Annotated in this window: 51 protein-coding genes (1 of these 51 running past the window's edge); 22 read left to right on the top strand and 29 right to left on the bottom strand. The window is 73.5% G+C overall.

The window, feature by feature from the left end; genetic code table 11:
- Positions 1 to 78: 78 nt before the first annotated feature.
- Positions 79 to 642 carry an NADPH-dependent FMN reductase gene (locus IE172_RS22005; RefSeq protein WP_190098999.1) on the bottom strand — a complete coding sequence of 188 codons (564 nt, stop codon included), beginning with the start codon at positions 640 to 642 and terminating at the stop codon, positions 79 to 81.
- Positions 643 to 763: 121 nt separating this feature from the next.
- On the opposite strand from IE172_RS22005, the gene IE172_RS22000 reads away from it, so the two are divergent.
- Both IE172_RS22000 and IE172_RS21995 read left to right on the top strand, forming a co-directional pair.
- The gene (locus IE172_RS22000) at positions 764 to 1,426 is read left to right on the top strand and encodes a TetR/AcrR family transcriptional regulator (protein WP_190098998.1); all 663 of its coding nucleotides are present in this window, start codon (positions 764 to 766) and stop codon (positions 1,424 to 1,426) included.
- An 83-nt stretch (positions 1,427 to 1,509) separates the two neighbouring features.
- Positions 1,510 to 2,547, top strand: a complete 1,038-nt coding sequence (locus IE172_RS21995; protein WP_229886261.1) for a LacI family DNA-binding transcriptional regulator — start codon at positions 1,510 to 1,512, stop codon at positions 2,545 to 2,547.
- A 52-nt stretch (positions 2,548 to 2,599) separates the two neighbouring features.
- Here the strand turns inward: IE172_RS21995 and trxA are convergent, their stop codons facing one another.
- Complete coding sequence (gene trxA / locus IE172_RS21990) at positions 2,600 to 2,995, bottom strand: thioredoxin (RefSeq protein ID WP_189556291.1); 396 nt, start codon at positions 2,993 to 2,995, stop codon at positions 2,600 to 2,602.
- A 118-nt stretch (positions 2,996 to 3,113) separates the two neighbouring features.
- On the opposite strand from trxA, the gene IE172_RS21985 reads away from it, so the two are divergent.
- Complete coding sequence (locus IE172_RS21985) at positions 3,114 to 4,559, top strand: dihydrolipoyl dehydrogenase family protein (protein WP_190098996.1); 1,446 nt, start codon at positions 3,114 to 3,116, stop codon at positions 4,557 to 4,559.
- A 79-nt stretch (positions 4,560 to 4,638) separates the two neighbouring features.
- Here IE172_RS21985 and IE172_RS21980 read toward each other — a convergent pair whose 3' ends face one another.
- The gene (locus tag IE172_RS21980) at positions 4,639 to 5,283 is read right to left on the bottom strand and encodes a peptide deformylase (protein WP_190098995.1); all 645 of its coding nucleotides are present in this window, start codon (positions 5,281 to 5,283) and stop codon (positions 4,639 to 4,641) included.
- A gap of 126 nt (positions 5,284 to 5,409) precedes the next feature.
- Between IE172_RS21980 and IE172_RS21975 the strand changes: the two genes are divergently transcribed.
- Complete coding sequence (locus IE172_RS21975; RefSeq protein WP_190098994.1) at positions 5,410 to 6,819, top strand: PepSY-associated TM helix domain-containing protein; 1,410 nt, start codon at positions 5,410 to 5,412, stop codon at positions 6,817 to 6,819.
- An 89-nt stretch (positions 6,820 to 6,908) separates the two neighbouring features.
- Here the strand turns inward: IE172_RS21975 and IE172_RS21970 are convergent, their stop codons facing one another.
- Genes IE172_RS21970 through IE172_RS21960 form a run of 3 tightly spaced genes read right to left on the bottom strand, consistent with a single transcriptional unit; the run spans position 6,909 to position 8,253 of the window.
- Positions 6,909 to 7,256, bottom strand: coding sequence for a tetratricopeptide repeat protein (locus tag IE172_RS21970; RefSeq protein ID WP_190098993.1), 348 nt, complete (start codon positions 7,254 to 7,256; stop codon positions 6,909 to 6,911).
- 50 nt (positions 7,257 to 7,306) lie between these two features.
- The gene (locus IE172_RS21965) at positions 7,307 to 7,762 is read right to left on the bottom strand and encodes a MarR family winged helix-turn-helix transcriptional regulator (RefSeq protein ID WP_190098992.1); all 456 of its coding nucleotides are present in this window, start codon (positions 7,760 to 7,762) and stop codon (positions 7,307 to 7,309) included.
- Positions 7,759 to 8,253 carry a MarR family winged helix-turn-helix transcriptional regulator gene (locus tag IE172_RS21960; protein ID WP_190098991.1) on the bottom strand — a complete coding sequence of 165 codons (495 nt, stop codon included), beginning with the start codon at positions 8,251 to 8,253 and terminating at the stop codon, positions 7,759 to 7,761. The genes IE172_RS21965 and IE172_RS21960 overlap by 4 nt, the downstream gene beginning before the upstream one ends.
- 146 nt (positions 8,254 to 8,399) lie before the next feature.
- On the opposite strand from IE172_RS21960, the gene IE172_RS21955 reads away from it, so the two are divergent.
- From IE172_RS21955 to IE172_RS21945, 3 genes are all read left to right on the top strand, one after another.
- Entirely contained in the window at positions 8,400 to 9,089 is a 690-nt protein-coding gene (locus IE172_RS21955) for a helix-turn-helix transcriptional regulator (RefSeq protein ID WP_190098990.1), read from the top strand.
- On the top strand, positions 9,086 to 10,063 hold the full coding sequence (locus IE172_RS21950) for a pyridoxal-phosphate dependent enzyme (protein ID WP_190098989.1): 978 nt from the start codon (positions 9,086 to 9,088) through the stop codon (positions 10,061 to 10,063). Before IE172_RS21955 ends, IE172_RS21950 begins: the two co-directional genes overlap by 4 nt.
- A 92-nt stretch (positions 10,064 to 10,155) precedes the next feature.
- Positions 10,156 to 10,530 carry a cupin domain-containing protein gene (locus IE172_RS21945; RefSeq protein WP_190098988.1) on the top strand — a complete coding sequence of 125 codons (375 nt, stop codon included), beginning with the start codon at positions 10,156 to 10,158 and terminating at the stop codon, positions 10,528 to 10,530.
- A gap of 155 nt (positions 10,531 to 10,685) precedes the next feature.
- Here the strand turns inward: IE172_RS21945 and IE172_RS21940 are convergent, their stop codons facing one another.
- The 8 genes from IE172_RS21940 to rhaI all read right to left on the bottom strand — a co-directional run bounded on the left by IE172_RS21940 (position 10,686) and on the right by rhaI (position 20,807).
- Positions 10,686 to 12,053 carry a vWA domain-containing protein gene (locus tag IE172_RS21940; protein ID WP_190098987.1) on the bottom strand — a complete coding sequence of 456 codons (1,368 nt, stop codon included), beginning with the start codon at positions 12,051 to 12,053 and terminating at the stop codon, positions 10,686 to 10,688.
- A complete protein-coding gene (locus tag IE172_RS21935) occupies positions 12,050 to 12,907 on the bottom strand; it encodes an AAA family ATPase (protein WP_190098986.1) in 858 nt (285 codons plus the stop codon). Before IE172_RS21935 ends, IE172_RS21940 begins: the two co-directional genes overlap by 4 nt.
- A 173-nt stretch (positions 12,908 to 13,080) precedes the next feature.
- Positions 13,081 to 13,722, bottom strand: coding sequence for a LutC/YkgG family protein (locus IE172_RS21930; RefSeq protein WP_190098985.1), 642 nt, complete (start codon positions 13,720 to 13,722; stop codon positions 13,081 to 13,083).
- On the bottom strand, positions 13,719 to 15,221 hold the full coding sequence (locus IE172_RS21925) for a LutB/LldF family L-lactate oxidation iron-sulfur protein (RefSeq protein ID WP_190098984.1): 1,503 nt from the start codon (positions 15,219 to 15,221) through the stop codon (positions 13,719 to 13,721). The genes IE172_RS21930 and IE172_RS21925 overlap by 4 nt, the downstream gene beginning before the upstream one ends.
- The gene (locus IE172_RS21920; protein ID WP_190098983.1) at positions 15,218 to 15,973 is read right to left on the bottom strand and encodes a (Fe-S)-binding protein; all 756 of its coding nucleotides are present in this window, start codon (positions 15,971 to 15,973) and stop codon (positions 15,218 to 15,220) included. The genes IE172_RS21925 and IE172_RS21920 overlap by 4 nt, the downstream gene beginning before the upstream one ends.
- A gap of 74 nt (positions 15,974 to 16,047) precedes the next feature.
- Positions 16,048 to 17,496: a rhamnulokinase gene (locus IE172_RS21915; RefSeq protein WP_190098982.1), complete on the bottom strand. Its 1,449-nt coding sequence runs from the start codon at positions 17,494 to 17,496 to the stop codon at positions 16,048 to 16,050.
- Entirely contained in the window at positions 17,493 to 19,532 is a 2,040-nt protein-coding gene (locus IE172_RS21910) for a bifunctional aldolase/short-chain dehydrogenase (protein WP_190098981.1), read from the bottom strand. Before IE172_RS21910 ends, IE172_RS21915 begins: the two co-directional genes overlap by 4 nt.
- Positions 19,533 to 19,646: 114 nt before the next feature.
- On the bottom strand, positions 19,647 to 20,807 hold the full coding sequence (gene rhaI, locus IE172_RS21905; protein ID WP_190098980.1) for an L-rhamnose isomerase: 1,161 nt from the start codon (positions 20,805 to 20,807) through the stop codon (positions 19,647 to 19,649).
- A gap of 262 nt (positions 20,808 to 21,069) precedes the next feature.
- Between rhaI and IE172_RS21900 the strand changes: the two genes are divergently transcribed.
- The 9 genes from IE172_RS21900 (at position 21,070) to sigJ (ending at position 30,505) form a co-directional block, all read left to right on the top strand.
- The gene (locus tag IE172_RS21900; RefSeq protein ID WP_190098979.1) at positions 21,070 to 22,587 is read left to right on the top strand and encodes a sugar ABC transporter ATP-binding protein; all 1,518 of its coding nucleotides are present in this window, start codon (positions 21,070 to 21,072) and stop codon (positions 22,585 to 22,587) included.
- The gene (locus IE172_RS21895) at positions 22,584 to 23,621 is read left to right on the top strand and encodes an ABC transporter permease (protein ID WP_190098978.1); all 1,038 of its coding nucleotides are present in this window, start codon (positions 22,584 to 22,586) and stop codon (positions 23,619 to 23,621) included. Before IE172_RS21900 ends, IE172_RS21895 begins: the two co-directional genes overlap by 4 nt.
- A complete protein-coding gene (locus tag IE172_RS21890; RefSeq protein WP_190098977.1) occupies positions 23,614 to 24,666 on the top strand; it encodes an ABC transporter permease in 1,053 nt (350 codons plus the stop codon). Before IE172_RS21895 ends, IE172_RS21890 begins: the two co-directional genes overlap by 8 nt.
- Before the next feature lie 10 nt (positions 24,667 to 24,676).
- Positions 24,677 to 25,759: a rhamnose ABC transporter substrate-binding protein gene (gene rhaS / locus IE172_RS21885; protein WP_190098976.1), complete on the top strand. Its 1,083-nt coding sequence runs from the start codon at positions 24,677 to 24,679 to the stop codon at positions 25,757 to 25,759.
- Between the two features lie 31 nt (positions 25,760 to 25,790).
- Entirely contained in the window at positions 25,791 to 26,111 is a 321-nt protein-coding gene (locus tag IE172_RS21880; protein ID WP_190098975.1) for an L-rhamnose mutarotase, read from the top strand.
- Positions 26,112 to 26,391: 280 nt separating this feature from the next.
- Positions 26,392 to 27,417 carry a LacI family DNA-binding transcriptional regulator gene (locus IE172_RS21875; RefSeq protein WP_190098974.1) on the top strand — a complete coding sequence of 342 codons (1,026 nt, stop codon included), beginning with the start codon at positions 26,392 to 26,394 and terminating at the stop codon, positions 27,415 to 27,417.
- 102 nt (positions 27,418 to 27,519) lie between these two features.
- Positions 27,520 to 28,821, top strand: a complete 1,302-nt coding sequence (locus tag IE172_RS21870; RefSeq protein WP_190098973.1) for an alpha/beta fold hydrolase — start codon at positions 27,520 to 27,522, stop codon at positions 28,819 to 28,821.
- Between the two features lie 44 nt (positions 28,822 to 28,865).
- Positions 28,866 to 29,609 carry a PIG-L deacetylase family protein gene (locus IE172_RS21865; protein WP_190098972.1) on the top strand — a complete coding sequence of 248 codons (744 nt, stop codon included), beginning with the start codon at positions 28,866 to 28,868 and terminating at the stop codon, positions 29,607 to 29,609.
- A 5-nt stretch (positions 29,610 to 29,614) separates the two neighbouring features.
- Complete coding sequence (sigJ, locus tag IE172_RS21860) at positions 29,615 to 30,505, top strand: RNA polymerase sigma factor SigJ (protein WP_229886259.1); 891 nt, start codon at positions 29,615 to 29,617, stop codon at positions 30,503 to 30,505.
- 187 nt (positions 30,506 to 30,692) lie between these two features.
- On the opposite strand, the gene IE172_RS21855 is transcribed toward sigJ, so the two are convergent.
- Positions 30,693 to 32,180 carry a cytochrome P450 gene (locus tag IE172_RS21855; RefSeq protein WP_190098971.1) on the bottom strand — a complete coding sequence of 496 codons (1,488 nt, stop codon included), beginning with the start codon at positions 32,178 to 32,180 and terminating at the stop codon, positions 30,693 to 30,695.
- A gap of 110 nt (positions 32,181 to 32,290) precedes the next feature.
- Here IE172_RS21855 and IE172_RS21850 point away from each other — a divergent pair, with 110 nt between their 5' ends.
- Positions 32,291 to 32,899 (top strand): TetR/AcrR family transcriptional regulator, encoded by a 609-nt coding sequence (locus IE172_RS21850; protein ID WP_190098970.1) that lies wholly within the window; start codon positions 32,291 to 32,293, stop codon positions 32,897 to 32,899.
- A gap of 85 nt (positions 32,900 to 32,984) precedes the next feature.
- Positions 32,985 to 33,713, top strand: coding sequence for a DUF2470 domain-containing protein (locus tag IE172_RS21845; protein WP_190098969.1), 729 nt, complete (start codon positions 32,985 to 32,987; stop codon positions 33,711 to 33,713).
- A gap of 133 nt (positions 33,714 to 33,846) precedes the next feature.
- On the opposite strand, the gene IE172_RS21840 is transcribed toward IE172_RS21845, so the two are convergent.
- The 3 genes from IE172_RS21840 to IE172_RS21830 all read right to left on the bottom strand — a co-directional run bounded on the left by IE172_RS21840 (position 33,847) and on the right by IE172_RS21830 (position 36,661).
- Positions 33,847 to 34,800 (bottom strand): hypothetical protein, encoded by a 954-nt coding sequence (locus IE172_RS21840; RefSeq protein WP_190098968.1) that lies wholly within the window; start codon positions 34,798 to 34,800, stop codon positions 33,847 to 33,849.
- A 58-nt stretch (positions 34,801 to 34,858) separates the two neighbouring features.
- Entirely contained in the window at positions 34,859 to 36,091 is a 1,233-nt protein-coding gene (locus tag IE172_RS21835; protein ID WP_190098967.1) for an FUSC family protein, read from the bottom strand.
- An 81-nt stretch (positions 36,092 to 36,172) separates the two neighbouring features.
- Complete coding sequence (locus tag IE172_RS21830) at positions 36,173 to 36,661, bottom strand: FBP domain-containing protein (protein ID WP_190098966.1); 489 nt, start codon at positions 36,659 to 36,661, stop codon at positions 36,173 to 36,175.
- A gap of 253 nt (positions 36,662 to 36,914) precedes the next feature.
- Between IE172_RS21830 and IE172_RS21825 the strand changes: the two genes are divergently transcribed.
- Complete coding sequence (locus IE172_RS21825; RefSeq protein WP_190098965.1) at positions 36,915 to 38,204, top strand: ROK family transcriptional regulator; 1,290 nt, start codon at positions 36,915 to 36,917, stop codon at positions 38,202 to 38,204.
- A 39-nt stretch (positions 38,205 to 38,243) separates the two neighbouring features.
- Here IE172_RS21825 and IE172_RS21820 read toward each other — a convergent pair whose 3' ends face one another.
- The 5 genes from IE172_RS21820 to IE172_RS21800 all read right to left on the bottom strand — a co-directional run bounded on the left by IE172_RS21820 (position 38,244) and on the right by IE172_RS21800 (position 42,957).
- Positions 38,244 to 38,525 carry a hypothetical protein gene (locus tag IE172_RS21820; protein ID WP_190098964.1) on the bottom strand — a complete coding sequence of 94 codons (282 nt, stop codon included), beginning with the start codon at positions 38,523 to 38,525 and terminating at the stop codon, positions 38,244 to 38,246.
- 64 nt (positions 38,526 to 38,589) lie between these two features.
- On the bottom strand, positions 38,590 to 39,621 hold the full coding sequence (locus IE172_RS21815; RefSeq protein WP_190098963.1) for an SDR family oxidoreductase: 1,032 nt from the start codon (positions 39,619 to 39,621) through the stop codon (positions 38,590 to 38,592).
- Between the two features lie 357 nt (positions 39,622 to 39,978).
- Positions 39,979 to 41,172, bottom strand: coding sequence for an FUSC family protein (locus tag IE172_RS21810; RefSeq protein WP_190099086.1), 1,194 nt, complete (start codon positions 41,170 to 41,172; stop codon positions 39,979 to 39,981).
- Positions 41,173 to 41,223: 51 nt separating this feature from the next.
- Positions 41,224 to 41,880 (bottom strand): HAD family hydrolase, encoded by a 657-nt coding sequence (locus tag IE172_RS21805; protein WP_190098962.1) that lies wholly within the window; start codon positions 41,878 to 41,880, stop codon positions 41,224 to 41,226.
- 36 nt (positions 41,881 to 41,916) lie between these two features.
- The gene (locus tag IE172_RS21800; RefSeq protein ID WP_190098961.1) at positions 41,917 to 42,957 is read right to left on the bottom strand and encodes a PHP domain-containing protein; all 1,041 of its coding nucleotides are present in this window, start codon (positions 42,955 to 42,957) and stop codon (positions 41,917 to 41,919) included.
- A 93-nt stretch (positions 42,958 to 43,050) separates the two neighbouring features.
- Here IE172_RS21800 and IE172_RS21795 point away from each other — a divergent pair, with 93 nt between their 5' ends.
- Positions 43,051 to 43,326, top strand: a complete 276-nt coding sequence (locus IE172_RS21795; protein ID WP_190098960.1) for a hypothetical protein — start codon at positions 43,051 to 43,053, stop codon at positions 43,324 to 43,326.
- A gap of 92 nt (positions 43,327 to 43,418) precedes the next feature.
- On the opposite strand, the gene IE172_RS21790 is transcribed toward IE172_RS21795, so the two are convergent.
- From IE172_RS21790 to IE172_RS21780, 3 genes are all read right to left on the bottom strand, one after another.
- Entirely contained in the window at positions 43,419 to 43,895 is a 477-nt protein-coding gene (locus IE172_RS21790; RefSeq protein WP_190098959.1) for a VanZ family protein, read from the bottom strand.
- A 59-nt stretch (positions 43,896 to 43,954) separates the two neighbouring features.
- Positions 43,955 to 44,617: a DUF4230 domain-containing protein gene (locus tag IE172_RS21785; RefSeq protein WP_190098958.1), complete on the bottom strand. Its 663-nt coding sequence runs from the start codon at positions 44,615 to 44,617 to the stop codon at positions 43,955 to 43,957.
- Between the two features lie 144 nt (positions 44,618 to 44,761).
- Positions 44,762 to 45,142: an anti-sigma factor antagonist gene (locus IE172_RS21780; protein ID WP_229886257.1), complete on the bottom strand. Its 381-nt coding sequence runs from the start codon at positions 45,140 to 45,142 to the stop codon at positions 44,762 to 44,764.
- 248 nt (positions 45,143 to 45,390) lie between these two features.
- Between IE172_RS21780 and IE172_RS21775 the strand changes: the two genes are divergently transcribed.
- Positions 45,391 to 45,783, top strand: coding sequence for a VOC family protein (locus IE172_RS21775; protein ID WP_190098956.1), 393 nt, complete (start codon positions 45,391 to 45,393; stop codon positions 45,781 to 45,783).
- Positions 45,784 to 45,792: 9 nt separating this feature from the next.
- On the opposite strand, the gene IE172_RS21770 is transcribed toward IE172_RS21775, so the two are convergent.
- Positions 45,793 to 46,104, bottom strand: coding sequence for a DUF4235 domain-containing protein (locus IE172_RS21770; protein ID WP_190098955.1), 312 nt, complete (start codon positions 46,102 to 46,104; stop codon positions 45,793 to 45,795).
- A 59-nt stretch (positions 46,105 to 46,163) separates the two neighbouring features.
- Positions 46,164 to 47,189 carry a glutathione S-transferase family protein gene (locus tag IE172_RS21765; RefSeq protein ID WP_190098954.1) on the bottom strand — a complete coding sequence of 342 codons (1,026 nt, stop codon included), beginning with the start codon at positions 47,187 to 47,189 and terminating at the stop codon, positions 46,164 to 46,166.
- A gap of 101 nt (positions 47,190 to 47,290) precedes the next feature.
- Here IE172_RS21765 and IE172_RS21760 point away from each other — a divergent pair, with 101 nt between their 5' ends.
- Positions 47,291 to 48,259, top strand: coding sequence for a cation diffusion facilitator family transporter (locus IE172_RS21760; protein ID WP_229886254.1), 969 nt, complete (start codon positions 47,291 to 47,293; stop codon positions 48,257 to 48,259).
- A 75-nt stretch (positions 48,260 to 48,334) separates the two neighbouring features.
- Here IE172_RS21760 and IE172_RS21755 read toward each other — a convergent pair whose 3' ends face one another.
- Positions 48,335 to 48,727, bottom strand: partial view of a nitroreductase family deazaflavin-dependent oxidoreductase gene (locus IE172_RS21755; protein WP_190098953.1) — the 3' portion only. The gene runs 57 nt beyond the window's last position; only the last 393 of its 450 coding nucleotides appear in the window; its start codon lies beyond the right edge, outside the window; its stop codon occupies positions 48,335 to 48,337.

Genomic DNA, 48,727 nt, shown 5'->3' with positions numbered 1-48,727 from the left:
GGGGCCCGCCCGCGCCGTGCCGGCGGCGTGAGCGGGGGAGCCCGGAGCGGGCCGCGTGCCGCGGCCCTCCGGGACGGGTCAGGCGGCCGTCGGCTGGTCGAGCAGGAGCTGCAGGCGGCTGATGACGTCGGTCAGCTGCTCGGTGACCTCGGCGTCGTCCGCCGGGTGGGTCTCGGCGAAGCGGGTCACCGAGCCGGGGATGGACAGCTTGATGTCCTCGATGACCTTGCCGCCGGCGATGCCCACGGCCTTGCGGGCCTCGTCCTGCGCCCAGACGCCGCCGTACTGGCCGAAGGCGGTGCCGACGACGACGACCGGCTTGCCGCCGATGGCGCCGGCGCCGAACGGGCGGGAGAGCCAGTCGATGGCGTTCTTCAGGACGGCCGGGATCGTGCCGTTGTACTCGGGGGTGAAGAGCAGCAGCGCGTCGGCGCCGGCGGCGGCCTCGCGCAGCTTGGCGGCGGCGGCCGGGACGCTGCCCTCGACGTCCAGGTCCTCGTTGTAGAAGGGGATCTCCGCCAGGCCCTCGTAGAGGGCCACGTCGGTGCCGGCGGGCGCGAGCTTGACCGCGGCCTCGGCGAGCTGACGGTTGTGCGAACCGGAGCGAAGGCTGCCGACGAGGGCGAGGATGCGAACAGACATGAGGAAACTCCTGGGGGGCTGAAAACGCGGTATCAACGATCCGGACCGGGGTCCGCTTCACATGTGTAGCACTCCAACCGGACCGCGGTCCAGTTTCTTCCCGATGCTTTACGCTGGCTTCATGTCCGCCGCGACGCCGCCCGTCCCGAAGCCCCAGGAGCCCGTCGAGCCGCAGGAGTTGTTCCAGCTCGGCACCGACGCCGACGAGCCCTGCCTGCGCGCCGACGCCGCACGCAACCGCGCCCGCCTGCTGGAGGCCGCCGCGCTGCTCGTCGCCGAGCGCGGGGCCGACGGCGTCACCATGGAGGAGGTCGCGGCGGCCGCCCGGGTCGGCAAGGGGACGGTCTTCCGCCGCTTCGGTGACCGCACCGGGCTGCTCACCGCGCTGCTCGACCACTCCGAGAAGAAGTTCCAGGCCGCATTCCTCAGCGGCCCCCCGCCGCTCGGTCCGGGCGCGCCCCCGGTCGAGCGGCTGCGGGCGTTCGGTCTCGCCATGCTCCGCCGCACCGCGGACGAACTGGAACTGCAACTGGCCGCCGAGGCGGACGCCGGACGCCGCTACACCGTGGCCCCGCGACGGGTGCTGCGCCACCACGTCGCCCTGCTGCTGCGCGAGGTGGCCCCGGACGCGGACTGCGAGCTCCTGGCCTACACGCTGATGGCCCAGCTCGACCCCGCCCTGGTCCACCACCTGGTCCGGCAGTGCGGCATGGCGCCCGAGCGGCTGGAAGCCGCGTGGACCGATCTGGTCGACCGGGTCACGGGCACCGCCGCCGCGCACTGAGGGACCCGGCACGCACACCGCCGGGATTCTCAACTCACCCGGCGCACAGCGCCGTTACCGCTTCTGCAAGGATGCGGTACGTCATGGTGCAGATATCGAACCCGCCCGCGCCCGCGTCCCCCGCACCGACGCGCTCCGTCCCCACGAGCGCCGATGTGGCCCGCCTGGCCGGCGTCTCGCGCGCGACCGTCTCCTACGTCCTGAACAACGCCGGTGCCGTGCGGATCAGCGAACCCACCCGCCGCCGGGTCCGCGAGGCCGCGAGGGAACTCGGCTACGTGCCGCACGCCGCGGCCCGCAGCCTGCGCGCCGGGCACAGCCGTATGGTCCTGATGCCCGCGCCCGCGTTCCCGGTGGGCCCGCTCTACAGCCAGTTCATCAACGACCTCCAGGCCGCCCTGGGACGCCTCGACTACACGGTCGTGCAGTACGGCACCGTCGGCCTGCACGACGACGAGGCCGCCCGTGCCTGGGCGGAACTGCGGCCGGTGGCGGTGCTGGTCCCCGGTTCCGGACTCGGCCCGCGCGGCGTCGAGGTGCTCAAGCGCTCCGGGGCGCGGGCCGTCGTCACGCTCGGCCCCGAGTCCGTGGAGGGGGCGCACGCCCTGCTCATGGACCACGACGTGGTCGGTCACAGCGCCGGCGCGCACCTCCTGGAGCGGGGCAGCCGCAGGATCGGCGTGGTCGTCCCGCGCGAGCCCGGCCTGGAGGCGTTCTCCGCGCCCCGTCTGGCCGGTGTGCGCGCCGCCCTGCGCGGGACCGACGCGACCGTCGTGGAACTGCCGCTCGCCCACGACGAGGGAGCCGCCGCCCGGCTCGCGGCCCGCTGGCGCGGTCTCGGCCTCGACGCCGTGTTCACGTACAACGACGAGTACGCGATGCTGCTGATGCGCGCGCTCCAGGACGAGGGCGTCCGCATCCCCGAGGAGACGGCCGTGCTCGGCGCCGACAACCTGATGCTGGGCAGGCTGCTGCGGCCCCGGCTGAGCACCGTCCACCTCGAACTGCCGACCGGCCGTGAACTGGCCGAGCTGGTCGACCGCGCCGTGCGCGACCCGGCCGCGGCACCCGAGGCGCACAAGGTGCTCGGGGCGTCGGTCGTGCGGCGCGAGTCCAGCTGACACCGCGGGCGCCGCGGCCCTGCCCGTGAGCGCGAGCCCCGCGCGTGCGGCGTCAGGCGCTCGCGTCGGGCGCCTGACCCTGCTGCGCCTGCTGCTCGGCGATCTGCTTGCGCACGTCGTCCATGTCCAGCTTCCGGGCCTGCCCGATGACATCCGTCAGCGCGGCCTCAGGAAGCGCACCCGGCTGGGCGAACACGGCCACCTGGTCACGCACGATCATCAGCGTGGGGATCGACTGGATGCCGAAGGCCGCGGCCAGCTCCGGCTGCGCCTCGGTGTCCACCTTGCCGAACACCAGGTCCGGGTTCTCCTCCGCCGCCTTCTCGTACACGGGTGCGAACTGCCGGCAGGGTCCGCACCAGGCCGCCCAGAAGTCGATCAGCACGAACTCGTTGTCCGTGACCATCTGGTCGAAGTTCTCCTTGGTGAGCTCCACGGTGCTGCTCATGGCGTGTTTCCCTCTTCCTGGTGTGGGGGGCGGGCTCCGCACAACACGGCCGGCCGGTCGCGTATTCCGCGCCCCTACCCATGTGGTCACGGGGCACACCACCCACCAGACTGATGCCATGACGGAAACGCAACCGACGCGACAGGAAGCAGCCGCCTACGACGTCGTGGTGCTCGGAGCCGGGCCCGTGGGCGAGAACGTCGCGGACCGTACCCGCGCCGCCGGGCTCACCACCGCGGTCGTGGAGGGCGAACTGGTCGGCGGCGAGTGCTCCTACTGGGCGTGCTCGCCCAGCAAGGCGCTGCTCCGCCCGGTCATCACCCGGGCGGACGCCCGCCGCACCCCCGGTCTGAAACAGGCGGCCCAGGGCCCCCTCGACACCGCCGCCGTACTCGCCCACCGGGACGAGTACGCCTCCCACTGGAAGGACGACGGCCAGGTCCGGTGGCTGGACGGCACCGGAGCCGACCTGTACCGCGGCCACGGACGGCTCACCGGCCCGCGGACCGTCACCGTCACCGGCTCCGACGGGGAGGAACGCGTCCTCACCGCCCGGCACGCCGTCGCCGTCTGCACCGGCAGCCGCGCCAGGCTGCCCGACCTGCCCGGACTCGCCGAGGTCAGGCCCTGGACCAGCCGGGAGGCCACCAGCGCCCCGTCGGTGCCCGGCCGGCTCGTCGTGGTCGGCGGCGGTGTCGTCGCCACCGAGATGGCCTGCGCCTGGCAGGCGCTCGGCTCGCGGGTCACCGTCCTCGTCCGGGGCGGGGGTCTGCTGGAGCGCATGGAACCCTTCGCCGGGGAGCTGGTCGCCGAAGCGCTCACCGAGGCCGGCGCCGAGATCCGCACCCGCACCTCCGTGACGTCGGTGACCCGGGAGAACGGCACCGTCCACGTGGTCACCGACGGCGGTGACCGGATCGAGGCCGACGAGATCCTCTTCGCCACCGGCCGCGCCCCGCGCACCGACGACATCGGCCTGGAGACGATCGGTCTGGAGCCCGGTTCCTGGCTCACCGTCGACGACACGCTCCGCGTGACCGGCCACGACTGGCTGTACGCCGTCGGCGACGCCAACCACCGTGCCCTCCTCACCCACCAGGGCAAGTACCAGGCGAGGATCGCGGGCGCGGCCATCGCCCGCCGGGCGGCGGGAGAGCCCGTGCACGCGGAGGAGTGGGGCGCGCACGCCGCGACCGCCGACCACGCCGCCGTGCCCCAGGTGGTCTTCACCGACCCCGAGGCGGCCGCCGTCGGCCTGTCCCTGGCCGAGGCGGAACGGGCGGGCCACCGCGTCCGCGCCGTCGACGTCGACCTCTCCACCGTCGCCGGCGCGAGCCTGTACGTCGACGGCTACAAGGGGCGCGCCCGCATGGTCGTCGACCTCGAGGAGGAGATCCTGCGCGGCCTCACCCTCGTCGGACCGGGTGTGGGCGAACTCATCCACTCCGCGACCGTCGCGGTGGCCGGCCGGGTCCCGGTCGACCGCCTGTGGCACGCGGTCCCGTCGTTCCCGACGATCAGTGAGGTGTGGCTGCGTCTGCTGGAGGCGTACCGGGACGCGTGAACCGGCCCGCGCAGGCGCGTGGGCCGGCGGCGCGCCGTACGCCGCCGAGATCCACCGGGAACCGGCCCCGGGGGCGGGCCTAGGGCAGGTCGAAGCCCAGTACCCGCGCCGCCCGCTCCGGCGTGGGCTGCGCCCAGTGCTCCGCCGCGGCCTGATGGGTGGAGAGTGAGCGCGGTTCGGCCCGGTCCAGGTACAGGGTGCCGTCGAGGTGGTCCGTCTCGTGCTGGACGATCCGGGCGGGCCAGCCGTCGAACACCTCGTCCAGCGCCCGCCCGTGCTCGTCCTGCCCGGTCAGCCGCACCCGTGCGGCCCGCGCCACCACCGCCTGGTACCCCGGGACGCTCAGACACCCCTCGAAGAACGCGGCCAGCCCGGTGCCGGCCGGCTCGTACGCCGGATTGACCAGCACCCGGAACGGCTGGGGATCCCTGCCGCGCACCAGGCGCACCTCCTCCGGAACGGGCGCGGGATCCTCGATCACCGCGATCCGCAGCGCCACCCCCACCTGCGGCGCCGCCAGCCCGACACCCGGCGCCGCGTGCATGGTGACGCGCAGCGCCTCCACGAACCGGGCCAGCAGGGTGGGCCCCAACTGGCCGTCGTACGGCTCGGTCCCGCCCCGCAGTACCGGGTCACCGGCCGCGACGATGGGCAACGGCCCTTCCGTGGCGAGCAGTTGCTCGACCCGCTCGGCCAAGGGTGCGCGACGGTCCGGAATTTCCATGCCGTCAGCATCGCACGCCCGCCGTCTGTGGCGCAGGTCACATCTCCTTCCCGGGAACTCGACGTGCCGCCTGCTCGACTACTGCACCGCCATGCCCGCTCAGACGCCCCCGGGAGAACCCCACCGATGACCACCGCTCCCTCGGCCACCACGGACGAGGCCCCCCGACCGCCCGCCCCCGCGCCCGCGAAGAGCACGTGGGCCACCCTGCGCCCCCTGGTCCTGCGCCTGCACTTCTACGCGGGCGTGGTGGTGGCGCCGTTCCTCCTCGTCGCCGCCCTCACCGGCCTGCTCTACGCCGCCTCCTTCCAGGCCGAGAAGATCGTCTACGACCACGAGCTGACCGTCCCCGTCGGCGAGCGCGCGCTGCCCGTCTCCGAACAGGTCGCCGCCGCACGCGAGGCGCACCCCGGCGGCACGATCGCCGCCGTGCGCCCCTCACCCGGGAAGGACGCCACCACCAGGGTGATGCTGTCCGGGATACCGGGCGTCGACCCCGCCCACACCCTGGCCGTGTTCGTCGACCCCTACACCGCGGAGGTGCGCGGCGCGCTGGAACAGTACGGCTCCACGGGCGCGTTGCCCCTGCGGACCTGGATCGACGAGTTCCACCGCGATCTCCACCTCGGTGAGACCGGCCGTCTCTACAGCGAGTTCGCGGCCAGCTGGCTGTGGGTGATCGCGGGCGGCGGCCTGGTGCTGTGGTTCTCCCGCCGCCGTGCCCTGCGCACGGTGCGCGGCACCACCGGACGGCGCCGCACGCTGGGTCTGCACGGCAGCGTGGGTGCCTGGGCCGCGATCGGCTTCGTCTTCCTCTCGGCGACCGGACTCACCTGGTCCACCTACGCCGGCGCGAACATCGCCGACCTGCGCACCTCCCTCGGCCAGGAGACCCCCTCGGTGTCGGCGGCGGCGGGCGGTGAACACGCGGGCCACGGAGCGGCCGCCGGTCCCGCGGGCGACGCGGCGCACGGCGTGGGCCTGGACCAGGTGCTCGCGGCCGCACGCGCCGAGGGTCTGGGCGACCCGGTGGAGATCGTGCCGCCCGCCGACGCGAGCTCCGCGTACGTCGTGAAGCAGATCCAGCGCAGCTGGCCGGTGAAGCAGGACTCGGTGGCCGTCGACCCCGGCACCGGCCAGGTCACCGACGTCCTGCGCTTCGCCGACCACCCGGTCCTCGCCAAGCTGAGCCGCTGGGGCATCGACCTGCACACCGGCAGCCTGTTCGGCCTGCCCAACCAGATCGCGCTGATGGCGCTCGCCTCGGCCCTGATCCTGCTCATCCTGTGGGGCTACCGCATGTGGTGGCGGCGCGGCCGCGGCTCCGCCTTCGGACGGCCCGTACCGCGGGGGGCCTGGCAGCAGGTGCCGCCGTACGTCCTCGTCCCGCTGCTGGCGCTGATCGCCGTCCTCGGCTACTTCGTCCCCCTGCTCGGCATTCCCCTGGCACTGTTCCTCGCCGTCGACATCGTGCTCGGGGAGATCGCCCACCGGCGTGGCCGGCGCACGTACGGGGGCGGCCCGGCGGTGCGGTGACGGCCGCGCGACGGTGCCGGTGCGACGACACCGGCCCCTCGTGCGGGTGGCCCGGTCCCCGAAACGGGACCGGGCCACCCGGTGGCGGGCTACTCCTCGCCGAACTCGCCGCCCAGCGCGGCGGCGATGCGCAGGTGCGGCCGGGCCTCGTCGTCGCGTCCCTGCCGCTGGAGCGTGCGCCCGAGCATCAGCCGGGCGTAGTGCTCCACCGGGTCGCGCTCCACGATCACCTTCAGCTCGGCTTCCGCGCGCCGCAGTTGGGCCGAGTGGTAGTAGGCGCGCGCCAGCAGCAGCCGCGGCCCCGTCTGCTCCGGCACCTCCTCGACCAGGGTGTCCAGGACGCGCGCGGCGGCGGTGTAGTCCTTGGCGTCGAAGAACATCCCGGCGCGCTCCCAGCGCTCGGCCGGCGTTCCGTGGTCGTAGTACGTGGTGTCCACTCGTGGCCTCCTTCGACGCCGACAACGGACGTGGGGGCCGCGGTATTCCGCTACCCCGCGCCGGTCGCCGCGGCGGCCAGTTCCGCGTCGGCCCGCTCCCTGACCAGGGCGAGCACGCGCCCGGCGACGGCCAGGTCCGCCGCCGGAATGCCGGCGTAGATCCTTCCGGAGACCGCCCGCGTCTCGGCGGAGATCCTCTCCTGCGTCTCCCGGCCGGCGTCCGTGACGCGGAGCGAGGACGGCTGCCGCGATTCCAGCAGTCCCGCGCCGGCCAGCTCGCCGATCACGGCGTCGGCGTCCGCCCCGGTGACCTTGAGCGAGTCGGTGAGGTGCCCGACCAGCTCCGCCCGGCCGACCGGGGGGCCGGACGCGACGGCGAAACGCAGGGCGACGGACTGCGGGAAGGTGATGCCGTGTCGTGCCAGCACGCTCTCCAGGACCGCGCGGCTCGCGTAGTGGGCCAGGCCGATGGCGCGGCCGTCGACAGTGGCCGTGGTGGTGGTCATGACTGCTCCGTCTCGTGGGTGCCGGTGCTGTCCGCCGAAGGGGTGAGCGGTGTGTCGAGCAGGGTCGTCAGGTCGTCCATGAACGCGCGGGTGCGCGGGCCGTCGAGACCTCCGAAGGGCTCCAGCAACTGCCGCAGCAGCCCTTGCACCAGCTCGATCGCCTGACCGGTGACCTCCACTCCCCGCGGGGTGAGCGCCAGTTGCACGGCGCGCGGGTCGCGCGGATCGCGGGTGCGCTCCAGCAGGCCGGCGCTCTCCAGGGACCGGGCGAGCTTCGACACGTAGAGCGCTTCGAGTCCGGTGCGGTCGGCGAGCCGGCGCTGACTGGGCCGTTCCCCCGAGCGGCGCATCCCGTACAGGGTCGCGACGACGGAGTACTGCGCGTGCGTCAGCCCCAGGGGCGAGACCGCCCGGTCGACCGCCACGCGCCACTTCATCGACAGCCGCCACACCAGGAACCCGGGCGTCGCGCCCTCGTACGCCGCACTCATGACGGATACCGTACATGGCTACTGTAGCCATGGCTACTGTTTTTCGAGGTCACTGGGTCACGGGGCCGCGCTCCTGTGTGGACTGAAAATCCAGACACTGGACATGCGGTCCAGGTAGCGTGTCCGGTGGACCAGGGGAGGCGCTCATGGACAGAGAGCAGGCTCGGGAGGCGGAGCGGGACGCGATCCTCGCCGCGACGGTGCCCGTCGCCGACGGGATCGCGGCGACGTTCGGACCGCTGTGCGAGGTGGTGCTGCACGACTACCGGTGCCCGGAGGGATCGGTGGTCGCCGTGGCCGGGTCGGTGACCGGGCGGACGGTGGGCGGGGCGATGAGCGAGATCGGCCTGCGGGTGCTCGCCCGCGGTGACGAGGCGGCCGACGAGCTCAACTACCTGACCAGAACCGGCGACGGCACACTCGTGAAGTCCTCCACGATGGTGCTGCGGGACTCCACGGGGGCGGTGTTCGGCGCGCTGTGCGTCAACGTCGACGTCACCGCCGTGGGGCAGGCCCACGCGCTGCTCGGCTCGCTCGCCGGCCTCGGCGCCGCCCCGGAGGAACCGCCGACGACCACCTTCGGCGACGACATCGACTCCGTGGTCGGGGCCATCGTCGACGCCCACCGGCCCCGCCGGAACGGCGGCTGGGCGCAGCTCGGCCGCGAGGAGCGCCTGCGGCTGTTCCGGGACCTGGACGCGCGCGGTGTCTTCGCCGTGCGGCGCGCGGTCGAGCAGGTCGCCGGCCGGCTCGGCATCTCCCGCGCCTCGGCGTACAGCTACCTCTCCCAGTCCAGGACGACCACCTATCCGACCGACACCGGAGGCCCCGCGTGACGACCGCCGGCCCGCCGATCACCCTCGACGACGTCCGTTCCGCCGCCGCACGCCTCGACGGCGTCGCCCACCGCACCCCCGTCCTGCGCTCCCGCACCCTGGACGCGCTCGTCGGTGCCGAGGTGCACCTCAAGTGCGAGAACTTCCAGCGCGTCGGCGCGTTCAAGTTCCGCGGCGCCTACAACGCGGCCTCCCGGCTCGCCCCCGGCCAGCTGTCCCGGGGGATCGCCGCCTACTCCTCCGGCAACCACGCGCAGGCCGTCGCCCTGGCCGCCCGGGAACTCGGCACCACCGCCGTCATCGTCATGCCCGAGGACGCCCCGCCGTCGAAGCGGGCGGCCACCGAGGGGTACGGCGCCGAGATCGTCACCTACGACCGGTACACCGGCGACCGGGTCGCCGTCGCCGAGACCCTCGCCGCCGAGCGGGGGCTGGCCCTCGTCCCGCCCTACGAGCACCCGCACGTGATGGCGGGGCAGGGCACGGCGGCCCTCGAACTCGTCGAGGAGGCGGGGCGGCTCGACGCCCTGCTCGCCCCGGTCGGCGGCGGTGGCCTGATCGCCGGCAGCGCCACCGCCGTCAAGGGCCTGCACCCCGACACCCGGGTGATCGGCGTCGAACCCGAGGCCGGCGACGACACCAAGCGGTCCCTGGAGGCGGGCCGGCGCGTCAGCATCCCCGTCCCGCGCACCATCGCCGACGGCCAGGCGCTGCACACCCCGGGCGAGCTGACCTTCTCCGTCAACCGCCGCCTCCTCGACGGGATCGTGCTGGTCCGCGACGACGAGATCAGGGACGCGATGCGGTTCGCCTTCGAGCGCCTGAAGATCGTGCTGGAGCCCAGCGGCGCCACCCCGCTCGCCGCGCTGCTCACCGGCCGCGCGGGCCCGCTCCCGCCCCGGGTCGGCGTGATCCTCTCCGGCGGCAACATCGACGCCGAACGGTTCGCCCGGCTGTGCGGGACGGGCGACTGATCTGCCCGCCCGGGACGGCGTTCACCCGAATGGCGGCGCCCGGTGGACAGACGGACGATGAGGTGGTGGGGGAAGCGGAAGGGAGCAGGGGCATGCTCGAGATCAAGATGCTGGAGAAGCCCGACGAGCGACGCGATTTCCCGAGGGGGCATCTCGAAGCCGTCCACATGTCGGGACTGGACTTCGCCATGGCCACCTTCGAGCCGGGGTGGCGCTGGTCCCGGTCCGTCGGTCCCATCGCCGGGACGGAGAGCTGCCGGATCCACCACAACGGGTACGTGGTCCAGGGCCGCATGCGCATCCGGATGGACGACGGCGCCGAGGGCGAGGTCGGGCCGGGCGACGTCTTCGTCTGCTCGCCGGGACACGACGCGTGGGTCGTCGGGGACGAGCCGGTCGTGGTGTACGACTTCGCCGGCGCCATGGCGCAGGAGTACGCGAAGACCGACGAACGCGTCACGCGGTAGCGCACGCGCCCCACGCGGGCCGGCGTCCGCTCCCGCGTCCCGGACGCGGCCCGCGCGGGACTCGGGCAGGCCGCCGAGCACTCCGACCGGGGCCCGCGCCGTCTGCCGCGGCTGAACCGGCCGGGGCCGAGGCGACTGCCGCGGGCCCCGCCGGCTCACACCGGCAGCAGCCGTCCCACCAGCGCGTCGAGCTGGCGTACGTTGCGGCACTCGCGCATGTCCACCAGCTCCGCGTACGCGAGGGCCGCGGAGTCGCCCGTGCCCCAGCGGGAGCGCTGCTCGGGGTTCAGCCAGTGGATCCGGCGTGCGCGCCGGGACAGGGCGCGCACGGCCGGCAGGTTCGGGTCGGCCATGTTGGTGCGGGCGTCGCCGAGGACGAACACCGTGGTGCGCGAGCCCACGGCGTCGGCGTACCGTTCGGTGAACTCACCCAGCGCCGCGCCGTAGTCGCTGCTGCCGTGCCAGCCGGTGAGGGCGGCCTCGCCCCGGATACGGGCGCCCAGGCCCTCCGGGTCGGCGGCGCCGTGCACCAGCAGCCCGGTCACCTCGTCGACCCGGTTGACGAAGGCGAACACGCGCACCTTGGAGAACTGGTCGTGCAGCGCCTGCACGAGCAGCATCGTGAAGTCGGAGAACCCGGACACCGAGCCCGACACATCGCACAGCAGCACCAGTTCGGGCCGGGCGGGCCGGCGCCGTCGCAGCACGGGCCGCATCGGCACTCCGCCGGTCGACAGCGAGCCGCGCACGGTCCGGCGCAGGTCGATGCTGCCGCGCGCGGCCCTGCGGCGGCGGGCCGCCAGCCGGGTCGCCAGCTTCCGGGCCAGTGGCCGCACCGTCCGGCGCAGCTCGGCCAGCCGGTCCTTCCCGGCGAACAGGAAGTCGACGCGGTCGGCGGTCGGGGCCACCGCACGCCGGGCGACCTCGTCCCGGCCCCGCCGCTGTGCCACCCGGCGCCGCGCCTCGGCGGCCACCATCCGCCGGAACTCCTCGATGCGCCGCCGGATCTCGTCCTCCAGCAGCCGGTCGCCGAACCCCGCCGCCCCGTCCCGCCCGCGTGCCTCGTCCCGCACCCGGGCCAGCAGCGTCTGCGGGCGCAGCCGGTCCAGCGTCTGGTACGACGACCAGCCGTCCGACCCCGGTGAACTCCCGTACCCGCCGAAGCCGTCGACCGCCTCGGCCGCCAACCGGGCCATGAGCGCGGTGTCGTCGGCGGCGAGGGCCGCCGCCAGCCGCTCGCGCAGTCCGTCGCGGTCCGCCGGCCGCCCGCCCTCCGGCCCGCCGGCCACGCGCGGGAAGTACAGGTCGAAGACCGCGTCGAACACCGGGCGCTGGGCGGTGCCGTGCAGCAGGGTCGCCGCCAGGCCCTCCCGCAGCAGCTCCCGGTCGGCGAGTCCCAGGACCTCCACCGCCCGGGCCGCGTCCACGGTCTCACCGGTGCCCACGCGCAGGCCGTGGACGCGGAGCGCGTCCACCAGGCCGGTCAGCCGGGCGGTGAGATCCGTGTCCGCGTCGGCGTTCACAGGGCGTCCAGGTCGAGTTTGGCCGCCGCCTTCTGGATGTCGTCCTGGTGCTTGAGGATCACGCCCAGGGTGTCGCGTACGACCGTCTCGTCCAGCGTGCCGGCGCCCAGCGCCAGCAGGGTGCGGGCCCAGTCGACGGTCTCCGCCACGGAGGGCGCCTTCCGCAGGTCCATCGCCCGCAGCGCACCCACCACCCGGACGACGGACTCGGCCAGCGCCGTGTCGACGCCCGGTACCCTCAGCCGCACGATCCGCCGCTCCAGCTCCGCGTCGGGGAAGCCGATGTGCAGGAACAGGCAGCGGCGGCGCAGCGCCTCGGACAGCTCCCGGGTCGCGTTCGAGGTGAGGACGACGAACGGCCGGCGGGTCGCGGTGACGGTGCCCAGCTCCGGAACGGTCACCTGGAAGTCGCTGAGCACCTCGAGGAGCAGTCCCTCGACCTCCACGTCCGCCTTGTCGGTCTCGTCGATCAGCAGCACCTTGGCGTCGTCGCCGCGGATCGCGGTGAGCAGCGGACGGGGCAGCAGGAACTCCTCGCCGAAGATGTCCGTGCGCGCCTCGTCCCACGTCTCGCCCCTGCCGGCGCTGATGCGCAGCAGCTGCTTGGCGTGGTTCCACTCGTACAGGGCCCGCGACTCGTCCACGCCCTCGTAGCACTGGAGCCGGACCAGCCGGGCCCCGGCGACCCGGGCGACGGCCTTGGCGAGCTCGGTCTTGCCGACCCCTGAGGGTCCCTCCACCAGCAGCGGCTTGCCGAGCCGGTCGGCGAGGAAGACGGTCGTGGCGACCGCGGGCGACGCCAGGTATCCGGTCTCGGCGAGGCGCGCGGAGACGTCGTCGACGGAAGTGAACAACGGGGACCTCCGATTGTGCGCGGGAACGAAGGCGCCGGACCGCGTGACGGCACTGTCCGGACACCCGGGGATGTCCGGACCTATCCAAGCGCTTGCTCACCCTCCTTGTCACGCGGTCGCGGGCCACCGCCCGAACCGGGGGAGTGCGGCCATGGGCGCCCCTCGGCATCCGCTCACCCGACCAGCACGACCTCCAGGGTGCGCGGGCCGTGCACGCCCTCCACCCGGTCGAGTTCGATGTCACTGGTCGCCGACGGGCCGGAGATCCAGGTGAGCGGGCGGGCCGGGTCGAGGCGTTCGAGGGCCCGCGGGACGGAGGAGACGACCTGGTCCGGGACGCGGACCACACAGATGTGGTGGTCGGGGACGAGGGTGATCCGGCGCCGGCCCTGGTCGGAGGAGCCGTCGAGGACGATCGTGCCCGTCTCCGCGACGGCGACCGCGCAGGCGGTGACCACGCTGTCGACCCGGTCCAGTTCCCGCGGGGTGCTCCCCGCCCGGTCCGCGACCCGCGCCACCTCCGTCGAGGCGAGCCAGTCCTCGTCGAGGCCCGGCGGCACGAGGACCGACGACGCGCCGCGCGCCGCGAGCAGCCCGGCGATCACCCCGGCCAGTCCGGCGGCGTCCGTACGGTGCACGACCGCCCGGTAGTCGGCCAGATTCTCCGCGAGCAGCTCCACCGTCTCCCCGACGGTGCGCGCACCGTGCTCGCGCAGGTAGTCGCGGGCGACGGCCCGCTCGTACGGGGTGTCGTCCCCCGGTACGCCGGCGAGGGCGCGCCGCACCCGGCCCAGGATCCGTTCCCTGCTGCTCACTTCGCCGCTCCCTTCCCGCCCCGCGTACGCTGCCACCAGTCCCGGAACGGCTCCGCCGGCACCGGGGGCAGATCCCGGGTGCCGCTCCACGCCCGGCCCGGGCCGGGAAGGGTGCGCGGGTGGAGGCGGCGGGTGCGCGAGGCGAGGCGCTGCCCGGCGCGCAGGGCTCCGGGGTAGGTGAACGCCCAGCGGGCGGCGCGCATCGCGGCTCGCTCGGCGGCGTGCCCCCTGGCCGGCTTGAGCACCACCTTGTTGCCGCCCCGGGTCGCCTCCCCGCCCTGGACCACCCGCTCCCGCAGGTGCACCAGGACCTCGGGGATGTCGATGGCGACCGGGCAGACCTCGTAGCAGGCCCCGCACAGTGAGGACGCGTAGGGCAGGGAGGCGTCGATGTCGCTGCCGGTGCCCCGCAGTTGGGGGCTGAGGATCGCGCCGATCGGCCCCGGGTACACCGAGCCGTAGGCGTGGCCGCCGGCCCGCTCGTACACCGGGCACACGTTGAGGCAGGCGGAGCAGCGGATGCAGCGCAGCGCCTGGCGGCCCACCTCGTCGGCCAGGGTGTCGGTGCGTCCGTTGTCCAGCAGGACCAGGTGGAAGGTCCGCGGACCGTCCTCCCGCGTCGTCCCCGTCCACATCGACGTGTACGGGTTCATCCGCTCGGCGGTCGAGGAGCGGGGGAGGGTCTGGAGGAACACCTCCAGGTCCCGCCAGGTGGGCACGATCTTCTCGATGCCGACGACCGAGATCAGCGTCTCGGGCAGGGTCAGGCACATCCGCCCGTTGCCCTCGGACTCCACCACCACCAGCGTGCCGGTCTCGGCGACCATGAAGTTGGCGCCCGAGACGCCGACCTTGGCGCGCAGGAACTTCTCCCGCAGATGCAGCCGTGCCGCTTCGGCCAGTTCGGCCGGAGTGTCCGTCAGCCCTTCAGGGGCGGCGCGGCCCCACTCGCCCATCTCACGGGCGAAGATCTCCCGGATCTCCCCGCGGTTGCGGTGGATCGCCGGGACCAGGATGTGCGAGGGCCGGTCCTTGCCCAACTGCACGATCAGCTCGGCCAGATCGGTCTCGTAGGCGCGGATGCCCGCCGCCTCCAGCGCCTCGTTCAGGCCGATCTCCTGGGTGGCCATCGACTTGACCTTGACGACCTCCGACTCACCGGTCTCCTGGACCAGCCGCGTCACGATCCGGTTCGCCTCGCCGGCGTCGGCGGCCCAGTGCACGGTGCCGCCGGCGGCCGTCACCGCCGCCTCCAGCTGCTCCAGGTAGCGGTCGAGGTGACGCAGCGTGTGGTCCTTGATCCGCTTGCCGGCCTCCCGCAGGGCCGCCCAGTCCGCCACCTCCGCCACGGCCTTCGCACGCTTGGCCCGGATGGTGTGCGTGGCGTGCCGCAGGTTGCCGCGCAGGGTACCGTCGCGCACGGCGTCCCGCGCGGCCTCCGCGAACGCCGGCTGGGTGGACGGGTGGAACACCGGCATTCCGACGAATGTCCCGCTCATACGGCCGGCTCCTCCTCCGTGCTCGCCAGGATCTCCGCGATGTGCACCGGCCGCATGCCGGTGCGCAGCCTGGTCATCGTCCCGCCGATGTGCATCAGGCAGGAGTTGTCCGCCGCGCACAGCACCTCGGCGCCCGTCGACTCGGCGTTGCGCACCTTGTCGGTGCCCATGGCCGCCGAGACGTCGGAGTTCTTCAGCGCGAAGGTGCCGCCGAAGCCGCAGCACTCGTCCGCACCGGGCAACTCGGCCAGCTCCAGCCCCCGGACCGCCCGCAGCAGCCGCAACGGCCGTTCGCCGAGGCCCAGCCCGCGCAGTCCGTGACAGGTCGGGTGGTAGGTGACCTTGTGCGGGTAGTACGCCCCGACGTCCGTCACGCCCAGCACGTCCACCAGGAACTCGGTGAGTTCGTAGGTCTTCGGCACCACCGGGGCCAGCGTCGCCGCGAGGGTGTCCCCGCGCCCTTCCGCCCGGGCCCGCTCACCCATCCGCGGATACAGCTCCCGCACCATCGCCCCGCACGAACCGGACGGTGTCACGATCGCCTCGTAGTCCCCGAAGACATCGGAGAAGTGCCGGGCCATCGGCTCCGCCTGGTGCCGGTACCCGGTGTTGTAGTGCGCCTGACCGCAACAGGTCTGCGCCATGGGGAAGTCGACGTCGACGCCCAGTCTGGTCAGGAGTTTCACCACCGCGCGCCCGGTGTCCGGATAGAGCGTGTCGTTGACGCAGGTCAGGAACAGGGCGACACGCATCGCGGCTCCTCGTGGAATCGGTCATCGGGTGAATGCAGGGTAGTGCGGGAGCGACGGCACGGGGGAGACCCCCGTCAGCCCCGGGCGAGCCGGGCCAGCGCCGCCTGCCACGGCCGGGTGCCGCCGCGCGGTTCGTACCGGGTCAGCGGCTGCGTGCGGGTGAGCAGCCGCCGCATCCCGGCGAGGTCGCCGACCATGCCGTGCGCACGGGCCTGCACCAGTACGTTGCCCAGCGCCGCCGCCTCCGTCGGCCCGGACACCACCGGCAGCCCGCAGGCGTCGGCGGTGAGCTGGCACAGCAGGGCGTTGCGGGTGCCGCCGCCCACGATGTGCACGACGTCGGCGGACCGTCCGGCGAGCCGCTGCGCGTCCTCGACGGCCCTGCGGTGCGCCAGGGCGAGCGAGTCCAGGATGCAGCGCGTGACCTCGGCCCGGGTGGCCGGCACCGGCTGCCCCGAGTCCCGGCAGGCCCCGGCGATCCGTTCCGGCATCCGCCCCGGCGCGAGGAACGCCGCGTCCCCGGCGTCCACCACCGACCGCAGCGCCGGCACCTCGGCCGCGTCGAGCAGCAGCGCGCCGAGATCGGGCTCGCCCCAGGCCCGCAGGCACTCCTGGAGCAGCCACAGGCCCATGATGTTGCGCAGATAGCGGACCGTGCCGTCCAGCCCCAGCTCATTGGTGAAGTTGGCCGCCCGGCTCTCCTCGGTCAGCACCGGCCCGTCCAGTTCGAGACCGGCCAGTGACCAGGTGCCGGTACAGATGTACGCGAACCGCTCACCGTCCGCCGGCACCGCCGCCACCGCGGACGCGGTGTCGTGCGAGCAGACCGCCGTCACCGGGACCGGCCCGGCGAGCCCCGTCTCCTCCAGCACCTCCGGCCGCAGCACCCCGGCCGGATCGCCCGGACGGCGCAGCGGCGCGAACATCCCGAGGTCGATGCCCAGCCGCTCCGCGACCCCGTGCGCCCAGTCCCGGGTGCGCGGGTCGATCAGCTGGGTGGTCGAGGCGTTGGTCAGCTCCGTGCCCCGCTCACCGGTGAGCCAGTACGCCAACAGGTCGGGTATCAGCAACAGCCCTTCAGCGTGGGCTAGTTGCGCCGAACCGCGAGCCGCCGTCAACTGGTACAGGGTGTTGAAGGGCGCGTACTGCAGTCCGGTCGCCGCGTACAGCTCCTCGGGGGGCACCGCGGCCCACACCTTCTCGGCGACCCCGTCGGTACGGCTGTCGCGGTAGTGCACGGGGTTGCCGAGCAGCGCACCGTCCGCGTCCAGCAGCCCGTAGTCCACGGCCCAGCTGTCGACGCCGACCGAGTCGACCGCCCCCGCCGCCCTCAGTCCGTCGAGCACCCCCGCGTACAGCCCCAGGACGTCCCAGCGCAGCCCCTCGGGCATGCGGACCGGCCGGTTCGGGAAACGGTGGGCCTCGGTGAGCTCCAGGCTGCCGGGGCCGACGCGGCCGACCATGACACGCCCGCTGGACGCGCCGAGGTCGACCGCGGCGTACGACTTCACGGCGGTGCTCATCGCAGGAACGCGGCGGCGACGCCGGCGTCGACCGGGACGTGCAGTCCGGTGGTGTGGGTGAGGTCGCCGCCGGTCAGCGCGAACACGGCGCCCGCCACGTGCTCGGGCAGCACCTCCCGCTTGAGCAGCGTCCGCTGCGCGTAGAACTCGCCGAGCTTCTCCTCCGGCACCCCGTACACGGCGGCGCGCTGGGCGCCCCAGCCGCCCGCGAAGATCCCGGAACCGCGCACCACACCGTCCGGGTTCACACCGTTGACCCGGATGCCGTGCTCCCCCAGCTCGGCCGCCAGAAGCCGCACCTGATGGGCCTGGTCGGCCTTGGCCGCGGAGTAGGCGATGTTGTTCGGACCGGCGAACACCGCGTTCTTCGAGGCGATGTACACGATGTCGCCGCCCAGGTCCTGCGCGATCATCACGCGGGCGGCCTCGCGCGAGACGAGGAAGGAGCCGCGGGCCATGATGTCGTGCTGGAGGTCCCAGTCCTTCGCGGACGTCTCGAGCAGCGGCTTGGAGATCGAGATCCCGGCGTTGTTCACCACCAGGTCGACCCCGCCGAAGGCGAGGACGGCGGCCCGGAAGGCGGCGGCGATCTGCTCCTCGTCGGTGACGTCGACGGTCACGGCGACGGCCCGGTCGGACCCGCCCAGCTCCTCGGCGACCCGGGCCGCGTTCTCCCCGTCGAGATCGGCCACCACCACGCACGCGCCCTCGGCCGCCAGCCGCCGAGCGATCGCCCTGCCGATCCCGCTGCCGGCGCCGGTGACGAGCGCGACCCGCGTCGCGAGCGGCTTCGGCTCCGGCATCCGCCGGAGCTTGGCCTCCTCCAGCGCCCAGTACTCGATGCGGAACTTCTCCGACTCCTCGATCGGCGCGTAGGCGGAGACCGCCTCGGCGCCGCGCATCACGTTGACCGCGTTGAGGTAGAACTCCCCGGCCACCCGCGCGGTCTGCTTGTCCTTGCCGAAGCTGAACATGCCCACGCCCGGCACCAGCACGATCGCCGGGTCGGCCCCGCGCATCGCGGGGGAGTCGGGCTCCGCGTGGCGGGCGTAGTAGGCGGCGTAGTCCTCGCGGTAGGCGGTGTGCAGTTCCCTCAGCCGGGCGACGGCCTCGTCGAGCGGGGCGGCCGGCGGCAGGTCGAGGACGAGCGGCCGGACCTTGGTGCGCAGGAAGTGGTCGGGGCAGGAGGTGCCCAGCGCGGCCAGCCGCGGGTGCTCGGCGCGGGCCAGGAAGTCCAGCACGGCGCCGGAGTCGTCGAAGTGGCCGACCTGGGCCCGGTCCTGCGAGGCGACGGCTCGCACGTACGGCGCCAGGGCGGCGGCGCGCTCCCGCCGCTCGTCCGCGGGCAGGGCCTCGTACCCCTCGATCACCGGTCCGAACGGCTCCGGCCGGCCGCGCTCGGCGAGGAACGTCTCGGCGGTGCGGATGATGTGCAGCGAGTTGCGCTCGCACTCCTCGGAGGTGTCGCCCCACGCGGTGATCCCGTGGCCCCCGAGCACACACCCGACGGCCTGCGGGTTGGCCTCCTTCACGGCGGCGATGTCCAGCCCCAGCTGGAACCCGGGCCGCCGCCACGGCACCCACACCACCGTGTCACCGAAGCAGTCGGCGGTCAGCCTCTCCCCGTCGGCGGCGCAGGCGAGCGCGATGCCGGAGTCGGGGTGGAGGTGGTCCACGTGGGCGGCGTCGACGAGCCCGTGCATCGCGGTGTCGATCGAGGGCGCGGCGCCCCCTTTGCCGTGCAGGCAGTAGTCGAACGCCCCGACCATCTCGTCCTCGCGCTCGACGCCCGGGTACACGCCGGCGAGCGCCCGCAGCCGGTCCAGCCGCAGCACGGCCAGCCCCGCCCCGGTCAGCGTCCCGAGATCCCCGCCGGAACCCTTGACCCACATCAGCTCGACGTCACCCCCGGTGACGGGGTCGGTCCCGGTGCCCTTGGCGGAGGTGTTGCCACCGGCGTAGTTGGTGTTGCGGGGATCGGCACCGAGGCGGTGCGACCGGGCGAGGAGAGCGGCGGCTTCGGGATGGGTTGCCATGAGGGTGCGGTTCCTTCTCGGGAGAGGGTGAGGTGAGTACTCAGGGGCGCGGGGAACTGCGCGGCCGGCCACCGGCGGCGGGCAGCCCGCAACGGACGGGAAGCCGGCGGGCGTTCACGCCCCCCACCCCGCCTGCTGCCCGCCGACCCGCTCGGCGACGATCCGCTCGGCCCACCCGGACCGCCGGTACGCGGCGAGGGGCTCGGGGTCCAGCCCCATCTCCTGGCGCACCTCACGCAGCAGCGGACGCACGTCCGTGTCGTAGGCGTCCATCAGCACGGCGTTGGCGCCCAGCACGTCCCCCGAGGCCTGCGCCTCGGCCAGCGCGGTCCGGTCCACCAGCAGCGCCTTGGCCGTCGCCTCCTGGACGTTCATCACGGAACGGATGATCGCCGGGATCTTCGCCTCGATGTTGTGGCACTGGTCCAGCATGAACGCCACCTCGGACGTGAAACCGCCCCCGCGGATCACCTCGTACATGATCCGGAACAGCTGGAACGGATCCGCCGCCCCCACCATCAGGTCGTCGTCGGCGTAGAACCGCGAGTTGAAGTCGAACCCGCCGAGCTTCCCCTCCCGCAGCAGCGTCGCGACGATGAACTCGATGTTGGTCCCCGGCGCGTGGTGGCCCGTGTCGACGACGACCCGGGCCCTCTCGCCGAGCTTCAGGCAGTGGGCGTAGGCCGTCCCCCAGTCCGGCACGTCCGTCGTGTAGAACGCCGGCTCGAAGAGCTTGTACTCCAGCAGCATCCGCTGCCCTTCGCCGAGCCGCTCGTACACCTCGCGCAGCCCTTCGGCGAGCCGGTCCTGCCGCGCCCGGACGTCGTCCTGGCCGGGGTAGTTCGTCCCGTCGGCGAACCACAGTTTGAGGTCCTTGGAGCCGGTGGCGTCCATGATGTCGACGCACTCCAGCAGATGGTCCACGGCCTTCCTGCGCACCGCCGCGTCCGGGTGGCAGATGCTGCCCAGCCGGTAGTCGTCGTCCTGGAAGGTGTTGGAGTTGATGGTGCCGAGCCTCACGCCGCGGTCCTCGGCGTGCCGGGCCAGCGCCGCGTAGTCCTCGACCCTGTCCCACGGGATGTGCAGCGCAACGGTGGGCGCGACCCCAGTGAACTCGTGCACCTTGGCCGCGTCGTCCAGCTTCTCCCGCGCGGAGCGGGGGACGCCCTGCTGCGCGAACACCTTGAAACGGGTCCCCGAGTTCCCGTACGCCCACGACGGCGTCTCGACTGCCTGGGTCTTCAGAGCGGCCTTCGCCGCGGCGAGCTCGGTCACGTCAGGGCTCCTGTGACATCGGGTCGTAACGACCACGGAGTGAAACGATTCAGAACGGGAAGCTATGGCGCCGGTGAGGGGGTGTCAACCCCTCCGGCACGCACCGTTCTCCGGCATCACGGCGTGACCTGAAGCGGTCGAAAGTTTTTCGACCGGGACCCATTGACGTGACATGCGTGGCGCGCCTACCGTCCCGGCAACCCAGTTGAAACCTTTCACGATGTCGCCCGGGCCGTCCCGCCGACGTCGTCGAGGAGCCCTCATGACCCACCCGTCCGACACGGGTCCGGCCCCGGTTCTCGCGCTCAAGGGCATCTCCAAGTCCTTCGGCGCGGTGCGTGCGCTGCGGGACGTCTCCCTGGAGCTGTTCCCCGGGGAGGTGCACGCCCTCGCCGGTGAGAACGGAGCCGGCAAGTCGACCCTCATCAAGACCCTCGCGGGAGTGCACCGGCCGGACGCCGGCCAGGTGCTGCTCGACGGCGCGCCGGTCGTCTTCCACGGCCCCGGCGACGCCCGCGACGCCGGCATCGCCGTGATCTACCAGGAGCCCACGCTCTTCCCCGACCTGTCGATCGCCGAGAACATCTTCATGGGCCGGCAGCCGCGGCGGGCCCTCGGCCGGATCGACCACCGGGCCACCCACGACGCGACCGCCGCCCTGATGAGACGGCTCGGGGTCGACCTCGACCCGGACCGTCCGGCCCGCGGTCTGTCCATCGCGGACCAGCAGATCGTGGAGATCGCCAAGGCGCTCTCCTTCGACGCCCGCGTCCTGATCATGGACGAGCCCACCGCCGCCCTCACCGGCAGCGAGGTCGCACGCCTCTTCGGCGTGGTGCGCGCCCTGCGCGACCAGGGCGCGGCCGTGCTGTTCATCTCCCACCGCCTCGAGGAGATCTTCGAGATCTGCCGGCGGGTCACCACCCTGCGCGACGGCGCCTGGATCGCGAGCGAACCGCTGGACGGCATGACCGAGGACGACCTGGTCCGCCGCATGGTCGGACGCGACCTGGAGGAGCTCTACCCCAAACAGGACGTGAGCCCGGGCGAGATCGCCCTGAGCGTGCGCCGGCTGACCCGTGAGGGCGTCTTCACCGACGTCTCCTTCGACGTGCGGCGCGGTGAGATCGTCGGGCTGGCCGGACTGGTCGGCGCGGGCCGTACCGAGGTCGCCCGCGCGGTCTTCGGCATCGACCGCCGGGACGCGGGAGAGGTGGAGGTCGACGGGCGCCGGCTCACCAACGGCGCCCCGTCCACCGCCATGGCCGCGGGCCTCGCCCTGGTCCCCGAGGACCGGCGCGCCCAGGGCCTGGTGATGGACATGTCCATCGAGCGCAACATCGGCCTCACCGGACTCCGCAGCACCGTGCGGGCCGGCCTGATGGACCGCGGCGCCGAACGCAGCCGTTCCCTCGACTGGGCCGTCAGGCTCCAGGTCAAGTACGCCCGCATCGCCGACACGGTGAACACCCTGTCCGGCGGCAACCAGCAGAAGGTCGTCCTCGCCAAGTGGCTCGCCACCGGCCCGAAGGTGCTGATCGTGGACGAGCCCACGCGCGGCATCGACGTCGGCACCAAGGCCGAGGTGCACCGGCTGCTGTCGCAGCTCGCCGCGGACGGCGTCGCCGTCCTGATGATCTCCTCCGACCTGCCCGAGATCCTCGGCATGGCCGACCGCGTGCTGGTGATGCACGAGGGCCGGCTCACCGCGGAGATCCCCCGCACCGACGCCACCGAGGAGACCGTGATGGCCGCGGCCACGGGGAGGGCCGCCGCATGACGGTCACCGCACCCCGGGAAGCCGCCGCCGAGGCGTCCGGGACCGGCGCCACCCGGCTGGTCGACCGTGTCTTCAAGATGCGTGAACTCGCCATCCTGGTCGTCTTCCTGGTGATGATCGGCGTGACCCGGGCCGGCAACAGCGAGTTCCTGTCCGAACAGGGCATCAAGGACCTGCTGCTGAACGCGACCATCCTGGTCCTCGTCGCCACCGGCCAGTCCCTGGTCGTCATCACCCGCAACGTCGACCTCTCCGTCGGCTCCACGCTCGGCATCAGCGCCTTCGCGGCCGGCCTCCACCTCCAGGACGGCGGGGACCCGGTCGTCGCCGTCGCCCTCGCCGTCCTGCTCGGCATCGGCTTCGGGCTCCTCAACGGGCTGCTCGTCAGCCTCGGCCAGGTGCCCGCCCTCGTCGTCACCCTCGGCACGCTGTACATCATCCGCGGCATCGACTCCGTCTGGGTCGGCTCCCGCCAGATCACGGCCGCCGACCTCCCCGGCGGATTCGTCGACTTCGGCTCCGGCGGCATCTCGGCGGTGCCCTACCTGGCGCTCATCGCCCTCGCGGTGCTGGTGGCGACGGCGTACTACCTCAAGCACTTCGGCAGCGGACGCGAACTGTACGCGCTCGGCTCCAACCCGGAGGCCGCCCGGCTCGCCGGCATCCCCGTGCGCAAGCGGATCCTCGCCGCGTACACCTTCTGCGGTGCCCTCGCCGGCCTCGCGGGCGCCCTGTACCTGGCCCGGTTCGGCAACGTCGACTCCGGCACCGGCACCGGCTACGAACTCACCGTCGTCAGCGCGGTCGTGGTCGGCGGCGTGGTCTTCACCGGCGGCTCCGGCAGCGTCTACGGCGCGGCCCTCGGCGCGCTGCTGCTGACCTCCGTCAACAGTGTGCTGCCCGCCCTCGGCGTCAGCTCCGTGTGGGTGCTCGCCATCAACGGCATCCTGCTCATCCTCGCCATCGCGGTCGACCGGATCGTCGCGCTGCGCGTGGCCTCCGCCCTGAAGAAGAGGAACGCCCGCCATGCCTGAGTCCCTCACGCGTGCGAACCGCTGGTCCGCCTCGCCGAGGTGGGACACGGCCGTCGGCGCCCTGCTCGTCGTGGTCCTGCTGCTGTCCTTCACCACCGTCGACGGCTTCGGCAACGCGCTCAACCTGTCGTTCCTCATCGGCAACACCCTGCCCATCGCGCTGATCGCCCTGCCCATGACCCTGCTCGTGGTCTCCGGCGAGATCGACCTGTCCGTGGCCTCCACCGCCGGCCTGTCCGGCGCGGTCATGGGCGCCCTGTGGAACCAGGGCATGGCCATCGAGGCGATCATCCCGGTCTGCCTCGTGATCGGCGTCGTCTGCGGCCTGGTCAACGGCCTGCTGGTGACCCGCCTCGGACTGCCGTCCCTCGCCGTGACCATCGGCACGCTGGCCGCCTACCGGGGCATCGCACAGATCGTGCTGGGCTCCGACGCGGTCACCGACTTCCCCGCCCCGTACCTGGAGTTCGCCGCCGGACGCGTCGGCGACACCTTCGTCCCCTACGCCTTCCTGCCCTTCACGGTGCTGCTCGCCATCGCCGTCGTCGCCCTGCACGCCACGCCGTTCGGCCGGTCGCTGTTCGCGATCGGCGCGAGCGAGGAGGCGGCGCGGTTCGCCGGCATCCGCGTCAAGCGGCAGAAGCTGATCCTGTTCACCCTGACCGGCCTGATGTCCGCCCTCACCGGCGTCTTCTGGGCGCTGCACTACGCCAGCGCCCGCTACGACAACGCCACCGGCCTGGAACTCTCCGTCGTGGCGGCGGTGTTGCTCGGCGGCATCGACTTCGACGGCGGCCGGGGCACGCTCGGCGGCGCGATCGCCGGGGTGTTCCTGCTGGGCGCGCTGCAGAACGTGATGAGCCTCCAGGACGTCTCCGCGCAGTCGCAGATCGTCGTCACCGGAGTGCTGCTGGTGCTGTCCGTGCTCGGACCCCGCGTCGCCCGCCAGGTCGCCGCCGCCCGCGCCGGACGCCGGGCCACGGCCGCACCACCGCCGCCGCCCACGACGCCCGCCCCGACTTCCCCGACCCCCTCCCGCCCCTAAGGAACCCACCATGCGCAAGGCATCCCTGAGCCGTACCTGTGCGGCGCTCGCCGCCGTCACCTCGCTCGCCCTGGCCGCCACCGCCTGCGGCGGCACCACCAAGGAGGACGTCAGGAACGAGGGCGGCGCGGCCGCCCCGGCCGGCAAGGCCGACCCGAACGCGGAGACCAGGAAGGGCCTGACCGTCGGCTTCCTGCCCAAGCAGGTCAACAACCCCTACTTCACCACCGCCGACAAGGGCGGGGAGAAGGCCGTGAAGGAACTGGGCTCCGCCTACAAGGAGGTCGGTCCCTCCAGCGCCACCGACACCGCCGGCCAGGTCTCCTACGTCAACACCCTCACCCAGCAGCAGGTCGACGCCATGGCCGTCTCCGCGCAGGACCCCGGCGCCCTGTGCACCGCGCTCAAGCAGGCCATGAAGAACGGCATCAAGGTCGTCACCTACGACTCCGACACCACCGCCGACTGCCGCAACGCCTTCATCTCGCAGGCCTCCGCCGAGGACCTGGGCCGCACCGAGGTGCAGCTGCTCGCCGAACAGATCGGTTACAAGGGCGAGATCGCGATCCTGTCCGCCGCGCAGACCGCCACCAACCAGAACACCTGGATCGAGTTCATGAAGGAGGAGCTCAAGGACCCCAAGTACAAGGACATCGAGCTGGTCAAGGTCGCGTACGGCAATGACGACGCCCAGCAGTCCTTCCAGCAGACCCAGGGCCTGCTCCAGGAGTACCCGGACCTGAAGGGGATCATCTCCCCGACCACCGTCGGCATCAAGGCGGCGGCCCAGTACCTGTCCGGCTCCAAGTACAAGGGCAAGGTCAAGCTGACCGGCCTCGGCACCCCCAACGACATGCGCAAGTACGTCAAGAACGGCACCGTCGAGGCGTTCGAGCTCTGGGACCCGGCGAAGCTCGGCGAACTGGCCGGCCGCACCGCGATCGCGCTGGCCTCCGGCCAGATCACCGGCAAGGAGGGCGAGACCTTCACGGCCGGCGCGATGGGCGAGTACACCATCGGCAAGGACGGCGTGATCAACCTCGGCAAGCCCACCGTCTTCAACGCCGGGAACATCGACCGGTTCGACTTCTGACCCCCACACCACCGAGGGAGCGCGGTACGTCATGCAACGCGTCTGTTTCCTGCTCAAGGTCCGACAGGACCGGATCGCCGAGTACCGCGAACGCCATGCCGCCGTGTGGCCCGAGATGCGCGAGGCGCTCTCGGCCACCGGCTGGCACAACTACTCCCTCTTCCTGCGCGACGACGGCCTCCTCGTCGGCTACCTGGAGACCGAGGACTTCGAGGCGGCCAGGACAGGCATGGAGGCCACCGAGGTCAACGCCCGCTGGCAGGCCGAGATGTCGCCCCTCTTCGAGTCCCTCGACGGCTCCCGCCCGGACGAGGCGATGAAACCGCTGACCGAGGTCTTCCACCTCGCCTGACGAAGGAGCCCGCGATGAGACGACGCCTCCCTGCCGGCCGGCGCGCTCCTCGGCACCGCGGCGACCCCCGCCCCGGCCTCCGGCACCGCCCGGGCCGCCTCGCCCGGGCCGGCGGTCACCCCCGCCGGCACCACCACGGCAACGCCGGCGCCGTCCGTCCCTCCGGGCGCGTCGCCGGCTTCCGGCCGCCCGCCCGACCGTGACCGGTACGGGGCGGCCGTGCGGGTAATGTGATGGCCCGCCGCGCCGCCCCCCCCGTCTCCCTGGAGGTCCCTGCCCGATGGCCCAGTCGGTGGGTATCAAGGACGTCGCCCGCGTCGCCGGAGTCTCCGTCGGCACGGTATCCAACGTGATCAACCGCCCGGACACGGTCGCGGCCGAGACCCGGGCGCGGGTGCTGTCCGCCATAGATCGGCTCGGCTACGTCCGCAGCGAGTCCGCCCGTCAGCTGCGCGCCGGACGCAGCCGCATCATGGGCCTGCTCGTCCTCGACATGGGCAACCCCTTCTTCGTCGACGTCGCGCGCGGCGCCGAACGCGCCGCGCGCGCCGCCGGGCTCGGCGTGATGGTCTGCAACAGCGCCCAGAACCCGGGGGAGGAGGCCGAGTACCTGTCCCTCTTCGCCGAGCAGCGGGTGCGGGGCGTGCTGCTCACCCCGGCGGACGCCACCGGCCGCAACATCGAGGCGTTCCGCCGGCACGGCATCCCGTTCGTGCTGGTCGACCGGGTCGCCGAGGGCACCACCGAGTGCTCCGTCTCCGTGGACGACGTGGCCGGCGGCGCGCTGGCCGTGCGCCACCTCGTCGACGCCGGGCACCGCTCCCTCGCCTACGTGAGCGGCCCGCCCGGACTCAACCAGGTCCGGGACCGCCGCACCGGCGCCCTGAACGCCCTCGCCGAGGCCGGACTCGGCCCCGACCGCCTGCGCGAGCTGCCCACCGAACGGCTGGACGTCGCCGCCGGACGCGACGCGGGCGCCCGCCTCCTCGGACTCGCCGAACGCCCGACCGCCGTGTTCTGCGCCAACGACCTGCTCGCCCTGGGCGTGCTCCAGGCGATGTACGCGGCCGGGGTCACGGTCCCCGACGACCTGGCGATCGTCGGCTACGACGACATCGAGTTCGCCGCCGCGGCGGCCGTGCCGCTCACCTCGGTGCGCCAGCCCGCCGTCACCATGGGCGCCCTGGCGGCCGAGCTGCTGCTGGAGGAGACCGAGAGCGAGGGCGCGCGGCGGCCGCACGAGCACCGCCGGGTCGTCCTCCGCCCGGAACTGGTGGTCCGGCGCTCCAGCCTGTCGGCCCGCTGACCGCTCGTGTCCGCAGGGTGGTGCGGTCCCGGGCTCGTTGACCGCAGGAACATGTGCTGAACTGGGTCGCGATCCGACAATCCGTCCGTCCCAGGAGTTCCGTTGCCCGTCAGCTACCGCCAGCCCGGAGTGGTTCTCACCGACCGCCGCTTCACCGTGCCCCTCGATCACGACGACCCCTCGGGGGAGACCATCGAGCTGTACGCGCGGGAGGCCGTCGCCGCCGGCAAGGCCGGCCGGGACCTGCCCTGGCTGCTGTACCTGCAGGGCGGCCCCGGCTTCGGGGCGAACCGTTTCGTCGGCAAGGAGGCCTGGCTCGGCCGCGCCCTCGAGGAGTACCGGGTGCTGCTCCTCGACCAGCGCGGCACCGGCCACTCCACCCCCGCCAACCGGCAGACGCTCCCGCTGCGCGGCGGCCCCGCCGAGCAGGCCGACTACCTCGCCCTCTTCCGCTCCGACTCCATCGTGCGGGACTGCGAGGCCATCCGGCCCCAGGTGACCGGCGGCGCCCCCTGGACCGTGCTCGGCCAGAGCTTCGGCGGCTTCTGCACCGTCGCCTACCTGTCCACGGCCCCCGAGGGCCTCGCCACCGCGCTCGTCACCGGCGGCCTGCCCTCCCTCGACGCGCACGCCGACGACGTCTACCGGGCCGCCTACCCGCGCGTCGAACGCAAGGTCGCCGCCCACTACGCCCGCTACCCGCAGGACGTCGAACGCGCCCGGCGCATCGCCGACCACCTCCTCACCCACGACGTCGTCCTCCCGAACGGCTACCGGTTCACCGTCGAGGCGTTCCAGTCCCTCGGCCGGATGCTCGGCAGCGGCGACGGCAGCCACCGGCTGCACCACCTGCTGGAGGACGCCTTCGTCCGCACCCCGGGCGGCCCCGCGCTCTCCGACGCCTTCCAGGAGCAGGCGCAGGGCCTGCTGTCCTTCGCGGGACACCCGCTGTACGCGCTCGTCCACGAGGCGATCTACGGCCAGGACACCCGCCCCACCGCCTGGTCCGCCGAACGCGTACGGGCCGAGTTCCCGCGCTTCGACGCGGCCAAGACGCTCGCCAACGACGAGCCGCTGCTGTTCACCGGCGAGACCATCCACCCCTGGATGTTCGACTGCGACCCGGCGCTGCGCCCCCTGCGCGAGACCGCCGGACTCCTCGCCGCGCGCACCGACTGGGCGCCGCTGTACGGCCCGGCACGCCTCGCCGTCAACGAGGTCCCGGCCGCGGCGGCCGTCTACCACGACGACATGTACGTCCACACGCCCCACTCCCTGGAGACCGCACGGGCGATCCGCGGCCTGCGCACCTGGGTCACCGACGAGTTCGAGCACGACGGGGTCCGGACCGGCGGCCCCCGCGTCCTGGACCGGCTGCTCGCCCTGGCGCGCGACGAGGCGTGACGCGTCCCCGGCGCGCTGTCGGTGCGGCGGGCTAGTCTGCGGGCATGACCGAGCCGACGACCAGTCAACTCCAGCCCATGCCCGACGACTGGCAGCGCGCCCTGGCCGTGGTCGCCCACCCGGACGACCTGGAGTACGGCTGCGCGGCGGCGATCGCCTCCTGGACCGACGCCGGCCGCGAGGTGTCCTACGTCCTGGCCACCCGGGGCGAAGCGGGCATCGACACCCTGGAACCGGCGAAGTGCGGCCCGCTCAGGGAGCGGGAGCAGCGGGCGAGCGCGGCCGTGGTGGGCGTGACGGACGTCGGCTTCCTCGACCACGCGGACGGCGTCATCGAGTACGGCCCCGCCCTGCGCCGGGACATCGCCGCCGCCGTGCGCCGGCACCGGCCCGAGCTGGTGATCACCCTGAACCACCGGGACACCTGGGACGGCACCTACTGGAACACCCCGGACCACGTGGCCGTCGGGCGCGCCACGCTCGACGCTGCCGGCGACGCCGGCAACCGCTGGATCTTCCCGGAGCTGACCGAGCGGGGCCTCGCACCCTGGAACGGCGTCCGCTGGGTGGCGGTCGCCGGTTCGGACAACCCCACGCACGCCGTGGACGCGACCGGCGGCCTGGAGCGTGCCGTGCTCTCCCTGCTCGAACACCGCACCTACATCGAGGCGTTGACCGACGAGGACCCCGAGGCGTACGCGCGCGGCCTGCTGACCGGGATCGCCGAGGAGACCGGGAAGCGGTTCCGGAACCGTCCCGCGGTCGCCTTCGAGCTGTTCTCCCGGTGATCCCCGTGGACGGCGAACCGCTGGCGCGGAGCTTCGAGGAGCACCGCGGCCGTCTCGGGGCGGTCGCCTACCGCATGCTCGGCTCACTCGCCGAGGCCGAGGACGCCGTCCAGGAGGCCTGGCTGCGCCTGAGCCGGGTGGACCCCGGCACGATCGGCAACCTGGGCGGCTGGCTGACCACCGTGACCGGCCGGATCTGCCTGGACCTGCTGCGCTCGCGCACCGCCCGCCGGGAGCAGCCGATGGACGAGACCTTCGTCCCGGACCCGGTGATCGGGCCCCTCTCCCCGGCGGACCCGGAACAGCAGGCGCTGCACGCCGACTCGGTCGGCGTGGCCCTGCTGGTGGTCCTGGAGAGACTGCAGCCGGACGAGCGGCTGGCGTTCGTGCTGCACGACATGTTCGCCGTTCCGTTCGACGACATCGCCCCCATCCTGGAGCGGAACGCGGCCGCGACCCGGCAGCTCGCCTCCCGGGCCCGCCGCCGGGTGCGGGACGCCACGCCTCCCTCCGATCCCGACCCCGGCCGGCAGAGGCAGGTGCTCGACGCCTTCATGGCCGCGGCGCGCGGCGGGGACTTCGAGGCACTGGTCGCGGTCCTGCACCCGGACGTGGTGCTGCGCGCCGACGCGGGCGCCCTGGTGCGCGGCACGGAGGCGTCCAAGACCCTCCGGGGCGCGAAGCCGGTGGCCGAGTCGGCGCTCCTGTTCGCCCGTTACACCGCCGCGGCTCGCGTCGTGCTGGTCAACGGGGACCTGGGCCTGCTCAGCGTCGTCGACGGCCGCATCCGGTCGGTCATGTCCCTCACCATCGCCGACCAGCGCGTCACCGGCCTGTACGTGCTCGCCGACCCGGACCGCCTCGGCCGCCTGCGGATCCCCGACGACGACCTCTGACCCGGCGCCCGGAGCCCGGCCGCCGTCCCGGCCCCGCCGGTTCGCCGGCGGGCGGCTCCGGGACGGACGGGGGCCGCGGCGGGGCCGCTCGGACGGGCGGGGCGCCACCGCGAGGGCACCGGAGCGCGGGCCCTCCACGTCGAGGTCCCGCGAGCACCGGCGGACCCGGCCCGACCCGTCGGCCGCGTCAGGGCGACGGCGGGCCGGCCGGGCGGGTGCCGGGCACGGCGGACGGTGTCCTGCGGTGCGGGCGCAGCCGCAGACGCTCCGGCATCAGGGTGAGGCGTTCGGTCACGCTCAGCCGGTAGGCGGGGTCCGGGCTCAGGTCGTAGCGGCGCAGGAGGAGGCCGAGGACCAACGTCGCCTCGTGCAGGGCGAACTGGCGCCCGATGCACGCCCGCGCCCCCGTCCCGAACGGCTTGAAGACATGCGCGGGCCGGGACCGCACCGCCGCCGCGTCGAAGCGGTCCGGGTCGAACCGCTCGGCGTCCGCTCCCCACACGGCGGGGTCCCGGTGCAGCATCGGCGTCAGCACCAGCGTCCAGGCGCCCCGGCGCATCGGGTGTTCCCCGCCCAGGACCGTGTCCCGCGTCGCCTCCCGGGCGAAGGCCGGAGCCGTCGGCCACAGCCGCAGCGACTCGTCGAGCACCCGGCGCACGTAGCGCAGCTTGGCGACCTGCTCGTAGCCGGGGGCCGCGGTGTCGCCCCAGACCCGATCCACCTCCGCGCGCGCCCGGGCCGCGACCCCGGGCTCACGGGACAGGTAGTGCAGCGCGAACGACAGCGCGCCCGACGTCGTCTCGTGACCGGCGACGAGGAACGTGATGACCTGCCGCCGGACGTTCTCCGCGGACAGCCGCTCCCCGGTCTGCGGGTGCGCGGTCTCCAGCATCCGGTCCAGCAGGTCCCCGTCGCCGCGGCCCCCGGCACGCCGGACCCGCACCACCTCGTCGACGATGTGGTCGAGGCGTGCGATGTCGGCCGCGTTGCGGCGGCTCGCACGGCGCAGCAGCAGCGGGGCGAGCGGCGCGGGAACGCTGTTGAGCCGCTGGGCGTGGGTGAGCGTGCCGACCATCGCCGTGACGAACGGGTGCGGGCGCGCCCGCTCGAAGGAACCGAAGTCGTGCCCGAACCCGGTCCGCGCGATCGTCTCCAGCGTCAGCTTGGTCATGTCCCCGGGCACGTCCACCGGCCGGCCGGCGGCCGCCGCGCGGTCCCAGTGCTGCGTCAGCCGCTCCGCGACGGCCAGCATCATCGGGTGGTACGCGGCCATGGCCTCACGGCTGAACCCGGGGGCCAGCACGTCGTGCGCCAGCTGCCAGTTGGGCTCGTGGTTGTACGCGGTGAACAGGCCGTCGCCCGCGACCGGCCGCAGATTGGCGATCCCCAGCCCCACGTGCTTGGCGAACCGCGACTCGTCGGCCAGATCCGCCACCAGGGCGGCGCCCCAGGTGAAGACGAACTCCTTGCCGAAGGCGTTCCGCCGGAAGATCGGCCCCAGGTCCCGTGCGTACTTCATCGAGTCCTGCAGCGGCGTCCGCCTGCTCGCGCCGACCACGTCGCCCAGCAGCGGCAGGCGGTGCGGCGGATGGGGGATGCGGTGCAGCCCGGGCCAGCCCTGCTCCGCGCTGCGGAACCCCTTCGGCAGCCCTGACCGTGTCGTCGTCTCCGCCATGACGCGCTCTCCTTCGGCCCGGCGAGCGGGCACGCCCTGTTGTACGCGAGTTCAATAGCGCGCCTTCAGTCTGGTCCGGTTGTTGAACCGGCGTCAAGTACAGTGCGGGCATGGCCGTGAACGAGGGCGGGCGCGCCCGCCGCCGGCTCAGCACCGCGGAGCGCCGCGAGCAGCTCCTGTCGGTCGGCGCGCGGCTGTTCTCCGAGAGTCCCTACGACGACGTGTGGATCGAGCAGGTCGCCGAGATCGCCGGGGTGTCGCGGGGTCTGCTCTACCACTACTTCCCCACCAAACGGGACTTCTTCGCGGCCGTCGTGGAGCGGGAGAGCGAGCGGATGCTCCGGATGACGGCGGCGGCCCCCGGCGTCCGGGTGCGCGAACAGCTCACCGCGGGTCTGGACGCGTATCTGGAGTACGTCGAGGCCCATGCGCACGGCTACCGCGCCTTCCACCGCGCCGACGCCGCCGGGGACCGGTCCGTGCGCCGGGTCTACCGGCGGGCCCTGGCCGCGCAGGAGCGGCAGATCCTGGCGGCGCTCGCGGCGGATCCCGAGTTCGGGCCGGTCCTCGAGGCGCGGCCGGACACCCGGCTCGCGGTGCGCGGCTGGCTGGCCTTCACCACCGCGGTCTGTCTGGAGTGGCTGCGCGGCGCGGAATTGGGTCGGAAGCAGGTGCGCGACCTCTGTGCGCGCGCCCTGCTCGGTGTGCTCACGCCCTGAGAGGACTCAGGAGGGTCCCGCCGTGGTTGGCGCGCACCCCGATCTTCGGTAGGTTAGGCAAGGCTTACCTAAGAGGAGGTTGGGGATGGGTGACGACACGCACGGCTGGACGGCCGCACCGGGCGCGGCGGCGCGGGCCCGCTCGGTGCTCGCCGCCGCGTGGTCCTGCGCGGTGACCACGGAGGGCACCCGTGAGGAGTTCGCCGGCGCGCACACCGTGACCGACGACGGACGGGTGCTCCTGGAGGTCCCGGAGGACAGCGCGCTGCTCACCACCGCGATCTGCGCGCCGCGCGGGGAGCCGTCCGCCGTGCTGGAGTTCGCCGACGTCGCCCCCGTCCCCGTGCGCGACCGGATCCGCGCCCGGCTGTGGCTCGCCGGCTGGTTCTCCGCCGGGGGCGGCCGTCTCGCCTTCCAGCCGACGCGCGTCGTCCTCCGGCAGCCGTCCGGCGCCGTCCTCGTCGACCCCGGCGAATTCGCCACCGCGGCACCCGACCCGCTCGCCACCGCCGAGGCCCGGCTGCTGACCCACCTCGCCGACTGCCACGCCGACGCGGTCGAACGCCTCACCCGCCTGGTCGACACGGGCAGCCTGCACGGAGCCGTCCGCGTCCAGCCGCTCGCCGTCGACCGGCACGGGCTGACCCTGCGCATCGAACGCGTCCGCGCGGGCGGCGACGTCCGGCTGCCGTTCCACGCGCCCGCCGACGACCTCGCCGAACTCACCGAACGCATGCACGTCCTGCTCTCCCAGGCCGCCGCCGCGTCCTGCCCCCGCGCGCCGCAGCGCCGGCGCGCGGACGGCGACGGGTGAGACGAACGGGGCCCCGCCGCCCCGGTCCGGGGAAACCGCCGGCCGTGGCCCCGGTGCACGCCGGACGCGGAGGGCATCCACGCCCGTGAACGGGCGCCGGCCGTCGACGGCGGGCGAGCGCGGCCGGGCCGGGCTACCAGTCCCCGTCCCGCACCGGCGCGCCCGGCGCGTCCCCCAGGGGTTTCACCTGGTGGGGTGAGGGGTCCTGCCAGGGCTCGTGGTCGTCGCCGAGCCAGTCGCCGACGGGTTTCACCCCCTGGAGCGCGTCGGAGGGGGCCAGGTCCTCGCCGTCCTGGTCGTAGTAGTCGAACCAGGGCAGGCCGGCGCGGGTGTAGGCGGCCCGGTCCACGGGCGACGGCGGCGGCGCCTCACCCGTGATGCCGCGCCACTGGGGCGGGGTGACCAGATGAACGAACACCCGCCCCGCGGGCCTCTCGGACCAGTCGGTCAGGGGCCGGTCGTCCGCGTAGACCTCCTGCCGCATCGACCCCCCGGCCCCGAGCCCCATCGCCGCCGAGCGTGCCCGCACCGCCGCCCGGCGCCGCCCCTCCTCCTCGCGCCACCGGGCCAGCGGACCGTCGTCCAGCGGGAAGGACCGCAGCTGGACACCGCCCCACACCTCCTCACCGGTGACCTGTCCCTCGACCGTCGCCCCGAGGCCCAGCGGCACGGCCACGAACTGGCGGACCGTGCCCCTCCCGGAGTTGATGCCGTCCAGCCAGGGCTGGCGGGGCAGGACCACGTAGTTCTGCGGGTCGCGCGTCAGCCGGTCGCTCCACGGGCGGCCCGACACCGCGCACACCTTGCCGACTCCGACCTGCAGCGCGGCCGGCTCCCGCGTGCCCGCGAAGCTCAGCCACATCGCCTCCCGCAGATACACCGGCAGCATCACGCCGCCCCGCGCCCGCCACGCCTCGGGCACCGCGTCCCCGTAGTCCGCGACGCGCCGGACCGGGAACTCGCCCAGGCCCGGCGGCAGCGCGTGCGTGCCCGACTCGGGCAGCCGCAGCGTCCGGACGAACCGCACCGCCACACCCCCGGGCAGCCGCAAGGTGTTCCCGTCGATCCGTACGGTGCCCCCGGTCATCCGCACACGCCCCCTTCGCGTCGCCGGACCCCGCGCGGACGCGCCGGGCCCCCTCCGCTCAAGAACGAGCGGAGGCACCGCGGCGGTTCCGGCTCAGCCGGTCCCGCAGCCCGGTGAGCCGGGGCAGCCGCTCGCGCTGCTCCCGCGAGTGCCGGTCCAGTTCCTCGAAGAGCCTGCGCGTACGGTGCTCGGTGTCCATCTCGTCGAGGATGCGGTTGACCTCGGTCAGCACCGCCCCGAGGAGCTGCCACTGGCGCGCGTCGCGCCGGGCCTCGGCGAAGAGGGCCTCGGCCAGCTTGTCCCGGGTGGCCGCCGCCTGCCGCAGCTGGGAGGCGAGCCGGTCCTCCGCCGACTCCGCGTTCGCGCTGACACTCGTGGTCACCAGCACCGCGAAGCTGACCACGGCATCGGCGATCTCCGACAGCAACTGCGCGAAGACGGCCCCCGTCTCCGGCGCGAACAGCCGGCCGGGCCCGCGCTCCTTGGACAGGTCGGTCAGGGTGCGGGCCAGCACCCGCACCACCACCGTGCAGATCTCCAGCGTGTCCAGGCCGGTGCGCAGCACGATCCGGTGCAGCAGTCCCTCGCGCACGCGGGGATTGAGCCGCAGACTGTCCTCCGCCTGCCGGAGGTCCGCGTCCACCTCGGAGATGTCGTGGTCCAGCCGGCGGGCCTCGTACAGCCGGGCCTCCGCGCGCGCCGAGGGCGGGCCCTCCGCGGCCTCCTCGCCGATCCGCAGCATCAGCTGCCGCACCCGCCGCGCCAGCTCCTCGATCGACGCGCCGGCCTCCTCCACCCACACCGGCGGAGCCAGCAGCAGGTTGAAGGCCATCCCGACGACCGCTCCGATCAGGGTCTCGACGATACGGGCCCAGGCGGTGTCCCCGTGGGTGGTCACCCCGAGCACCAGCATCGCGCTGATCGCCACCTCGGGGACGAACTCGTCCACCCGCACCAGATGGCCGATGATCAGCGACGACAGGATGAGCAGGCCCAGGCTCCACCAGGTCAGGCCCACCAGCAGGCTGAACAGGATCGCCACGACGACCCCGGTCACCACGGCGTTCACCCGGCGCAGCCCGGTGGTGAGCGTGGAGTACAGGGTGACCTGGACGACGAGCAGCGCGGTCAGGGGCGCGGTGAGCGGCGCGGTCTCGGGACTGAACCGTACGGCGATGACGTAGGCGATCGTGGCGGCCGCCGCCGACCGCACCGTCTGCACGGCCAGTGGGTCCCGGCGCCGCTTGACGAACTGAACGGCCGGGGCGGTCATCTCACGTACACCTTGCATCTCGGGACGGTTCCCCTTCCCCGGACGCGACGAACGTGTTTCGCGGCGACGGCAGTCACCCGGCGGACAAGCGGGCGGTCGCTACAACGTGTCGAGGAAGGCGAACAGGTTGCGCCGCGTGCGGTCGATCTGCTCCTCCAGGGTGAGGCTCTCCTCGAAGCGGGCCCCGCTCTCGGGCACCTTCAGACCGCGCAGGTAGAGGGAACAGGCCAGGTCGGTGCACATGTAGGCGCCGACTGAGTTGCCCTCGCGGCCGGCCGCTCCCGCCTTGCGCGCCGTCATCAGGGAGACACCGCCGCGCGGATGCGTCGTCAGGCACAGGGAGCACATGCTGCGGTGCAGGAAGCCCCGCTGGGCGGGCTGGAACCGCAGGGCCACCCCGACGGGACGCCCTTCGCGCTCGACGACGACGTAACTGCGGTCGGGCGCGCCCGGATCACGCCAGCCCAGGAAGTCGAGATCGTCCCAGGGGCGCGCCTCCAGACCCCGGGGCACGGCCAGCCGCTTGGCCTCACCCTTCGAACAGTTGATGAACGACGTACGGATGTCCTGCTCGGTGAGCGCTCTCATGAAGGCCGTCTCCTGGCGTGCGCCGCGGCGCGTGCTGTGCGTGATCTTCCGGAGCCCAGAGGTCAGGGGGTCCGGATCTTTCCGGTTCAGGGTAGGAACCGGGCCGCCGGGGAGCCAACGGATTTTCCGACCGCGGCGCGACCAGGCAACGCCCCTTGTTAGTTCACAGCATGAAATAAGGGGGGAGGGAAGTCGCGCCGGAACCTGCCCCACCGGTATGTTGCAGGTCGGGCAGGGTGTCGGAAGGAGCCACATGGCGGGGCGGAACGGGCGCACGGTGCGCGACCTCAGGCGGGCCAACCGCACGGCCGTGCTGCAACGCTTGTACTTCGACGGCCCGCTGAGCCGCTTCGAGCTCGGCCCCGCCACCGGCCTCAGCTCCGGATCCGTCAGCAACGTCGTCGCCGACCTGGTCGCCGACGGGCTCGTGGAGGAGGCGGGCAGCGTCGACTCCGACGGCGGCCGGCCGCGCACCCTGCTGCGGGTGGCGCCGGCCAGCGGCCACATGATCGGCGTCGACGTGGGGGAGACCCGGGTCCGCGTCGAACTGTTCGACCTGACCCTCACCGAGCTCGCCCGGGCCGAACGCCCGCTGGAGCAGCAGCGCTACGAGGTCGAGGTGATCGTCGACCACATCCGCTCCGGCATCGACGAGGTGCTCGCCGCCGCGGGACTCGCCCCCGAGCGGCTCCTCGGCGTCGGCATCGGTGTCCCCGGCATCGTCGAGCACACCCCCGACCGCGGCGCCGTCGTGCACGGGCAGACCATCGGCTGGGACGGGGTCCCCCTGGAGTCCCTGCTGCGTACCGGCTCCCCGCTCCCCGGCAGCGTGCCGTACTTCATCGACAACGGCGCCAGGACGCTCGGCCAGGCCGAGATGTGGTTCGGGGCCGGACGCGGGGCCCGCAACGCGCTCGTGGTCCTCTTCGGCTCCGGCGTCGGAGCCTGCCTGGTCACACCGGAGGTGGAGCACGGCCGGGCGGTGGAATGGGGGCACCTGACGGTACGGGTCCGGGGGCGCCGCTGCCGCTGCGGTGCGCTGGGCTGCCTGGAGGCGTACGCGGGTGCCGAGTCGCTGCTCGCCCGGTGGCGCGAGGAGGGCGGCCCGGTGCCCGGGGGCGTGGACGAGGAGACGGCCCTGACGGCGATGCTCGCCGCCGCCTACCCCGCCGACGGCACGCCGCCCGACCCGGTCGCGCTCGCCGTCCTGGAGGAGACCGCCGAGTACTTGGGCGCGGGCCTGTCCGACCTGATCAACCTCTTCCAGCCGGAACGCATCCTCATGGGCGGCTGGGCGGGCCTCCAGCTCGGCTCCCGCTTCCTGCCCGCCGTGCGCCGGCACGCCCTGTCGTACGCGCTGCGCCACCCGGCGGAGAAGGTGACGATCGAACTGGGCCGGCTCGGTCCCGACGCGGTCACCGTGGGCGCCGCGATCCTGCCGCTCGCCGGCTTCTTCAGCCGCGGCGGCCGCCGCCCGGACCCGGACCCGCAGTCCCCGCCCCCCGCCTGGCGCACCGCCCTGGAGGACCGCGCCCCGCGCTGAGCGGCGCCCGCCGGGCGGGCCCGCGCCCGGGCGCACGGGTTACGCCGACGGCTCGTCGGGGACCGGGTGTTCCGGGTTGCCGGACGCCGAGTGCGGAGCGCCCCTGCGGCCCGTTCCGGCCTCGTCCGTGTCGGGGACGTCGGAATCGGCGCCGTCCGCATCCGGCTCCTCCGACTCGCCCGCCTTCTTCTCGCTCTCCCGTTCCGCGGCGGCCGGTGCGACCTCCCAGGGGTCCTCACCCGGACCGGCCTGCTGATCGGGCAGGTCGCGGGGTACGGCCGCGCCGTTCTCACCGGGGCCTTCGAGACGGTGGTCGGTCACGTCGTTTCTCCCTCCATGTGCCGGTCCTCGCGAGTACCCCGGGAGCGTCCGCGCAACCCGGCGCTCAGCCCGCCTTGCGCCCGCGCAGCGGCTCCGTCACGTCCCCCGCCCCCTGCCGCAGACCCAGCAGGAACTCCTCCACCACCTGCGTCGCCGTGCGCACCGGCCGCCAGCCCAGTTCGTCGCGCGCCCGCGAGCAGTCCATCAGCGGCAGCCTCAGCACGGCGTCGAACAGATGGGGGGAGGCCGGCAACAACCGCAGCCCCCATCCGGCGGCGACCGCCGAGCGGGCCGCGGCGCGCGGCAGCCGCACCCGGCGGGTGCCGAGCATCTCCCCGAGCAGGTCCGCGTCGACGGTCGGCTCGGCGGCGAGGTTGAAGGCGCCCCGCGCCTCGGTGGACAGCACCGCCAGCCGGTAGGCGTCGGCCGCGTCGTCGGTGTGCAGGGCCTGGACCGGCAGCCCCGGGATGTCGGGCAGGAACGGCAGCAGATCGGGGCGTGCCATCGGTCCCGGCAGGAAACGGCCGCCGAAGATACGGCGCTGTTCGCTCGCCGACTCCCGCTTGAACAGGAACGCGGGCCGCATCCGCACCACCCGTGTGCCGGGCCGGTCCCGCTCGAACGTGTCGAGCGCCCGCTCCAGGTACGCCTTCTCCCGGCAGTACGCGGCGTCCGGCCAGCCGTGCGTCGGCCACGACTCGTCCACCGTCCGGTCCTTCGGGCCCGGTGAGTACGCCCCGACCGACGAGGCGTGCACCAGCGCCGGCACCCCCGCCTCGGCCACCGCGTCGAACACCCGCATGCTGCCGAGCACATTGGTGCGCCACGTGGTCGCCGGATCGTGCGTCGGCTGGAAGGCCCAGGCCAGATGGATCACCGCGTCGGCGCCGGCGAACTCCTCCACGAGATCGAACCGGTCCGAGGCCACGTCCACCGCCGACCACTCGGTCTTCGGCGGCGACCACTCCGGGATCCGCCGGGCCAGCCCCCGTACGGAGGCCACCTCCGGTTCCGCCGCGAGCGCCCGCACCACGCTGGTCCCGGCGTTGCCCGTGGCGCCCGTCACGACCACCCTCATGCCCGTTGCGCTGCTCACCCTGAGCTCCTCTCGGCCGTACGCTCCGCGGACCCGGCGGGTACCCCCGAGGCGAAGGCGTTCACTCCGGCGGGGCGGGCCGAGGGTCGCTCCCGTGCCGCCGGAGGGTGAGCGACGGGGCGGCGCACAGGGAAAGCCCCGACCGTGACGGGGGGATCACGGCCGGGGCGGACAGAGGGTGGGCGCGGACGGCGGTCGCCTCTCGGCGAAGGGCTCCACAGGGCTTCAGCCGAACGATCGTCCCTGTGGGCGAATGGTGAGGCCCGGGGACACTGTCCCGTCCGCACCCACGTCCTGTTCAACGGCCGGCCCCCGCGGGCTGTTCCGGGTGGGGCCGGGACGCGGGCGTGAGGTGTGTCACCGGGTCCGGTCCCCGCCGTCGAGGTCCGCCCAGAGGTTCTCCGCCTGGAGCAGCAGCGCTCCCAGGACCGCCGTCCGCGCGGCGCCCTGCCCGGCGTGCTCGCGCAGCCCTTCCTGCAGCCTTTCGTGCAGCTCCCGCATCACCGCCTCGGTCCGCTCGTCGAGCAGGGGGTCCTCGCGGGCGCTCCCGCCCAGCAGCCGGTCGGCCTCCGCCCGGCAGCTGTCACCGAGGAGTTCCAGCAGCTCCGCGTAGGAGCGCAGCACCTCCTCGTCCGGGGCGGCGGGCGTGCGCTCCTCGTCCGCGGCCACCGCCAGCGTGCGGGTCAGCGCCGTGACGTGGCCGGTGACGCGGCCGAACCGCTCGTCCTCCTCCGCCGGCGGCAGCCCCGTGGTCGGCGCCCGGTGCAGGGCGCGCAGGACACCCGAGGTCAGCCGCAGGCTCTCCGTGCTCCAGCCCCGCGCCGAGCGCAACGCCCCCAGACGGTCCTGGAGCCGTGCGGAGGCGCCCACCCATCCGACGGCCGTCTGTCCGTCCCAGTCGCCCTCGCGCAGGTCCCCGGCGACGGTGCGCAGCACCTCGCCCGTCTCACGGGCCAGCGCCGACAGGTTCTCCCGTACGTCGCGCAGATGGATCGGCGGCAGCACCAGCGCGTTCACGGCGATCCCGATGACCGCGCCGAGTGCGGCCTGGCCCAGCCGGTGACCGACCGCGGCCGCGCTCACCGTCCCCGTGGCGATGGTGAACACCGCCGTGGTGGCGGCGTAGATGCCCTGGTCGCCGAAGCGCGGCCAGTTCGACAGCAGCACCAGCACCGGCACGGACAGCGCGAGCGCGCCCGTCGTGTCCCCGGTGACGGCCTGCGCCCCCGAGGCCACCAGCGCTCCCACGCAGATCGCCGCGAACTGCCGGGTGCCCTGGAGGATCGAGCTGTAGACCGTGGCCTGCACCAGCACCAGCGCCACCCACGGCGCCATCAGGGCCATCGGATCGCCGAGCCAGACCTGCGCCAGCACCCAGGCCAGCAGTGCCGCCGCCGCGGCCTTCAGCGACTGGACGAGCAGGTCCCGTTCCCGCCCCGGCCCGCGCCAGGCGGCCCGCGCCGCCCGTGCGACGGACCGCGCGTCCCAGCGCACGGCCTCCCGCAGCCTGGCGACCGCCGAGACCTGCCCGCCGGTCTCACCCGGCGGCATCTCTTCCCACGTACGCACCATGCCCTGCGGGTATCCCGTCCGCCCGGCACCTCATGCCAGGGGACTGTCCGCCAGGGACGCCAGGAGGTGAGCCGGACCGTCGTAGACCGCTTCCGCGCCGGCCTCCTCCAGGTCGGCCCGCGGGATGCCCCCGCACAGGACGCCCACGCAGCGCACCCCGGCGCGGCTGCCCGCCCGCATGTCCCACACCGTGTCACCGACGAAGACCGCCCGCGCGGCCGGTACCCCGGCCAGTTCCAGGGCGTGCTCGACGGGTTCCGGCGCGGGCTTGCCCCGCTCGACGTCGTCGGCGCTCGCCGTCGCGGTGATGGCCTCGTCGGCGCCGATCGCCCGGCGCAGCGCGCTCAGCTCCGCGCCGCCGGCCGAGGTGGCGAGCACCACCGCCCAGCCGTCCCGGTGCAGCCGTTTCAGCAGCCGTCCGGCGTCCGGCAGCGGCGGCAGCCGGTCGAAGTACTGCCCGTACAGCGCCTTGTGCGCGGCGCTCAGTTCCTCGTCGCGTCCGGTGTCCCGGTCCTCACCGAGCAGATGGGCGACGAGGTCGGAGGAGGGCAGTCCCACGGCCCGGTGGACGGCGTGCATCGGCACCTGGTGGCCCGCTTGCCGGAACGCCTCCCACCAGGCCGTCACATGCAGGTGATTGGTGTCGGCCAGAGTGCCGTCCACGTCGAACACGGCAGCCCGTTCCATACGCGCTCCTTCCTGAGGGCGGGGACGGGTACCACCTCAGCCGCCCGTCACTCCGGAGGGCACCTTCCGTTCCCGGGCCCACGCCAGCACCTCGTCCAGGGACCAGGTGGTGACCACCCGCTCCGGCGGCACCCCGCACTCCTGCGCCCGGGCGCACCCGAGGATCTGCCAGTCCAGCTGGCCCGGCGCGTGCGCGTCGGTGTCGACGGAGAACAGCACACCCGCCTCGACCGCACGGCGCAGCAGCCGGCGCGGGGGGTCGAGCCGCTCCGGCCGGCTGTTGATCTCCAGCGCGGTGCCGGTCTCCGCGCACGCCGCGAACACCTCGTCGGCGTCGAACTCGGATGCGGGCCGGCCGCGCCCGGTGAGCAGGCGTCCGGTGCAGTGGCCGAGGACGTCGGAGTGCGGGTCGCGCACGGCCGACACCATGCGGCGGGTCATCGACCGCGCGTCCATGCGGAGCTTCGAGTGCACGGACACCACCACGACGTCCAGCCGCTCCAGCAGCTCCGGCTCCTGGTCGAGGGTGCCGTCCTCGAGGATGTCGCACTCGATCCCGGTCAGCAGCCGGAACGGCGCCCACGTCTCGTTGAGCTCCGCGACCACGTCCAGCTGCTCGCGGAGCCGGCCGGCCGACAGCCCGCGCGCCACGGTCAGCCGCGGCGAGTGGTCCGTCAGCACGGCCCACTCGTGCCCCAGCGCGGCGGCGGTGCGGCCCATCTCCTCGATCGGGCTGCCGCCGTCCGACCAGTCGGAGTGCAGATGGCAGTCCCCGCGCAGCAGGTCGCGCAAGGGCTGCCCGTCCCGGTCCGCGGGCCGGCGCTCCGCCTCGTCCTCCAGCTTCCGCAGATATCCGGGTTCCTCGCCGGCCAGTGCCTCGTACGCCACCTGCGCGGTCTTCGGCCCGACTCCCTTGAGCCCCTCCAGCGTCCCGGCCGCCGCCCGTTCGCGCACCCCGTCCGCGCCGAGCTCCGACAGGGTGCGCGCGGCGGTGCGGAAGGCCCGGACGCGGTACGTCGGTGCCAGGGACCGCTCCAGCAGGAAGGCGATCCGTTCCAGCGCCTCGACGGGTTCCATCGCCACCTCCTCGCTCCAGGGTTCCCCACGGCGGGTACGACCGCACGACGGCGGACGCCGCGTTCGTCCGGTTTGCGCTCTACCCTCGAAGGCATGACGGAAAGCGCGAGCCCGTACATGTCGCACCCGCGGATCATGGTGCTGGGGGTACAGCCCGGGACCCCGCCGTTCCGGATCGTGGAGATCGACGGACAGGTGGTCGGTGAGGCCAGGACGCTCACCGACGTGCTGCAAGCCGCCGCCGCCTTCGGGATCACGGTCCACGACCTGGACGATCCGGACACCGTCCGCTGGGTGGGCGGCGACAAGCTCACCTGGACCGTGCGCCGCTTCCCCCAGGAGCGGCGGGAACGGGACGAACGGCCTTAGGCACGACGTGCCGCGTCGGTCCGGGCGCCGGCACGGCTGCCCTGGAGCCCCGCGGCGGGCGCCGGGAGGACCCGGCGCCCGCCGCCGGCCGGTCAGGCTTTCGGCTTCCGCGCGTGCACCGCGCGGCTGAGGCGACGGCCCACGAGCAGATAGCCGATCAGCGCCCCGCTGGTGTTCAGGATGACGTCGTCGATGTCGAAGGCGCGTCCGGTCACCAGGAACCCCTGGGCGACCTCGACCAGCAGCATCACCACGGCCGTCAGCACCAGCACGCGCAGGAAACCACGGGTGCGCGGTGCGACGACCGGCGCGAGGACACCGAAGGGGACGCCGAGCAGGATGTTGCCGCCGATCTGGCGCACGGCGTCGCGCAGCGCGGGCTGGTCGAGATAGGCCCGCAGGGAGCGGCCCGGGTGCAGATTGGTATGGGTCAGTGCCTCGGAGGCGGGCGAGGGCTGCAGCGTGAGCTGGGCCAGCACCACCGCGAAGACGACCATGAAGACGATGGCACACAGCAGCACCAGCAGCCGCAGGGGCAGCGGGAGCGGTCGTGGGGCGGCGCGGGCCATGCGGTCCTCCAGTCGTCAACTTCCGTCAGTGGTACGGCTGTTACCCCCGGCCGGGGTGCTCAGTCGCCGTAGGTCACGCGCACCTTCTCGAACCCCAGGGAGCGCAGCAGACCTTCGAGCATCTCGGTGGTGTTGGTCTCGGCCCGGGCGGTGAGTCCGCTCTCCTTCGCCGCGTCACCGATGTGCCGCACCGCGAGCTTCTGCACGGCCTGCTCGCTGTTGGGGTTGTCGGAGAAGAGGTCGCCGAGCCGGTCGAACAGCCCGCGCTGCTTGGAGACGGCGTAGGAGCGCTCGGGATCCAGCGCCGGTGTGCCCAGGCGCGCGTGGGGCAGACGCAGCGTCGCCGACGTGCGGTCCTCGTCGACCCGTACGTCGTCCTTGCCCAGCGCGCCGAGGTCGACATAGGCGTCGACGGTGCCCGCGCCCACGTAGAGCGTGCGGCTGCCGCGGACCGCGTCGGGCAGGAACTTGGCGTCCTTCTCCAGGTCCACCACGACCTGGAAGTTGCCCGAGGCGGCGTCGTAACGGCTGATGTCCTGGATGGACTCCAGGAGCGCGGGGCCCGAGCGGTCCCGGGTCTCCGTACCGAACAGGTCCTTCAGGCCGGGCAGCACGCTGAGCCGCAGGCCGGCGAACAGCACGGCCAGCAGGAGCACCACCGAGCCGACCACTTTCACCCAGCCGGGAACGCGCGCGGTCATTGCCTTCACGGGAGTCGTCATGGCGACGGCCCTCCTTCCTGTCAGTCCGGATGCCCGCCAGTTCGCGGGCCAGACAAGGAAGTTGAGGATCCGACAAGTGCGGCGGAAGCGTGGAGGGGCGCACGGCGGGCGCCCCCGGGGAGGTGCCGGCGGCCCCGGTCGCCGTCAGGCCGGGCCGGACGCGGACTCCGGCCGCCCCAGGGCCGCCTCCAGGGTCGGCCACGGGGGCAGCAGCCGGGACAGACCCGTGATGCGGAGCATGCGCAGGGTCAACGGATGCGCGCAGACGAGGCGCAGGCTCCCCGGCCCGTCCGCCGTCCGGTGCCGCGCCCGGTACAGCAGGCGCAGGCCCGAGCAGTCGAAGAACTCGACCCGGGTCAGATCGATCACGATCCGCGCCTTCGGGTCGGTGGTCGCCATGTCCAGGTGCGGGACGATCTCCGCGGCCGCGGCGATGTCGATCTCGCCGCGGAACTCCAGCACCGTGTGTCCCCGGTCCTGGCGGACGCGCAGATGCCGGGTCAGCGGCGCGGGTTCGTACCGCACGAGGCCATCTCCTCCAGCCTGCTGGGCGCAACGGAGGCGGGGAGGGCTCCCAACGGCGTTGCCTGCCCCGCAAGTTACCTTCGGTCGACTGCATTTGAGCATGCCCGGTTGACATATGTCTTCGCATTGCGACCGAGTTCTTCCGTGTCGCCTCCGTGCGGGGAGGTCCGACTGAAACCGGCGAGCGGGGACAGGTTCCCCCTACAGGGCGGGGCAGCAGCGCCCCGCACCGGGACCCCGGAGGAGACATGGCACTGGTGACGACGGGCGTGGTGGTGCTCGACTGCGCCGAGCCCGAGAAACTCGCCGAGTTCTACAAGGAGTTGCTGGGAGCCGACGAGGCCGGCGCCAACGCCAACCGGGTGGAGATCCGGGCCGCCGACGGCTTCCGGCTGGCATTGCGCCGCGACGCCAACGCGACCGCGCCCAGCTGGCCGCGCCCGGAGAACTCCCTCCAGGCGCACCTCGAGTTCGTGGTGGACGACCTGGACGCGGTGGAACGCCGGATCGTGAGTCTCGGGGGCCGCCCGATCGAGTCGGGCGACCCCGCGGGGCCCGCCGAGGAACGCGGCTACGCCGACCCGGCGGGCCACTCCTTCGTCGTCCGCCGGGGCACCCCGACGGCGCCGAAGCAGGGCTGAACCCTCACCTCAGTCGCGGCCGCCGTCGTCCGGGACCGGCCAGCTGCCCGTGGAACGCTCGATCGCCTTGGCGCCCGCCCGGTCCACGACACTGCGCACCACCGCGAAGATGGCGCCCTGGATGGCGGCGGCCAGCAGGATCTCGCCCCAGCGGCGGTCCCGGTCCAGGGCGTCCGGCGCGTTGTCCTCGTGCCGGATCACCTTCCAGGTCTTCTGGAAGGCCATCCCGGCCAGGGTGCCGCTCGTCCAGCCCAGTACGAACCCGACCGGCTTGTACGCCAGGGGCATCTTGTTCTTCGCCTTCTTGCTCTTCTTCGCCACGTCGATCTCCCGGATCGGTCTCGTGATGGTGTTCGGTGGATGTCGGTCGGGCCGGGCGGTCAGGGGCGGCCCCGTGCGGGCACCTCCTCGCCGGCCGGTACGGGCCCCGGCGGAGTGCCGTCCCCGAACGGCCGGCCGCCCAGCTCCTCACGGTGGTGGGGCGTCGTCCAGCCGGACAGGTCGGGGCCGAGCGGCACGATGCCGGACGGGTTGATCCCCGTGTGCACCTGGTAGTAGTGCCGCTTGATGTGGTCGAAGTCCACGGTGTCGCCGAATCCCGGCGTCTGGTAGAGGTCGCGGGCGTAACCCCACAGCACCCGGTTCTCCGCCAGCTTCCAGCGGTTGCACTTGAAGTGGCCGTGGTACACGGCGTCGAACCGCACCAGTGTGGTGAACAGCCGGATGTCCGCCTCGGTGATCGTGTCACCGACCAGGTACCGCTGCCGCTCCAGCCGTCCCGCCAGCAGTTCCAGCCGCCGGAACACGGCCGTGCACGCGGCCTCGTACTCCTCCTGGTCCGTGGCGAAACCCGCCCGGTACACGCCGTTGTTGACGTCCTGGAACACGGCCTCCACGACGGCGTCGATCTCGTCGCGCAGCGCCTCCGGGTACAGGTCGGGCGCCCCCTCGCGGTGCAGGGCCGTCCACTCGGTGGCCAGGTCCAGAGTGATCTGCTGGTAGTCGTTGGTGACCAGCTTCCCGCTCGGTACGTCCACGACCGCCGGCACGCTGACCCCGCCCGGGTGCTCCCTCTCGCGCCGCTCGTACGCCTCGCTCAGGAACCGGATGCCGAGCACCGGGTCCCGGCCGTCCGGGTCCAGGGTGAAGCGCCAGCTCCGGTCGTCCTGCACCGGGTCCGTCACGGCCAGGGACAGCGCGTCCTCCAGACCGAGCAGCCGCCGGGACACCAGGGCCCGGCTCGCCCACGGACAGGCGCGGCTCACCACCAGCCGGTAGCGCCCCGCCTCCACCGGCCAGGAATCCCGGCCGTCCGCGGTGATCCGGTCCGCGAAGTGTGCCTTCGACCTCCTGAACTTCTTCCTGCCGTACGCGCTGTTGCCGACGCCCCCGTCGTCGCGGCCCATGATGCTCTCCTCGTCGCCGTTCGGATGTCCCTGTGACCGCGTTCCCCGTTTTCCGCCGACGGCACGGTGTGCCCTGGGCCGACCGGGGCAATCGGCCGAGGGTGAGTACTCGATCGGATCGCAGAACCCGGATCACGGTGCTGGTGGCGCTCGCCGCCAATCTGGTGATCGCCGTCGCCAAGGCCATCGGCGGACTGGCCGCCGCCTCCCCGGCATTGCTGTCGGAGGCGGCACACTCGGTCGCCGACAGCCTGAACGAGGTGTTCCTGCTGGCCGCCCTGCGGCGCAGCCGCCGCCCCGCCGACCGCCGTCACCCGTTCGGCTACGGCAAGGAACGCTTCTTCTGGTCACTGCTCGCGGCCGTCGGGATCTTCGTGATGGGCGGCTGCTTCTCCTTCTACCAGGGCATCGAGGCGCTCAGGAGCGGGGGCGAGGAGAAGGACCTGGGCGGCTACGTCGCCGGACTGATCGTGCTCGGCGTCGCCCTGCTCGCCGAGGGCGGCTCGCTGCTGCGCGCCCTGTACCAGGTGCGCCGGCAGGGCGGCCTCGGCAGCGGACTGCGCGACCCGGCGCTGCGCACGGTGGTCGCCGAGGACGGCACCGCGGTGGTGGGCGTCACCCTGGCCATCGCGGGCATGGCACTGCACATGATCACCGGCCGGGTGGTGTGGGAGGCGGCCGCCTCGCTCGCCATCGGCGCGCTGCTCGTCTACGTCGCCTACCGGCTCGGCCGTGAGGCCCGCGACCAGCTGATCGGCGAGGCCGTCGCCCCCGAGACGAGCGCGCGCATCCGGGAACTGCTGCGCGCCCAGCCCGAGATCGACAGTGTGGAGGCGCTCCTCACCATGAAGACCGGCCTGGACACCGTCCTGGTGGCCGCCCGCGTCGACCTGGTACCCGGGCTGGACAGCGAACGCGTCGAGGAGGTCGCCGTACGCATCAAGCAGTCGATCTCCCACACGTTCCCCGAGGCGGAGCAGATCTTCCTGGACGTCACCGAACGGGGCTCCGCGGAAGCGTGCGAGGCATGGGAGAGCCCCGCCGCGACGGGGGAGCGCGGCGGGGCCTGAGGCACGGATGCCCGGCGGCCGGGGCTTCATGCGCACCGCGCGCGAGAATCCTCCGGACCGGCGGGCCCGCGTCCGTCAGCCCTGCTCGTGCCGTTCCAGCACGAAGAGCGGAATCTCACGGTCCGTCTTCTTCTGGTACTCGGCGTACATCGGGAAGGCCGCGACGGCGCGCTTCCACCACTCGGCCTTCTCCTCCCCGGTCACCTCACGGGCCGTCATGTCCCACTTCCCGGGCCCGTCCTGGAGCTCGACATGCGGGTCGGCCTTGATGTTGTGGTACCAGACCGGGTGCTCGGGCGCCCCGCCCAGCGAGGCCACCGCCGCGTAGCGCCCCTCGTGCTCGACCCGCATCACCGGGGTCTTGCGCAGCTTGCCGCTCCTGGCACCCCGGCTGGTCAGCACGACGACCGGCTGCCCCGTCTGCTGCAGGGTCGTCCCCTGCGTGCCGCCCGAACTCTCGTACAGCTC

Origin of the sequence: Streptomyces griseoflavus (genome assembly GCF_014649995.1) — a bacterium.
Lineage (GTDB): Bacteria > Actinomycetota > Actinomycetes > Streptomycetales > Streptomycetaceae > Streptomyces > Streptomyces griseoflavus.
This window is presented reverse-complemented; position numbering and strand designations above follow the sequence as displayed.

What these genes read in the sequence shown, in the direction of transcription:
- IE172_RS22005 (WP_190098999.1), bottom strand. Translation starts at nt 642, where the DNA reads ATGTCTGTTCGCATCCTCGCCCTCGTCGGCAGCCTTCGCTCCGGTTCG.
- IE172_RS22000 (WP_190098998.1), top strand. Translation starts at nt 764, where the DNA reads ATGTCCGCCGCGACGCCGCCCGTCCCGAAGCCCCAGGAGCCCGTCGAG.
- IE172_RS21995 (WP_229886261.1), top strand. Translation starts at nt 1,510, where the DNA reads ATGGTGCAGATATCGAACCCGCCCGCGCCCGCGTCCCCCGCACCGACG.
- trxA (WP_189556291.1), bottom strand. Translation starts at nt 2,995, where the DNA reads ATGAGCAGCACCGTGGAGCTCACCAAGGAGAACTTCGACCAGATGGTC.
- IE172_RS21985 (WP_190098996.1), top strand. Translation starts at nt 3,114, where the DNA reads ATGACGGAAACGCAACCGACGCGACAGGAAGCAGCCGCCTACGACGTC.
- IE172_RS21980 (WP_190098995.1), bottom strand. Translation starts at nt 5,283, where the DNA reads ATGGAAATTCCGGACCGTCGCGCACCCTTGGCCGAGCGGGTCGAGCAA.
- IE172_RS21975 (WP_190098994.1), top strand. Translation starts at nt 5,410, where the DNA reads ATGACCACCGCTCCCTCGGCCACCACGGACGAGGCCCCCCGACCGCCC.
- IE172_RS21965 (WP_190098992.1), bottom strand. Translation starts at nt 7,762, where the DNA reads ATGACCACCACCACGGCCACTGTCGACGGCCGCGCCATCGGCCTGGCC.
- IE172_RS21960 (WP_190098991.1), bottom strand. Translation starts at nt 8,253, where the DNA reads ATGAGTGCGGCGTACGAGGGCGCGACGCCCGGGTTCCTGGTGTGGCGG.
- IE172_RS21955 (WP_190098990.1), top strand. Translation starts at nt 8,400, where the DNA reads ATGGACAGAGAGCAGGCTCGGGAGGCGGAGCGGGACGCGATCCTCGCC.
- IE172_RS21945 (WP_190098988.1), top strand. Translation starts at nt 10,156, where the DNA reads ATGCTCGAGATCAAGATGCTGGAGAAGCCCGACGAGCGACGCGATTTC.
- IE172_RS21925 (WP_190098984.1), bottom strand. Translation starts at nt 15,221, where the DNA reads ATGAGCGGGACATTCGTCGGAATGCCGGTGTTCCACCCGTCCACCCAG.
- IE172_RS21920 (WP_190098983.1), bottom strand. Translation starts at nt 15,973, where the DNA reads ATGCGTGTCGCCCTGTTCCTGACCTGCGTCAACGACACGCTCTATCCG.
- IE172_RS21915 (WP_190098982.1), bottom strand. Translation starts at nt 17,496, where the DNA reads ATGAGCACCGCCGTGAAGTCGTACGCCGCGGTCGACCTCGGCGCGTCC.
- IE172_RS21910 (WP_190098981.1), bottom strand. Translation starts at nt 19,532, where the DNA reads ATGGCAACCCATCCCGAAGCCGCCGCTCTCCTCGCCCGGTCGCACCGC.
- IE172_RS21900 (WP_190098979.1), top strand. Translation starts at nt 21,070, where the DNA reads ATGACCCACCCGTCCGACACGGGTCCGGCCCCGGTTCTCGCGCTCAAG.
- IE172_RS21895 (WP_190098978.1), top strand. Translation starts at nt 22,584, where the DNA reads ATGACGGTCACCGCACCCCGGGAAGCCGCCGCCGAGGCGTCCGGGACC.
- IE172_RS21890 (WP_190098977.1), top strand. Translation starts at nt 23,614, where the DNA reads ATGCCTGAGTCCCTCACGCGTGCGAACCGCTGGTCCGCCTCGCCGAGG.
- rhaS (WP_190098976.1), top strand. Translation starts at nt 24,677, where the DNA reads ATGCGCAAGGCATCCCTGAGCCGTACCTGTGCGGCGCTCGCCGCCGTC.
- IE172_RS21880 (WP_190098975.1), top strand. Translation starts at nt 25,791, where the DNA reads ATGCAACGCGTCTGTTTCCTGCTCAAGGTCCGACAGGACCGGATCGCC.
- IE172_RS21875 (WP_190098974.1), top strand. Translation starts at nt 26,392, where the DNA reads ATGGCCCAGTCGGTGGGTATCAAGGACGTCGCCCGCGTCGCCGGAGTC.
- IE172_RS21865 (WP_190098972.1), top strand. Translation starts at nt 28,866, where the DNA reads ATGACCGAGCCGACGACCAGTCAACTCCAGCCCATGCCCGACGACTGG.
- IE172_RS21855 (WP_190098971.1), bottom strand. Translation starts at nt 32,180, where the DNA reads ATGGCGGAGACGACGACACGGTCAGGGCTGCCGAAGGGGTTCCGCAGC.
- IE172_RS21850 (WP_190098970.1), top strand. Translation starts at nt 32,291, where the DNA reads ATGGCCGTGAACGAGGGCGGGCGCGCCCGCCGCCGGCTCAGCACCGCG.
- IE172_RS21845 (WP_190098969.1), top strand. Translation starts at nt 32,985, where the DNA reads ATGGGTGACGACACGCACGGCTGGACGGCCGCACCGGGCGCGGCGGCG.
- IE172_RS21840 (WP_190098968.1), bottom strand. Translation starts at nt 34,800, where the DNA reads ATGACCGGGGGCACCGTACGGATCGACGGGAACACCTTGCGGCTGCCC.
- IE172_RS21835 (WP_190098967.1), bottom strand. Translation starts at nt 36,091, where the DNA reads ATGCAAGGTGTACGTGAGATGACCGCCCCGGCCGTTCAGTTCGTCAAG.
- IE172_RS21830 (WP_190098966.1), bottom strand. Translation starts at nt 36,661, where the DNA reads ATGAGAGCGCTCACCGAGCAGGACATCCGTACGTCGTTCATCAACTGT.
- IE172_RS21825 (WP_190098965.1), top strand. Translation starts at nt 36,915, where the DNA reads ATGGCGGGGCGGAACGGGCGCACGGTGCGCGACCTCAGGCGGGCCAAC.
- IE172_RS21810 (WP_190099086.1), bottom strand. Translation starts at nt 41,172, where the DNA reads ATGCCGCCGGGTGAGACCGGCGGGCAGGTCTCGGCGGTCGCCAGGCTG.
- IE172_RS21805 (WP_190098962.1), bottom strand. Translation starts at nt 41,880, where the DNA reads ATGGAACGGGCTGCCGTGTTCGACGTGGACGGCACTCTGGCCGACACC.
- IE172_RS21800 (WP_190098961.1), bottom strand. Translation starts at nt 42,957, where the DNA reads ATGGAACCCGTCGAGGCGCTGGAACGGATCGCCTTCCTGCTGGAGCGG.
- IE172_RS21795 (WP_190098960.1), top strand. Translation starts at nt 43,051, where the DNA reads ATGACGGAAAGCGCGAGCCCGTACATGTCGCACCCGCGGATCATGGTG.
- IE172_RS21790 (WP_190098959.1), bottom strand. Translation starts at nt 43,895, where the DNA reads ATGGCCCGCGCCGCCCCACGACCGCTCCCGCTGCCCCTGCGGCTGCTG.
- IE172_RS21785 (WP_190098958.1), bottom strand. Translation starts at nt 44,617, where the DNA reads ATGACGACTCCCGTGAAGGCAATGACCGCGCGCGTTCCCGGCTGGGTG.
- IE172_RS21775 (WP_190098956.1), top strand. Translation starts at nt 45,391, where the DNA reads ATGGCACTGGTGACGACGGGCGTGGTGGTGCTCGACTGCGCCGAGCCC.
- IE172_RS21765 (WP_190098954.1), bottom strand. Translation starts at nt 47,189, where the DNA reads ATGGGCCGCGACGACGGGGGCGTCGGCAACAGCGCGTACGGCAGGAAG.